The sequence below is a fragment of the Dyella sp. M7H15-1 genome, from assembly GCF_004114615.1.
Lineage (GTDB): Bacteria > Pseudomonadota > Gammaproteobacteria > Xanthomonadales > Rhodanobacteraceae > Dyella_B.
On sequence record NZ_CP035300.1, the window covers coordinates 688,575 to 746,245 of the forward strand.

Below are 57,671 nucleotides of genomic sequence, written 5' to 3' on the forward strand. Positions count from 1 at the left end.
GCCACGGGCTTGATGCTGTTGGTCGTGATCCCGGTCATTGCGATGACCCTGATCTTTGCTTGGCGCTATCGAGCTTCCAACACCAAAGCCACCTACGCACCGAAGTGGTCGCATTCGACCGCCATCGAAGCAGTAGTATGGACCGTCCCGTGCATCATCATCGCGATCCTCGCGACGATCACCTGGAAGACCACGCACCAGCTCGATCCGTACAAACCACTGGCGCACCATGCCAAACCCATCACCATCCAAGCCGTATCCATGGACTGGAAGTGGGTGTTTATATATCCGGAATATGGTGTAGCCAGCGTCAACGAACTCGCTTTCCCGGCCAATGTGCCGGTGAACTTCCAGATCACCTCCGATTCGGTGATGAACGCCTTCTTCATCCCGCAGCTTGGCAGTCAGATCTACGCGATGGCAGGCATGGAAACCAAGCTGCACCTGATTGCGAACGAGCCAGGCATCTACGCCGGCCTTTCCAGCAATTACAGCGGCGCGGGCTTCTCCGACATGCATTTCAATGCAATCGCTACGTCACAACAGGGTTTCGCGGACTGGATCGACAAGGCCAAGGCTAGCCAGCTCAGCCTGGATGAGCATGCCTACCACGCGCTGACCCAGGCGAGCGAGAAAGTGCCAGTAACGTACTACACCCACGTCAAGCCGGGTTTGTTCAACGACATCATTGCCCAGTACATGGGCGAGATGCAGATGGACAAGCTCGGCGCCGAGCCTGCGCAGGCCAGCGTCATCCCCTCGCATAACGATCACGCCAAGGCTGCGGAGTAGGCCATGTTCGGAAAACTTTCTCTATCGGCCATTCCCTTCCATGAGCCGATCATCATGGGCACCCTGTTGATGGTGTGCCTAGGCAGTGCTGCAGTGCTTGGCCTGGTCACCTGGCAGCGCAAGTGGGGCTACCTGTGGAGCGAGTGGTTCACCACGGTGGATCACAAGCGCATTGGCATCATGTACATCATCCTGGCGCTGGTGATGCTGCTGCGCGGCTTTGCCGACGCTATCATGATGCGTGCCCAGCAGGCGCTTGCCTCGGCGGACGCGGCTGGCTACCTGCCGCCGCATCACTACGACCAGATTTTCACCGCCCACGGCGTGATCATGATTTTCTTCGTGGCCATGCCCTTCGTGGTCGGCCTGATGAACCTGGTGGTGCCGTTGCAGATCGGTGCGCGCGATGTGGCGTATCCGTTCCTGAACTCGCTTAGCTACTGGCTCACCGTTTCGGGCGTGGTGCTGGTGATGGTGTCGATGTTCGTCGGCGATTTCGCTGCGACCGGCTGGTTGGCCTATCCGCCGCTGTCGGAGTTGAAGTTCAGCCCCTCCGTCGGTGTGGATTACTACATCTGGGCGCTGCAGCTATCCGGTCTGGGTACCACGCTCAGCGGTATCAACTTCATCGTGACCATTCTGCGCATGCGCGCACCGGGCATGAAGCTGATGCAGATGCCGGTGTTCACCTGGACGGCGCTAGTCACCAACATCCTGATCGTGGCGGCCTTCCCGATCCTGACGGTGGCGTTGGCCCTGTTGGCAGCCGACCGCTACCTGGACATGCACTTCTTCACCAATGAGCTCGGCGGCAACGCCATGCTCTACATCAACCTGATCTGGATCTGGGGTCACCCGGAGGTGTACATCCTGATCCTGCCGTGCTTCGGTGTGTTCTCGGAGGTCGTCGCCACGTTCTCTGGCAAGCCGCTGTTCGGTTACAAGTCAATGGTGTACGCCACGGCCGGCATCGGTGTGCTGTCCTTTGTCGTGTGGTTGCACCACTTTTTCACCATGGGCTCGGGCGCAGACGTGAATGCCTTCTTCGGCATCACCACGATGATCATCTCCGTGCCCACCGGCGTGAAGCTGTTCAACTGGCTGTTCACCATGTACCGCGGCCGCATCCACTTCACCTTGCCGATGATGTGGACGATAGCCTTCATGGTCACCTTCACCATCGGCGGCATGACCGGCGTGCTGATGGCCGTGCCGGGCGCCGACTTCGTGCTGCACAACAGCCTGTTCCTCATCGCGCACTTCCATAACGTGATCATCGGCGGCGTGCTGTTCGGCATCTTCGCCGCGATCAACTACTGGTGGCCGAAAGCCTTTGGCTTCAAGCTGGAAGAGCGTTGGGGCAAGGCATCGTTCTGGTGCTGGGTGGTCGGCTTCTACATGGCCTTCATGCCGCTGTACGTGCTGGGCCTGATGGGCATGACGCGCCGCATGAACCACTATGCGAATCCGGCTTGGCAGCCGTACCTGATCGTCGCCGCCGTCGGCGCCGGCGTCATCGCGCTGGGCATCGGCTTTATGATCCTGCAGTTCGTGGTGAGCGTGCGCAATCGCGCGGCCAACCCCGACCTGACCGGCGACCCGTGGGGCGGCCGTACGCTGGAATGGGCGACCAGCTCGCCGGCGCCGTTCTACAACTTTGCCGTGCTGCCGAAGATCGACGACCTCGATCAGTTCTGGGCCGACAAAGAACACAAGCGCGCTTATCAGCTGCACGAGCACTATGCGGACATCCATATGCCGCGCAACACCGGCATCGGCCTGATCATGGCGACCTTCGGCACCGTGCTGGGCTTCGCCATGGTGTGGCACATCTGGTGGCTGGCGGCTTTCGGCCTGCTGGGCATGATCGGCAGCTTTATGGTCCGTGCTTTCGACACCGACGTGGACTACTACGTGTCGGGCGAGGAAGTGACGAAGATCGAGCGTGCACGCCTGGTGCCGCTGGAGAAGCTGATCAAGAACGTGGGTCCGGCTTCGGCCGGTGAGAAGGTGGCTTAGGAACCTGCCCTCACCATCCGCATAGCCCGCGCCGCGTCTATTTGCGTGCAGGGCAAGGAAGAACGAGAGAAGTGTATGTCGATACATAAACGAGTGATGACGCAGCAATGCGCGCAAATAGACGCGGCCCTTCGGGTTGCTCCTGAGCGGCCGTCATGCGGCAGCGCGCGGCTTGACCAGACGGCCAGTCTGGCGCTGCGCCACGCGCTACCACCTGACGACCGCTCAGGAGCAACGCGGGCTATGCGGATGGTGAGGGCAGGTTCCCCATGACCGCTATCACTGCAAATCACGGCGTCGTTGCACACGGCGGCACCCACGAACACGAGCATCACGACGACGGTTCCAAGACCCTGCTGGGTTTCTGGATCTACCTGATGAGCGACTGCCTGATCTTCTCGGGCCTGTTCGCCACCTTCGCCGTGCTGTCGCACGCCACCGCCGGTGGCCCGAACGGCAAGGAACTGTTCGATCTGAAATTCGTGTTCGGCGAAACCATGCTGTTGTTGATCAGCAGCTTCACCTTCGGCCTGGCCATGCTCAATATGCATGCCGGACACCGCACCAAGGTGATCGCCTGGTTGTTCGTCACCTTTTTGTTCGGTGCGGGCTTCGTCGGCATGGAAGTCTACGAATTCCATCACCTGATCGTGTTCGAAAACGCGGGCCCCAGCCGCAGCGCCTTCCTTTCCGCCTATTTCGGCCTGGTCGGCACCCACGGTCTGCACGTCAGCTCCGGCCTGCTCTGGTTGGTGGTGATGATGCTCCAGATAGGCAAGTTCGGACTCACCGATGCCGTGCAGCGCCGCCTGTCGTGCCTGAGCCTGTTCTGGCACTTCCTGGATCTGGTGTGGATTTGCGTATTCAGTTTCGTCTATCTGATGGGAGTGCTCTGACATGGCACAGCATGGTCATTCCGAAGCCCACGCGCAGCATGCACATGCACATGCGCACGGCAGCCTGAAAACCTATGTGGTCGGCTTTGCACTGTCGCTGATCCTCACCGTGCTCTCGTTCGCCTGCGTGATGAGCGGCGCCGTGCCGCAGCACCTGGTGATGCCGGGTATCGTGGTGTTCTGCATCGTGCAGCTGCTGGTGCAACTGGTGTTCTTCCTGCACATGAGCGCCGCCCCGGGTCAGCGCGACAACCTGTCGATCGGCGTGTTCACGCTGCTGATCATTGCGATTGTCGTGATGGGTTCGTTGTGGGTGATGCACAACATGAACACGTACATGATGCCGCATAGCATGCAGATGCCGATGGGCTGATGGGTGCGATCTCCCCGGCGGATCGCCGGGGAGATGCTGGTTTTGAAGCGCGCTTTAGGCGCGCTTTTTTGTGTGCGCCCGGCGGGCGCACCTGCTAGGAGGTGAAAGTCCTCTACTCACCCGGCAAGGGGAAGAGTTAGCAGCGTGTAGGTTGGGTTATCGCAGCGTAACCCGACATTGCCATTTCCTGGCTTGCGCTATGACAGATTGCTGGATAGCCGTCGGCAGTCCGGGGATGGTGCAGCGGTGATTCCGCCGGGAGGGTGGGGTCGCTCGATTGCTTCCCAGATCGTATGCGGTAATATACGTAAATTGTCAACTAGCGCATATGATTCGGGGATGGCGACGATCGACCAGTACCTCGACGAATACCTGGCTCGCGGGCATGCCTACTTCACGCGGGGGGAGGCGCAGGCTGCGCTCGGCCTGGCATCGCACCCGCTGAGCGTCGCCTTGCTGCGGCAGGTCAAGAAAGGGCGCCTGGCCAATCCCCGGAGAGGCTTCTACCTGATCCTGCGCCCGGAGGACCGGACGCTTGGCGCACCCGATCCGGTGCGCTGGATCGACCCGTTGATGCAGAGCCTGAAACTGGACTACCGCGTGGCCTTGCTGCGCGCGGCTGCATTCCACGGTTCATCGCATCAGGCGGCAATGGTGTTCCAGGTCATCGTGCCCAGGCAGCTACGTGGGTTCGAGGTCGGTCGTCAGCGCGTGGATTTCATCTATCAAAGCCCCTCCGCATTCCGTCAGGTCAATCGCCCCGACTGGATGGGTTCGATCAAGAGCGAGGCCGGCTTTGCGAAAGTCGCGGGCTTGGAACTGACGCTGCTGGACTGCGCGCGCTACTTCCATAAGGCGGCGGGCATCAATGGCCTTGCGCAGATCGCCCAGGACTTGGGCGGGCAGGCGCGTGCCGACGTACTCGCCTCGATCGCGGTCCACTACGAAAATTCCTCGGTGCGACGCCTGGGGTATCTGTTGGAGCGCGCGGGCCACTTGCAGCAGGCCGATGCGTTGAGGCCGTTCGCCAGAAAAGCCAAGGCAATGGTGCTGCTGGACCCCTCCGTGAAGCCGCTGGCGCAGGGGTTGTCCGACCTGCACGAGAAAGCGCCCGATTGGCTTCTCGTCATCAATGAGCAGGTAGAGGTGGACTTTTGATTCCCCAATCCTTCCTTCAGGCCTGGAGCGCCACGGCACCGTGGCCCGACTTCCGCCAGGTCGAACAGGATCTGATCATCAGTCGCGCGCTGTGCGATGTGTTCAACGCACCGGCGTTGCGCGGCAAGATCGCGTTCCGCGGCGGCACGGCAATCAACAAGCTGCTGTTCCAACGACCGTTGCGCTACTCCGAAGACATCGACCTTGTGCAGACGCAGCCGGAACCGATCGGCGCAACCGTCGATGCGATCCGCGATGCGCTGGCTTGGCTCGGAGGATGCAGTCGGAATCAGGCTGGACACTCGATGCACTTGGTCTTCCGGTTCGCCCCCGAGGCTGACCTGCAATCGACGCTGAAGCTCAAGGTCGAGATCAACACCCGCGAGCACGGAAACCTGTTCGGCATCCGCCAGTATCCCTTCTCGGTGGAGAACGACTGGTATCAGGGGCAGGCCGAGATCGTGTCTTTCGAGCCGGAAGAACTGTTCGGCACCAAGCTGCGCGCACTGCTGCAACGGCGTAAGAACCGCGACCTGTTCGACTTGGCCCAAGGGCTGGACCAGTTGGGAATGGACGCCGCCAAGCTGGTGGCCTGCTTCGACCATTACCTTGCGCTCGAAGATGCGTCGATTACACGTGCGGAAGCCGAACAGCGCATGTTGCAGAAACTCACGCGCAGCCTGACGGAAGACATCGCGCCCTTGTTGCCGGCTGGGGTGCGGTTCGACGACGCCGATGCGCTGCGTGCCTTCGAGCGCGTTTGGGTCGAGCTGGTATCCCGGCTCAGGGGCGATCCGTGGAAATCGACCAGCAAGGTGGTTGCCGAATTGCGCAAACGGGGCTATCCGACGCTTCTGCAAGGGCTTGGGTGACAACGAGGAAGCGAGGCGGGGGAGGGTGATTGGATTCTTCTCTGAGGTGTCGGGCCAGCGGTCATTCCGAGACCTAGAGCGATCTGCTGCCACTTCTGGTTCTCATTCTAGATGTAGCTCAGGCCATCGGCGATCTTCGTCGGCTCCTGAAACGAAAATTTACTGAGCTTTTCACGGATGATTTCCTCGAAGCGAACAGCAGGCGGAGGAATCGCGTCGACCACGAGCCCTGGTAGATGCTGCATGGCAACGGTCTCGCTTAAATATTTGCTGGTCGACAGCCGCTGGTTCTCGAATATCCTGACCATACCGATGCGAATCAAGTCGTGCATAAGCTTGTCGAATGCACTAACGGCATTGACGATTTGCGAGCGCAGTAGATCGTCTAACTGTTCGGGAATGGTCACCATACTGCTCAAGTGATCGTAGAGGACACCAAGCTCAACGGCCTGCTGGATGTTGTGGTGAAAGATCCGCTTGGCATTGAGCATAGCCTTCAGCTCATGAGGTCCTGCAGAGTGTCTGCGACGTTGGTTAACTGAGTGTGTATTTGTGCACGCTTGGCGATCATGTTGTCCTGGACGATTCCAGTTGCGTTAAGCTCGTTGTCGCACAGTGCGAACACTGGGACGCCGGCATCATAAGCACACGGTAGCAAGCCACAGAAGTCTGGGATTTCCTCCAGGCAGAAACCGTCGTTGCGCAGCGTATTCGGATAGTCGTTGTCGGGCAGTGTGAGCCCTGCAGTCTTAAGTGCGGGATACAGGCGACTCTGGGTGACGGTCTTAATCTCGGCGATGTTGTCCCGGTATGGTGCAGCTGCGCGCCCTCTTCGCACATTGAATCGCTGCACCACGGTGCCTACGAACTTGGGGTTGTAGTTTTGCTGACGCCACCCTTGTGATTGAACAGAACTAATCGCTTTGCCATGTCTAAACTCCCAGAAATAAATCGTCTAAGTCGTCAATGTGCCGAAGCAGATCCGAAGTCAGGCAAGCATCCCAAACCCGTAAAGGTCCTTGAATTGATCAAAGGCGTGCTGGCGTTTCCTTCCACGTCTGACACATTGCGAGCGACACCGGCTTGGGCAAAAAGTCTGATCGCCGCTGCAAGTCGGAAGCCCCTGTAATACTAGGCTACTACGATCAGTGCCATTACCTGACGCGCGTGTCTACAGTTCGCTCCAGCACGGTCGCACCATCATTGATCAGGATATATGCCGTGCAGTCCATGCATGGATCGAAGCTTTGAATGGCGCGCTGGATATCGATGCCGACGAAATCGTCTGGGCCTTTGTAGCGACTTTCGATAATAGGGGTGTTGCATAAGGCTTGTTCGAGCGGCCCCGGCGTACAGTCCGGCGTACGCGTTCCGACATTGATGCGCGAAGGGATGGCGATTTGGTAATTGTCGATCTTCTGCTCATCCAGCACGGCCCAATGGGCGAGGAAGCCGCGGCTGGCACCCCACAGGCCAACGCCTAAATGTCGGCCCGTCGGCACGTCATTGAGCGGTACACGCGTCGTGGTGGCCCCAGCGGCCATGGCTGCTTCGGCCAGTGTCATATTTTCGCGCGTCACGCCGACGTTGAACGCGAGCGAATACGCACGGGCGCGGTTGCGTTCGAAGGCGTTCCATAATGCCGGAATGCTCCAGCGCAAGGTGATTTCGTTGCCACTGTCATCCGCCAAGCTGAAATCCAGTCCGGTACCATCGGCTACCACATGTTTGCTGGGTGGCAGCAGTTGTGCCACTGCGCTCAGGTAGAGTCGCGCATAGGCGCCGACTTCAAAATTGTGGCCGCGCCAGACGAGGCTCGAGCCCCAGCTATAGGCGCGAGGATTGTTCGCTTTGGTCGGTTCGGTTCGTTTGTTCCATGGGTGAAAGCGCGAGATGGGATTGCCGTTGGGGTCGCTGGTGAACATGGTGCGTGGTGCGGTTGCGCGTTGCTGATAGGAGTGGTCCAGATGCTCTTCCATGCCAGCATTGAGCAGGCTCAATGCCGTGCAAGCCAAGCGGCCATCCATCAACGCGCCTGGCGTGGACCAGCGCCGGGCGCCCCAGCTGTCGCAACGCGCATAGCTGCCGTCGTAGTGGTCTGGATGATCCCATTGGCCAAAGTCAAGCATGGCGGCGCTTGTTTGCCCGAGTTCGGCATAGCGTGGTTCGGCTTCCAGCAAAAAATCAAACATGTCGTCCCAAACAGCGGCGGTCTTTTGGCTATAGGCAGCAAATGGCTGCAATACCGCATTGAATTCGGCCAGTTTGACCGTATCGGCGCAGAGCGCCACTCCGCCGGGAACGATCGACTCCGAGTGCGGGTACTTGCCCCCCAAAAGCGTGTAAGCCTGGCGTGCGCGTGCCGCCATCCGTAGCGCTTCTTTGTACAACGCGCCTTCGCCTTGATCGAGCGCGGCCATCAGCTCGCCGATACGCGTGAAGCCATGCTGCTGCGTGTGACGGCAGGGTGCCTTTACCGCGCGGCTCCAGATTTCCGGATTGGTTTGCTCAAACGCTTGGCGCGAATAGTCCGGTCCGGCCAGCACGAACAGATGCAGGCAAGTGTCGTTGAGGTATTGGCAGCTCAAAAGCAGATTACGCAAGATGATGCCTAAGGGAGGTGGCGTCAGGCCCAGCGCCATTTCCAGGCATAGCGCCGAGGCGGTGGCGTGCACGCCGCCGCAAATGCCGGATGCGGCCGCACTGATCTGACCGATCTTGCCTAAGTCGCGTCCTGGCAACAGCGCCTCGTATCCTTTGAACAGGGTGGCCATCGACGCACTTTCCACGACAGTGCGGCTGGCAAGATCGACCCGGCAATGCACAGCCAGGCTGCCATCGAGTCGGGCGAGCGGGTCGGTCCGCGCTGCTGAAGCAGCCAGGTTGGCGCGATGGCGTGCACGGATCTCGCGCATCATGACGGCGCTCAATGCACTGACTGCATCCGCGCTGCGTGTATTCCCTTGACTATGCATCGGCAGATCCATGCTGCACTTCCTCCTTCCTTCTGAATAAGTGGTCTATGATCGGCGGCGCATCCATATAGCCGTACCATGCTGCATCCTGTGCGTTGCCATAGACTGTGCGTTTGACCTTGATCCAAATCTGGTTGCCCCAGTCGTGGTGCCAGTACAGCAGCGGATCGTTGGTAATGTCTTCGCTGGATAGCGCCCAGTGCAACAGACGCCGGTTCCATAACCGTGGGTCATCCTGATTGATCGCACCCTGTCGTAACTGGCGTTCGAAATAATCGGTGACGCTCACCTCGGTGTATTCGTCGAAGCGCGACCCCAGATCAAGCCAATCTCCCTTGGAGCGGCTGCATAGCACGACGTCGATGGATGCCCCGGTGCTGTGACTGGGGAAGGTGCGCGCGTCGTTGCGATCGAATGCGCGCGGATCACGTAGATAGCTTGATGCGTATTGTCGCAGCTCTTCGTCACTCGCCTTGGGGTTGGCCTGGCGCCCAAGCTCCCAAAAGAACGCCCACAGGCCATGCTGGCATTCGATCGAACGGTAGGCATCGAGAATCAACAATCGGGCATCGTAAGGCGCAAGCTTCTGGTCAACGCGAGCTAGCTTTTCGGCGAAAGTCCTGCGTAGCCATCCATCGGTCCGGCTACCCGCGATTGGCTTGCCATAAGGCGCATTGCTGCCGTCGCTGACGGCATGCCATGAAAGAAAGCCGAGGTCGTAGTCGCGCACGTTGACCAATTCCTCGGAAAACAGCAGGGAAGCGCGGTCAAGCGGAATCTGATAATGCGGTTTGCGAATTTCCGCCAGATCGACTTGCGGGATACGGTAATCGATGCCGTACATGATCGGATTTGCCTCCGTCTAGTTGTTGCCGGCTAGGAGTCGCATTTTTTCGTCGAACAGGGGCGTGTCGTAGCGCTTTTCATGCTTCGCCAGGCGGTAAATTCGTTCGCGCGCTTCCGGCGGTAGTGCGGCGATCACATACCGGAAATGGTCGGGCTGTTCATTGAACAGGCGCGACATCGAACGCGCGGTGTGGCGGGTCGCCGGGTCGGACAGTATGGCTGCATGGCTATCGAGATCGGCCAGGCTGCTGCTGTTGATGCGGTATTCGATTTCTGGACAGGCGCGCGCCAGTTCACCTTCGATGTGGAAGATATAGAGCCAATGACATTCACCGGCACCAGCCGCGGTGAGTGAGCGTTGCATGAAACGTTGCTGCGTGCCGGTGACATGGATATCGTTGATCACGATGACGTTGTGCTTGGCGAAGCGGTGCCAGCCTGAGTCATGGCATGCCATGTCGTGCACGCGTTGATGCGAGCTAACCCGCTGCGCCAGCGGATTGCGGCTGTAATCATGGGAGAGTTGAAATTCTTCAAGGCTGCGCACCGCGACGTGTTCCGCCGACAGGCGCAATGCCATCAGCGGCAAGGCGATGCCGCGATGGCGGAGCATGATATGCACACGTTCTGCCAGCAGGTTAGCCGCCGCGGGCAGATGGTAATACGCCGGTGCAGTCAGTACCCACGCATCGTCTGCTACGCATTCTTCCAGCACTTTCGCCACGAGGTCGCATAATTTCTCGGCGAAAAAGTCGACGTCGGACATGCGCCCGAGCTTCATGCCGGGATAGCGCCGGAGCATGTCATTATCGTAGGTACTCGGTGGCTCGCTCACATGCGCCAGCGCCAGGATCTTCGCCGGCCTGCTCTTCTCCAGTGTGTTCTCCTCCAGCCTGCTCTTCTCCGGCATGTTGTTCTCCAGCGATTGCGTGGCTACGGGTAGGCGTTGTTCCGTCATGCCTGCTTCGGTCATGTCATGCGGGTTCCTTGACCCAGGCGTGGCCAGCGGGCAATTCGCCGCGCACCATGGGCGGCAGCAACTCAAACGAGAAACTTTGCTCGAGTGGCGCCACCCAGATCCGCGAGGACAGGTTCACCTTGTACAGTTCGAACAGCTTGTCGTCGTCGGCACGGGTTTCGCTGTACACGCGACGATCGATCAATTCATAGAATTCGCGTGGAACAAAATCCTCGTGAAGCATGACGTGCGCGGTCTTGCCGCCATCGCTGACCCACCACTCGAATTTCATCTCGCTATTGCAGCGATTGATGCAATGGCTGTTCTGCATCACGGTCAACGTATCGCGGTCAGCGCAACGAGTGACATAGTTCAGCGAATCGAGTACGCCGTCGCCGGGATGGGCACTCACGACGACCAGGTTGTCGCGTTGCCACAGTTTGTTCCCCGAAAGCGCAACAGCGGCGACTTGCATGGCGCGATAACCGACGGCGGTGCCCCACCACAGCGAGCGTTGATGAAGGCGCGTCGCTTCCTGATAGTCCAGCGTCAACACCTCGCCGTGGTCGACGACGCGGATCAGCAGGCCTTCTGCCGGAATGTACTGTTTGGATGAGAATGTGTGCATGGGGGTCCTCGGCTGGGATGGAGAAAACAGCTTCAACAAATCCGTGGCAGTTGTTCGCCGACCAGCATGTCGACGATGCGCCTGCCACCGAATACGGTCTGCATGTGAACGCGGCCAGCGCGACCGTTGGCGAGCACCGCACCGATGTCGGCTGCCTCCTGGCCCAATGGGTGCGCGCGCAAGGCCGACAGCGCCGTGGCAGCTTCGGCCTCCGGCACCACTGCGACCAGCTTGCCTTCGTTGGCCAGGTAGAGCGGGTCGAGGCCGAGAATCTCGCAGAATCCCTTCACCTCCCGCCGTATCGGGGTGGCAGCCTCGATGATTTCGATGCCGCACGCTGACGCTTCGGCGATTTCATTCAAGACGGACGCCATGCCACCGCGCGTGGCGTCACGGATGAAGCGTGTCCCTGGCGCCGCTGCAAGCAATACGGAAATCAAGCCGTGCAACGCGGCACAATCGCTCTCGATCGGGCTGACAAGGTGCATGTCGCCACGCGCATTCAGGATGGCGGCACCGTGATCGCCCAGGTAACCGTTGACCAGGATGCGGTCGCCAGGGCGTGCCCGGTTTGCACCGAGCTGATGACCTTGGCGAATCACACCGATCCCAGTCGTGTTGATGAAGATTTTGTCGCAACAGCCGTGCCCGACAACCTTTGTATCGCCGGTGATGATGTTGACACCGGCGGCTTGGGCTGTTTCGGCCATGGAGTCGACAATGCGCCGCAGCGTTTCCACCGGCATGCCTTCCTCGATGATGACGGCGCAGGTCAGGTACAGCGGCGTGGCACCGCCCACCGCAAGGTCATTCACGGTGCCGCAGATGGCCAGCTTGCCGATGTCGCCACCGGGGAAGAAGATGGGATCGACGACGTAGGAATCGGTCGTCATCGCTAGGCGGTCGCCGAGACGCGCCAGCTCGGCTAATGGAACGCGTGCCTGGTCCTCCAAGGTATTGAGCGTTGGATTGCCGAAAGCGCCAATGAAGACGTCATCGATCAAATCGCGCATCGCTTTGCCGCCGCCGCCGTGGGCCAGCGTAATGTGCGGAACGAGTAGCTTGCCGCTCCGCTTGCGAATCTTTTCCGGAAGCTCATCGGTCAATGTTGTCAAGGTGCTTTCCTTCATAGCGCGTGTTCCCCCACCGGTTGGCTGTCGACGACCGTGCGCGGACCGATGCCATATTGGTAATAGGCGGCGCAGGCGCCTTCGCTCGATACCATGAGTGCGCCCATCGGTGTCTGGGGAGTGCAGGCTTTGCCATATACCTTGCACTGCCAGGGTTTGATCACGCCTTTGAGCACTTCACCGCATTGGCAGGATTTGGGATCGGCGATGGCGATGGAGGGCAGGGCAAATTTCTTTTCGGCGTCGTAGGCGGCATAGCGCGCGTTGAGCTGAACACCGGAATGGTCGATCGATCCCAGGCCGCGCCATTCGAAGAATGGGCGAAGCTCGAACACGCGGTTGATCGCTTGCAGTGCGGCGCGGTTGCCATCTTCCGGTACGACGCGACTGTATTGGTTTTCGATGCACGGGTTTCCACTATCCAGTTGCTTCAATACCATCCATAGCGATTGCAGTATGTCGAGGGGTTCGAAACCCGATATCACGACAGGGCGTCGATAGTGGTCGGCGATAAAGTCATAAGGGCGGGTGCCGATAACCATGCTGACGTGGCCGGGGCCGAGAAAACCGTCGACTTGAAAGTCTTCCGAGTCGAGCACGGCCTTGATGGTCGGAATGATGGTGATGTGGTTGCAAAAGAGCGAGAAATTGTCGATTCCCTCCGCTTCGGCCTTGAGTATGGTCAAGGCTGTGCTGGGCATGGTGGTTTCAAAGCCTAGGCCGAAGAACACCACTTCCTTGTCAGGGTTGCTGCGCGCGATCTTGAGCGCGTCGAGCGGTGAATAGACCATGCGCACATCGGCGCCCAATGACTTCGCTTGCAACAGGCTGCACTTCGACCCAGGCACGCGCATCGCATCGCCGAAGGTGGTCATGATGGCGTTTTCGTGTTCGGCGATGGCCACGCAATCATCGACCCGCCCTATCGGCAGTACGCATACCGGGCAACCGGGCCCGTGGATCAGCTCCACGCTCGGTGGCAGCATGTTCTCGATGCCGTAGCGGAAGATCGAGTGGGTGTGGCCGCCGCATACTTCCATCACGTAGACAGGGCGGCCGCGTTGCGCGCAGAGCGGATTCGCAAGTCGCGTGATTTCCTTGATCAACGTATCGGCTTTGGCAGGATCGCGGTATTCATCCACATATTTCATGGTCGGCCCCCATGTGTCCCGGTGGTTATTGGGTTTTGCTGTTCTTGGGCTTTGCTGCCGGAAAATCCGCGCTCGTCGGCCAGCAGCGTATGCACCAAATCCCACAGCACGTGGTAGATGGCGACATGGCACTCTTGAATGCGATGAATGCTGTCGGAGTTGACAATCAGGCAATGGTCCAAGCCAGCCTTGGCCATTTCGCCGCCATTGCCGCCACACAGGGCGATGGTGGAAGCTCCGATTTTTTTGGCTTGAGCAAACGCCCGCAGCAGGTTGATGGAATTGCCGCTGGTCGAAACGCCGATGAGCGCGTCCTCTTTGCGCACAAGGCTGGCTACTTGACGTGCGAAAACGTGTTGGTAGCCGACGTCGTTGGCGATCGCGCTCATCACGGTTTTGTCACAGCTAAGGTCGAAGGCGGCCAATGCCGGGCGGCCGGTTGTCACCGGATGCAAAAACTCGACCGCGATGTGCGATGCATCCGAACTCGATCCACCATTACCCATCGTGAAGAGTCGACCCTGTCTTCGATAGACGTCGGCGACAGCGCGCGCGCACCCAACCACGGCCTCGCCTTGCGCCGAAAAGAATTGCCCGACGACATCCAGGTGCTGAGCAATTTTTTGCTGCACTGAAATCAGCAGGGCTTGCTCTAACGCTGCGGCATCGGCTTTTTTTTCGCCAAGAAAGGGGTACAGCGCCTGTAACGGTTCGAGGTTCTCCCCGGTGCTCATGACTCGCCTTCCTGCATGGCTGCTAGATCTTCCTGGATTTGGCCGAGTTCAGTCAGCACCGCGAGTGTGGTTTGCGCCTCGGCTTCATCGATGACGCTCATGGCGAAGCCTACGTGTACCAGCACCCAGCGCCCGATCAGCCACTCTAACGAATCGGATTCCTGAGCAATGCAGCTCAAATCGACCGCGCGCTGTATGCTGCTTACATCGACGATGCCGAGCCTTTGAGCGGAATCGCTAATGGCGACGATTTTCCCCGGTATACCTAGGCACATAGACTTTCCTCTTCGGGTTATGCATGAAGATAAGGAATCGATGCGGCGCTTGACGACTGTCCAGCCATGCGCGCGGCAGCGATCACGGCTTGTCCAAGGGCGATGCCTCCATCATTAGCCGGCACGAGTGTGTGTGTCAGGCAGCGCAGGCCGCGATTAGTCAGCGTGTCGATCAAGCCCTCGAGCAATAATGCGTTCTGCATGCAGCCACCAGAGAGCACCACTTCGTCGAAGTCATGCTCGCCCCGCAAGTGTTCGATCATGTCGGCGATACCCAGGATCAATCCTGCATGGAAACGTGCGGCGATGATGGCGGGCGGCACACCGTGCAGCAGGTCTTCGCACAAGCGCGGCCAAATGCTGCCTGGATCAAGTATCCGCGGGGTGACATGCGGCACGATATGCAAGCGGTAGTCCTCGCCATGGTGTTTCGTCGCGACGGCGAGGCAGGTCTTAAGCGTGCTACGGTCGGCCAACATTTCCAGCGCGATGGCTGCCTGTCCCTCGAATTGCGCCTGTTCGGCGTGCAGGTCGAGCGCGCCGGCCACGGCGTCGAACAGGCGGCCGGCGGAACTTGCCAGTGGGCAGTTGATGCCCTCGCGCAACATGGCACGTAAGGTCGAGATGGGTTTGGCCCGCAGCATCCGGCCCAGTTCCGTATCGCCGTAGCGTGCCGTGAAATCCTCCCACGCCATGCAGGCGAGAAGTTGTGTCAGGCTGTTGCGCCACGGTTGCCGAGCCGCCAGCCCGCCGCCCAGCATGGCGATTGGTTTCAGGCACGCTAGCCGGTGATAACCGGCGTAATCGGCCAAAAGAAATTCACCGCCCCACAGGCTGCCGTCATCGCCCATGCCTAGTCCGTCGAAGGCGATGCCAAGCACGGGGCGATGCGTTCTGGCTAAACCGTTTTCCGCCATGGCACAGGCAATGTGCGCGTGGTGGTGTTGTACAGCGATGGCTGAAACACGAGGCTCGCTGCGTGCCAGTTTGCTGCTCAGGTATTCGGGATGCAGATCGTAGGCGTGATGGCGTGGCGTGAAATCGAACAATTGGTGATACAGGATGAGATTGCGCTCGTAGTCTTCGTAGGTGTTGACTTCTTCTAGGTCACCTTGATGCTGCGACAGGATGGCTGCACCTTGTTTCACCAGGCAGAACGTCGACTTAAGCTCGGCACCGTAGGCCAAGATACCGTCGGCTTGTTCAAAACCCTTGGGCAGTGTGATCGAGCGCGGCGCATAACCACGCGCGCGTCGTAGTAACCGGGACTGGCCGGCGACAACACGCAGCACCGAATCGTCAATGCGGTTGGCAATGTCGCGATTGTGTGTGGCGATCAGGTCGGCGATGCCGTCCAATTTGGACAAGGCATCGACATTGTCGATCAGTTGCGGTTCGCCAGAGGCGTTTCCGCTCGTCATGACCAGTGGCCGGCCGAACTTGCGGCACAGCAGATAGTGCAGCGGCGTGTAAGGCAGCATGAATCCAAGCAGCCGGCTGTCCGGTGCAATGGCATCCGCCAGGGCCGGGCACTCTGGCGCGAACTCGTTGTGTACATGGAGCAGCACGATGGGCGCGGCAGAGCTACCGAGCAGTTGTTCTTCAAGCGGGGACACATGGCAATAACGGCGTACTTCGCTCACGTCGGCAGCCATGAGGGCGAACGGCTTGGCTTCGCGTGCCTTGCGCTTGCGTAGCGTGACGACCGCTTCGCGACGGGTGGCATCGCAGCACAAATGAAATCCGCCCAGGCCCTTCAAGGCCACAATCTTGCCAGCGGTAAGTGCATGACATAGATGCTGCAATTGGCGCGCCACGGTCTCACGCGAATGACTGTGGGTGTCGAACTGAAGCGGTATGCCATGCTCGTGCAGCGTCAGTGTCGGGCCGCAAGCGTGACAAGCGATCGGTTGCGCATGAAAACGCCGGTCTAGCGGATCGCCGTATTCCCGAGCGCACTCGGGGCACATGGCGAAGGCGGCCATCGTGGTTGTCGGGCGATCGTAAGGAATGCCGCGCACGATGGACAGTCGCGGTCCGCAATGCGTGCAATTGGTAAAAGGATACAGATAGCGCCGCTGCTGCGGATCGCTGATTTCGTCGAGGCAAGCCTGGCAAACGGCTGCATCGGCCGCTACGTCGGTCCGGCCTGCCGCATGGCGCGAATCGGCGATGTGGAAGCCGTGATATTCGCGAGCATCGGCACTCTCGGTCGCGGCAATGGAGTCAATCTTCGCTAGCGGTGGTGCCTCGTTAGGTAATCGATGCAGGAAATCGCGCAGATCATGCGGTGCACCGACTAGCCGGATCAGTACGCCGTCGCTGTCATTCAGTACTTCGCCGTTAAGACCGCAGGCGAGGGCGAGTCGGTACACCGTCGGACGAAATCCCACGCCCTGTACCGTACCTGTGACGCGCACATCAATGTGTTGCCACACTGTCGACATGTGCCGATCTCACCGTGTTGATACATCAGGATCCGGCTTAAATACTGATCCGGACAGGGTCGATGTCCTGCGGCACCGGCGGCGCCGCAGGACCGTGTGGCTAACGTTACTTCGGGTACAGCGGCGTGAGTCCGCTGAAGATGTGACTCACGTTGGTGTTGGCCGGCTGCTTGGTCGGCTGGTTAAGATTGGTGTGGCAACTGAAGCAGTTCGTACCGTTATTCATTTGGCTGCTGGTTCCTTGCTCGTAAGTCTCCATGGTCGTGTTGGCGAGTAGGTTGGTACCGATCTGGTTGTTAGGCTGCGTCTGGCCAGGTGCCGGGTTTTCCACCGTTTGTCCTTTGATCGTCCAGGTCACCCCGGTCATGATGTAATTGGCGCGCACATCACCGTGGATGAGCTGGGTTAGCACGCTGCTGTCGGATGAAATGACCTCGGTATTTTCTTTTATGAAGTTCGACGCGTTCGAGCCGGTACCCCAAGCCTTCAGGAGCATGGTATCGCTAGGCGTGATATTCGACGTCGCGCTGCCTTGAGTCTGTCCCTGAATATTGGGTGGTGCAAGGTAGTTCGCTTTCTGAACGTTGTAGGTTGTCGCGCCTGGTGAGGCGAATGCCCACTTGCCGGCCTGGCCTTGCGGCACGGTGGAGGTTCCACCCTGGTTATTGGTGTACTGGTAACCGGAGCTCGGCGTGTTGGTGACGTGCTCGAAGGTGGCCCAGGCCATTTCCGAATGCCCCGCGACGCTGCCGACTATATGCATGCCCACCATCGCCAAGGTGACCGTTTTATTCTGGCCGGTGGGAATCCACAGTTTCGGATTGCTCTTGTTGTAGTCGGGAACCGAGGCCGTGACGGTGATGAAGTCGTTGGGATTCAGTCCCAGCGCCGACAAGCCGACCGTATCGATCCATGCGGTTTTCAATTCGATCGTCAAGGCAATACGGTCAGGTAGAGACGAACCTTTTGAGGCCGCGTAGGCGATCACCGGGTTGAGTTGGCTTTGTGTCGTGGGGAAAAAATAGTTGTTGTTCGGCGAATAGGGGCCGAAGGTGCCGTTCACGGTGCCGGTCTGGAAGAAGGCGTACACATCGTTGACCATCGCGGCGTAGTACACCAACGACTGATTTCGTGCCAGCAGCACACCCGCCAGGGAACCGGCTTGGCCCTGCGTCGGGTCGATGGCGTCGCCATTGCTATCGACGAACACCACCTGACCGTTTGCTTCGAACGCTTGCACGAGGTGTTTGCGTTCTTCTGAAGTAACCTTAGCCAGTTCAGGGGCGATGCGCTGGGCTAGTGTCGTGTCGAGCATGGGGGCCTTCGGTAAACCGATCAGCTTGTTTGATGCATCGAAGAACTCGGGTTTCTTACCAGGCTGCGCCTGGATGCGATGGATCTCGATCATTTTACCTGCGGCGTTTCGCACCAGCGAATGACCACCCTTGGTTTGCGGCGCTGGCACCACTTCGAACATTCGCCCCTGCTTGTCCGTGACGAGCTGTAAACCGTGGGGGCCGGCTTCGGCACTACGCAGATGGAGTTGCAGCGGTGCGATGCCGCCTGGGTTTTGCGAGTAACTCGAACCCGAAATGTTATAGAAAATCGGCGAGTCGAATACGAAGCCACTAGAACCATAGGGTCCCGATGCTTGAGAGGTGAGCCAGAGGAACATCTGCGCTCCCCAATTATAGAAATTGCAATCGTTCTGGTTCGGGAACTGGATGCTGTTGGCTGGATTGACCGGGCCGTTCAGGCTTGGTTTGCCGCTGACAAACCAACTGGCAAAGGTGGCTGGCGACACTGCGCACAGCGGTTGTGCATTCGACGGCACGACGGTTTGTGCGCTGACGAATCCGGTTGGCGCCAGAGCTAACACCACCGTCGCGCTCAGCAATTTGAAAATCGCGCGGTTGTTCCGCTTCGTTGCAGCTAGCTTTCTCATGGCTCTCAACTCCTTTGGTACAGTTCTAACAAAGTTGGTCAAGCTACGATCCTGCTCGATGTAATAAATCAACATGCGCCTAAACTTTCACAGGCGATTACATGGAAGCGCTATGAGTTTGCCCTGCAGAAAATTCGAACCCAATGATTTCAAGTCGCGGCCTTCTTGTGGGCGCGATGTTCTGAAAAATGCTAACTATTTGGCGAGGTGTGCGCCTCGATTGCGATCAAGCACGCAAAATAATAAAGCTTCCCCTTTACACCATCCTTATTTCGTACGCATGTAACAACGCACCCCGTGAAAGCAGCGTGAGGGAAGAGTGCGAGAGAAAGCTCTTAGCAAAGCGTCTTTCAACGCTTGGTTTTCAGACTTCGTGCTTGATGGTTAGTCTCAAGCGTTCGACGAAGATATTCGTCCCGTGTTCGATCACGATCGTTCGTGATGATCCGTACATTACTCTTCTATAAATCTACGCGCAGTGGTATTCACGGTCGCTATTCTTGCGTCATGTCTTGCCTGTTGCTGCTCCTGTTTTACTAACCTACTTTGCGTCTTTCGTCGATCATATTGCTCGTTTTGCAATTCGTTCATCACGTCTCGAGCTGAGAAATTTTCACCTGGCAAGTTTTCGTCACTAGTGATGGCCAAAAGATTATTATTAGCCAACTTCTGCAAATCACGAGGTTTTGCAGGAGCGGGAAAATCGCTTTCATGCGCTAAATAGCCGTGCATATCATGATAATGCTTGATGCCGGCCTGTGTTTCCATGTTGGTATGGTAACTAGCACGAACAAAGGTGGGCAAAGTGATCATTGCTGCCGCCTGTTCTAGCCTGACCGGATCAGTTCTAGTCATCGATCGGTCGCCCCATGTTTGCGATGGTGCGGTGTTTCCTGTCGCTCCAGAAAGATGCCCGTCCAGTGCGGACATCGTTAGCGGTGCGGTGCCCGATGCATGGGCACGAACAGGAATGTTTTTTCTTTCCGCTTCGCCCACCCATGATTCCTTTTTAAGGTACGGATTCTCAAATTGGCGAAAATATTTATATTCAGAAACTGGCGCAAGAGGGGGGCGTTCCCCCGGTAGGAAAGTATCCGGTTCATCCATCACTCGAAAATGGCCACCAGGAACGTTTATACCGTCAGCAATCGTACCCGTTACATCGTCACTTCCGCGAGACTGATAGACCTCCCCAATGGGAGGCGTTCTATTTGAAGCAGTTAGCGCTTCGAAGCAATGCTGCACTATTAGTTGAGCGCGCGTTCGTGGCTGAGTCGGCTCTCTGGCCCAATCTCCATTGACTGACCTGTATCCCTCTGCCGTACAAATGGTCTCTATGCCGCTCACTAGCTCATGTACGGGAAGCGTTCTTGGATCAGCATCCAGAAATCGATCTAATGCATCTACATCGCCTTCTCCAGTGGGAGTCATGCCAAACCCACCGCGAGCGGTTTTGTCGCTACCACCAAGTAAGTAGTCTTTAGCCTCAGACGGCCCTATTCTATACATGTATTTTATGTGGCCATGAACGAGATACAAATCTTCAAGCACGTCCTGATCGGGATGGCCTAGGGCTATCCTTGCACTAGCATGCTCAAACTTTAGCGGGTTATTCAGCGCTTCATCCGCCGATATTTCTCCGCCTGTTAATGTTGAAACTTTCTCCAACATATTCTTATGCTTAACCGGGTCTTGATGGGCAAGCATGCTGATTGCCGGATGAGCGGGCGATGAGGACTCAGGAGATATAAAACTTTGTAACCAACTCATAATGGAAGGCGTTGCAACCATGGCAGTATTCGGCGCAGAAGTGCTGTTACTAGCCGAAGTATGATTACCATTTTCGATATTTTTTTGTGAAAGTGCATTCGATGCATCTTTAGCCGTAAAAATCGGAAAAATATTCATTTTTATGATATCAACTAAATTTATATAAGAGACACGATGTCTTGCATGCTACTCTTCTATAAATCTACGCGCAGTAGTATTCACGGTCGCTATTCTTACGTCATGTCTTGCCTGTTGTTGCTCCTGTTTTACTAACCTACTTTGCGTCTTTCGTCGATCATATTGCTCGTTTTGCAATTCGTTCATCACGTCTCGAGCTGAGAAATTTTCACCTGGCAAGTTTTTGTCACTAGTGATGGCCAAAAGATTATTATTAGCCAACTTCTGCAAATCACGAGGTTTTGTAGGAGCAGGCCAATCGCTTTCATGCGCTGAATAACGGTGCATGTCATGATAATGCTTGATGCCGGCCTGTGTTTCCGCGTTGGTATGGTAACTACCACGAACAAAAGTGGGCAAAGCGGTCATTGCCGCCGCCTGCTCGAGCCTGACCGGATCAGTTCTAGTCATCGATCGATCGCCCCATCTCTGTGATGGTGCGGTGTTTCCTGTCGCTCCAGAAAGGTGCCCGTCCAGTGCGGACATCGTTAGCGGTGCGGTACCCGATGTATGGGCACGAACAGGAATGTTTTTTCTTTCCGCTTCGCCCACCCATGATTCCCTTTCGCCATCAAATTGGCGGAAATATCTATAGTCAGAAACTGGAGCAAGAGGGGGGCGTTCCCCCGGTAGGAAAGTATCGGGCTCGTCCATCACTCGAAAATGGCCGCCAGGAACGTTTGTACCGTCAGCAACCTTACAAGCTACATCGTCACCCCCGCGAGACTGATAAACCTCGCCAATGGAATACGTTCTATTTGAGGCGGTTAGCGCATTGATGGAATTTTGGATTGTTCGTTGATCGGGCGTTTTCGGCTGAGTCGGCTCTCTGGTCCAATTCGCACCGATTGATCTGTATCCCTCTGCTGTACAAATGGTCTCTATTCCGCTCACTAGCTCATGTGCAGGAAGCGTTCTTGGATCAGCATCCAGAAATCGATCCAATGCATCTACATCGCCTTCTCCAGTGGGAGTCATGCCAAATCCACCGCGAGCCATTTTGTCGCTACCACCAAGTAAGTAGTCTTTAACCTCAGGTGGCGCCATTCTATACATGTTTTTCATGTGGCTATGAACGAGATACAAATCTTCAAGCACGTCCTGATCGGGATGACCTAGGGCTATTCTTGCACTAGCATGCTCAAACTTTAGCGGGTTATTCAGCGCTTCCTCCGCCGATATTTCTCCGCCTGTTAATGTTGAAACTTTCTCCAACATGTTCTTATGTTTAACCGGGTCTGGATGGGCAAGCATGCTGATTGCCGTAGCGGACGATGAGGACCCATGAGAGATAAAGCTTTGCAACCAACTCATAATGGAAGGTGTTGCAACCGTAGCAACATTCGGTGCATAGATTCTTTTACTAGCCGAAGCATAGTTACTGGTTTCGATCGCGGCATCTTTAGCCGTAAAAATAGGAAAAATATTCATTTGAATGAAGTCAATTAAATTGGAATTTAAATTAAATAAAAGTGGTTATTTAAGACCATGATTGGTCGGCTGGCGTGTGCGTAATTAAATAAGAATACTTTCAATAAAATTTTTTATCGATACATGTGTTTACTGATATACAGTTAAATATCGTTTATCCATGGCGATATCCGCGTTTATTTTTCGTCATATGACCATAACTCCTTCGTTGATAACGATGTTTATATCGCTATAGTCACTATTCGACAATCGCACGATTTCGGCGATTGAATTCATCAAGTCTTCCGCATTGAATGAATAGATATCCTGGTGCCACCTATAAACAATTCTGCTGTCTCTTTCGTCTATGCTAAAGACTCCACCTTTCATGAAGGACATCACATGGTTAATCTTAAGAAGGTTAATCAATGCGCTAGATGCTCCCTTTTTTATTTCCCGTAGCTTGCAATTGACGACAACGTCGGAAGGCAACTTGGTGTTTAGGGATAAGAAGACTCTTGTGGAGCCGCAGCCAATATCTAAACCACTGCTTTCTGTATCATAGGGTCCATCTACGCTTGGGTCGGATTTTATTTCGTTGCAAAGGGATGAAAATTTTTTTTCGGCTTCTTCTTGCTTGATGTCATCGTTTGCTAGAAAATCATGGCTTTCAAGTATCAGGCGAAAGTCATCCACATTAGAAAAATCGTCATTTTCACTTAGCTTGAGACTTAATTTATCAATGCAGTCAAGCGCATACATGAGCGATTGAGTGTCCAAGTGCTCCACTGGCAATGCTAGCGATATCACTATTTTATCGCGTTCACTAAATCCAATAGATGCCTGCGTATTTTCGCTCAGGGCATGGTTTATTTTCATAATGGAACGTAGTGCCTCAAGGCTTTTAGGCGATGACGCACTGTTGATCTCGGAATGGATAAGCAAGCGATTGCTGTCTACGGCAGGAATGTGGGTTATGCCGATAAGATTTCCATTCCAAGGAATATTGACCGTAATGGGCCTGTTATTACAATGGTCATTCAAGTCGGAACTTGAATCATATTGAAGAGGTATTGCATTTAAAGTACGGCTGATTTGAAACCTGTGCTCGCTGAACTTTGATTCATTTTTCATATGGTCGAAAATCATGGTGGTTGATAATCATGGTGTTCTGGGATCCTCGCATGAGGCCATTTTCAATGATCCAACGCGCCACTTCATATCGGGTAGATACCCGAGATTCACTCCGGTCTTGCTGAACGATATCAGCTTGACCGAGGCAGCTTTTTTCATCGCCAGGGCCATATCGATATAGGCGCCCTCCGCCAAGCCTCTCGCGATTCGTCTGCGCAGCCGCTAAAATGCCGATTTCCAGCATTGGCTGCTTTCCATGACCCCCCTGATTTTCGTCACTGGCGGAGTGGTGTCCTCGCTTGGCAAGGGCATCGCAGCGGCTTCGCTCGCGTCCATTCTCGAGGCGCGCGGCCTCTCGGTCACCATGATGAAGCTTGATCCCTACATCAATGTGGACCCGGGCACCATGAGTCCGTTCCAGCATGGCGAGGTCTACGTGACCGACGATGGCGCGGAGACCGACCTGGACCTGGGCCATTACGAGCGCTTCGTCCACACCCGCCTGACCGGCAAGAACTCCATGACCACCGGCAAGATTTATGACTCGGTGATCCGCAAGGAGCGTCGCGGCGATTACCTGGGTGCGACCGTTCAGGTCATTCCCCATATCACCGACGAGATTAAGCACTGCATCCACGAGGCCACTCGCGGCTTTGACGTGGCCCTGGTCGAGATCGGCGGCACGGTGGGCGATATCGAATCCTTGCCGTTCCTGGAGGCGATCCGCCAACTGCGCATCGAGCACGGGCCGGAAAAGTGCCTGTTCATGCACCTGACCCTGGTGCCGTTCATCAAGGCAGCCGGCGAAATCAAGACCAAGCCCACCCAGCACTCGGTGAAGGAGCTGCGTTCCATCGGTATCCAGCCGGATGTCCTGCTGTGCCGCTGCGAACAGCCACTGCCGGACGGCGAGCGCCGCAAGATCGCGCTGTTCACCAACGTCCCCGAACAGGCGGTGATCAGCGCCGCTGATGTGGACATCATCTACAAACAGCCGCTGTGGCTGCATCAGCAGGGCCTGGACGACATCGTGGTCAAGCGGCTGGGTCTGGACGCCAAGCCGGCCGATCTTTCGGGCTGGCAGCGCACGGTCGAGGCCGTGGAGCATCCCAAGGACGAGATCACCGTGGCCATCGTCGGCAAGTACGTCGAACACAAAGATGCCTACAAGTCCCTGGGCGAGGCGCTGCGGCACGGCGGCATCAAGCAGCAAACGCGCGTCAACTTGAAGTGGATCGATTCGGAGCAGATCGAGGCCGAAGGCGCTGCCAAGGTGCTGGCCGGGGCGGATTCGATCCTGGTGCCAGGCGGCTTCGGCAAACGCGGTTTCGAAGGCAAGGTACTGGCGGCCAAGTACGCTCGCGAGCACGGCGTGCCGTACTTCGGTATCTGTTACGGCATGCACGCGGCCGTGGTGGATTTTGCCCGTAACGTGGCTGGCCTGACCGATGCCGATTCCAGCGAGAACGACCGCCATACACCCAACGCGGTGATCGCGCTGATCACCGAGTGGACCACCACGGCCGGTGAAGTCGAGCAGCGCAGCGAGCGCTCGGACCTTGGTGGCACCATGCGTTTGGGTGCGCAGGAATGCCGTCTCAAGGCCGGCACCCTGGCGCGTCAGCTCTACGGCGAGGACGTGGTGCGCGAGCGTCACCGCCACCGCTACGAATTCAACAACCGCTATCGCCAATCCTTCGAGGATCTGGGCATGGTTATCTCCGGCAAATCGATGGACGATCTGCTGGTGGAAATCGTCGAATTGCCGATGCAAAAGCATCCGTGGTTCCTCGGCTGCCAGGCGCATCCGGAATTCACCTCCACGCCGCGCGATGGCCATCCGCTGTTTATCGGCTTTGTGCGTGCCGCACGTGAGTTCAAGGCGGTGCGCGATGGGCAAAAGCTGGCACAGGAGTCGGCGGCATGAAGTTGTGTGGTTTCGAAGTTGGCCTGGACAAACCCCTGTTCTTGATCGCCGGCCCTTGCGTGGTCGAATCCGAGCAATTGCAGATCGATACCGCCGGCAAGCTGAAAGAAATCACCAGCAAGCTCGGCATTAACTTCATTTTCAAATCCAGTTACGACAAGGCCAATCGCTCGTCGGGCGAAAGCTTCCGTGGGCTTGGCATGGAAGAAGGCTTGCGCATCCTCAGCGAAGTGAAGCGCCAGCTGGGCGTGCCGGTGTTGACCGACGTGCACGAATACACGCCGATGGACGAAGTCGCTGCGGTGGTGGATGTGCTGCAGACACCGGCATTTCTCTGCCGCCAGACCGATTTCATCCAGAAGGTGGCGCGCACCGGCAAGCCGGTGAACATCAAGAAAGGCCAGTTTCTCGCGCCGTGGGATATGAAAAACGTGGTCGCCAAGGCCAAGGCAGTCGGCAACGAGCAGATCATGGTCTGCGAACGCGGCGCCAGCTTCGGTTATAACAATCTGGTCTCCGACATGCGCTCGCTCAGCGTGATGCGCGAAACCGGCTGCCCGGTGGTGTTCGATGCCACGCATTCGGTGCAGTTGCCGGGTGGGCAGGGCACCAGTTCGGGTGGTCAGCGCGAATTCGTGCCGGTGCTGGCGCGTGCGGCTGTTGCGGTGGGCATTGCTGGTCTGTTTGCGGAGACGCATCCGGACCCGTCCAAGGCGCTTAGCGATGGGCCGAATGCCTGGCCTTTAGACAAGATGGATGCGCTGTTGCAAACGCTGTTGGAATTGGATGTTGTGACGAAGCGACATGGGTTCCTAGAACAACAATGACACGCTAACTCCCTCTCCCCGGAGGGGAGAGGGAGCAGGTTTCGCTAGTTTGATGTTTACATTCTTCAATCTTCAGGAACGCCATGACCACCACCATCACCCACATCCACGCCCGCGAAATCCTCGACTCCCGCGGCAACCCCACACTCGAAGCAGAAGTCACGCTCGCCAGCGGCGCCTTTGGCCGCGCGGCCGTGCCCAGCGGTGCCTCGACCGGTACGCGTGAGGCGGTGGAGCTGCGTGATGGTGACAAGTCCCGTTACCTGGGCAAGGGTGTGAAGAAGGCGGTCGGCAACGTCAATGGCGAAATCTTGGGTGCATTGAAGGGTTTCGATGCGGCTGACCAGAAAGGTCTGGATGGCAAGCTGATCCAACTCGATGGCACCCCGAACAAGGGCCGCCTCGGTGCGAACGCGCTGCTCGGTGTTTCGATGGCCACCGCACACGCTGTCGCCGCTTCGCGCCGTGAGCCGCTGTGGAAGTACCTTTGCAACGGCAAGCCGGGCGCACTGCCGGTGCCAATGATGAACATCATCAACGGTGGCGCACACGCCGATAACAACGTCGACGTGCAGGAATTCATGGTGCTGCCGGTCGGCCTGCCGAACTTCGCCGAAGCGCTGCGCGCCGGTACCGAAATCTTCCATGCATTGAAGAGTGTGCTGAAGGGCAAGGGCCTCAACACCGCGGTGGGCGATGAAGGTGGTTTTGCACCGAACCTACGCTCCAATATCGAAGCGCTGGATACCATTCTCGAAGCCGTGAACAAGAGCGGCTACAAGATCGGCAGCGACATCCTGCTCGGCCTCGACGTGGCCAGCTCCGAATTCTTCAAGGATGGCAAGTACGATCTGGAGGGTGAGGGCAAGGTCTACACACCGGCGCAGTTCGTCGATCTGCTGGCAAGCTGGGCGCAACAATATCCCATCGTCACCATCGAAGACGGCATGGCCGAAGGCGATTGGGCCGGCTGGAAGCTGCTCACCGACAAGATCGGCAATAAGGTGCAACTGGTCGGTGACGATCTGTTCGTCACCAACCCGGCGATCTTCCGCGAAGGCATCGAGAAGAAGATCGCCAACGCCATTCTGATCAAGGTGAACCAGATCGGCACCTTGTCGGAAACGCTGGAAGCCATCGCCATGGCCGATGCCGCCAAGTACGCCGCGATCGTCTCGCATCGTTCGGGCGAAACCGAAGACACCACCATTTCCGATATCGCCGTTGCCACCACCGCCACCCAGATCAAGACTGGCTCGCTGTGTCGTACCGACCGCGTGGCCAAATACAACCAGTTGCTGCGGATCGAGGAACAGTTGGGCGCCGAAGCGCGTTATGCTGGCCGCAATGCGTTCCCGAACCTGTCGCATCTGCCCGGTTGAGCGAGGTCACGCCCATTCATGTTGCGCTGGGTCGCCTTGGTCCTGCTAATGATACTGATCGGATTGCAGCTTAAACTGTGGTCCAATCATGGCGGCATGTCCGAGGTGGAAGCGCTGCGCACCACGATAAAAAAACAGGGTGACGAGAACGACAAGCTCACCCTGCGCAACCAGGCGCTCGCGGCGGATGTGAATGACCTCAAACATGGCGAGCAAGCGGTGGAAGCCCGTGCCCGTGCCGAGCTGGGGTTGATCAAGCCCGGCGAAACCTTCTATCAGGTGGTGCCAAAGTCGGGTTCCAATGCGACTGACCCTGCGGCTTCGGGTATAAGCGGCCATTGAATCCCGCACCACTGTCATTCCGGCAGATTTTCATGACTTCCGAAACAGAACTCCCGCGTGCCTACGGCATGCCGCCACTAAGCGCCGAACTGCGCTGCACGCCGGAAGATTTCCGCGTCGACGAAATCCTCGGCTACGACGCCGATGGCGAGGGCGAACACGCCTTGCTATGGGTGGAAAAGCGTGGTGCGAATACCGATTGGGTGGCGCGCGAGCTGGCACGTTTTGCTGATGTGCCGCCCGTCAACGTGGGTTATGCGGGCTTGAAGGATCGTCACGCTGTGACGCGCCAGGCCTTTACCGTGCAACTGGCCGGCAAACCCGATCCGAATTGGGCTGCATTTGCGTATGACGAAGTGAAAGTGCTGGCGAATACGCGACACAAGCGCAAGCTCAAGCGAGGCGCGTTGCGAGGTAATCGCTTCGTGCTGGTGCTGCGCGATGTGCGTGGCGATCGTATGCGAGCGGAAGAAGTGTTGCAGGCGATTTCCACGCGTGGCGTGCCCAATTATTTTGGCGAACAGCGTTTCGGCCGCGAAGGCGGCAACGTAGCACAAGCACGTGCGATGTTTGCTGGTCGGCGCGTGGATCGCGACAAGCGTTCCATCCTGCTGTCCGCTGCACGCTCGCATATTTTCAACGCCGTGCTGGCTGTGCGCGTGGAGCGTGATGCCTGGGATAAACCTTTGGACGGAGAAATCTGGTCCCTGGCCGGTTCACGTTCATGGTTTGGCCCCGAACCTTTCGACGATGCGCTTGCCAAACGCCTCGTGCACGGCGATATCCATCCCTCCGGTCCGCTGTGGGGGCAGAGTGAACCACCCACGACGGATGCCGTCGGTGAACTGGAGCGCGCTGTCGCTGTGCAATACGCTGATCTTGCCGAGGGTCTGGCTGCCGCGCGTATGGAACAGGAGCGACGCCCACTGCGTCTTCTGCCTAAGGAAATGCAGTGGTGCTGGCTGGATGAGCAATCGCTAGAACTGAAGTTCGAATTGCCCGCGGGTGCTTACGCTACGGTGGTTGTACGCGAAATGCTGAGCTGATTCCGCACGGTTATTCGGTAAGCGGTAAGCTATTGGCGTCCTTGTCTGCTTTCCCAATCCATCGTTCCGTCGAGAACGTCGCATTCTGGTTATTGATCCGGCATTACTCGTATTCGGATCCAATCACCACGGGTTCTGGTTCTAGTCTCACCCCGAAACGGGCGTGTACACCTTCGATCACGCATTGCGCCAATTGCCATAGCTCATGGCCACTGGCTGTGCCGTGATTGACCAAGACCAACGCATGTCGGTTGGACATGCCGGCATCGCCTTCGCGCATGCCTTTGAAACCGGCCGCTTCAATCAGCCATGCGGCAGAAAGTTTCCAGCGTGAATCGTTCCCCGGCCAGGCGACTAGCTCCGCATACTCGCGTTTCAGCGTTTCGCCTTGTGCAACCTCGACAATGGGATTCTTGAAAAAACTGCCGGCGTTGCCGATGACTGCGGGATCGGGCAGTTTGCGTGTGCGCAGGTGAACCACCGCTTCGGCGATATGAAAGGGTGCCGGCTTATCCACACCCATGCGCTCCAGCTCTTCGCGGATGCCGGCGTAGTCCAGCCGTAGCGTATGCGTGCGGGGAAGGGCGAAGCGCACGGCCGTCACAATGAAACGGTCGGGCTCACGCTTGAACAGCGAGTCGCGATAGGCGAAAGCGCAGGCGTTGCGATCCAACGTTACGACACGTTTTTTCACTTGGTCCCAGGCTTCCACGCTTTCAATGAACTCGGCCACTTCCATGCCGTAGGCGCCGATGTTTTGAATCGGTGCGGCGCCGACCGTACCTGGTATCAGGATCAGGTTTTCCAGGCCGGCAAAGCCCTGGCCCAAGGTCCAACGCACAAAATCATCCCAGCGTTCGCCAGCGGCCACGGCGATGCGTGCGACTTCACCATCCTGTTCCACGTGCACGCCGCGTGTTTCCATCGCCAGCACGGTGCCGTCGACATCGCCGGTCAAGAGGATGTTGCTACCTTCGCCTAACACGAGCAGGCGACCTGCGCGAACGGCCGGGAAATCCAGCAACTCCGGCAGTTTGGAGGCATCGCGTATTTCGGCCAGCAGTTTTGCCCGGGCAGCTACGCGCAGCGTGTTGCGTGCGACCAGCGGGGCGTTTTCGATCAAGGTGTAGCCGCCCATGTCGATGCGTTCAACGACCATCGCGCGGCTCCTGCTGGCGGCGGATTTCGTTGACGCATTCGGCAATCAAGGCCGGCCCGCGGTAGATCAGACCTGAGTAGATTTGCACCAGCGACGCGCCGGCATCGATCTTCTCCGCGGCATCCTGGCCTTCGAGAATGCCGCCGACACCGACGATGGCGATGCGATCGCCAAGGCGACGGTGCATACCACGCATCACTTCGGTGGAACGTGACAGCAGCGGCTTGCCGGACAGACCACCGGTTTCATTTCCGAGCGGATCGTTGGCGACGGCAGAGTGATCGATGGTCGTATTGGTGCAAATCACGCCATCGATGCCGGTGGCCAGCAGCACTTCCGCGATGCTGTCCAGTTCGGCTTCGCTCAGGTCGGGTGCGATTTTCAACAACATCGGTTTGCGTGCGCTTTGCTGTGAGCCAAGCCGTTCCTGGGCTTCGCGCAAGGTTTCGATAAAGCGACGCAGCGTCGCCTCTTCCTGCAGATCGCGTAGTCCCTTGGTATTGGGCGAGGAAATATTGACAGTGATATACGTGGCATGTGCGTAGACGCGCTCCAGGCAGAACAGATAATCATTTACCGCCTTTTCATTGGGCGTGTCCTTGTTCTTGCCGATATTGATGCCGAGCACGCCGCGATAGCTGGATTTCTGCACGTTGCGCACCAGCGCATCCACGCCTTCGTTGTTGAAACCCATACGATTGATGATGGCTTCGTGCTGCGGCAAGCGGAACAGGCGCGGACGATCGTTGCCAATCTGCGGGCGTGGCGTGACGGTACCGACTTCGATAAAGCCGAAGCCGAGTGCGCCCAGTGCATCGAGATGGCTCGCGTTTTTGTCCAGGCCCGCCGCAAGGCCGACCGGGTTCAGGAAACGCAGACCCAACGTTTTCACTGGGAGGTCTGGTGGCGGCGTGGCCACAAAACGTCCCAGGTCGCTGCGGTGGGCGACATCCAGTCCATACAGCGTCAGGCGATGCGCGTTCTCAGCGTCCAGCTTGAACAACAGCGGACGAATCCAGTCGTACATCAGGAAATCTCACCCACATAAACGCGGGTGTCGTAGTCGAAGCTTATCTTGCCTTCCGACTGGCAGCTATCGAACAGTTTGCGCAGCGCTTCGATCATGCGGGCATGGTTGGGATGATCTTCCTTTGGCGCATACGAGGAAGACATCAGACGTCCGTGCAAGGCATCGAAATCCAGCAACTGGCAATGCTCGAATTCACCTCTGCCACGCCAGCCGGCGCCAAACCACTGGCGCATGTGCGGTTCGTCGGCATAACGCTCGGCCACGCTGGTGTAATCGGTGCCGTAGGTTTGCAATAGTGCTTCGTAACCAACCAGGAACGGCGTACCGACCAGGCGGCGCGAGTTCCAGTAAATCGCAGCAAGACCACCCTTGCGCAGGATGCGATGGAATTCCTTGTGCGCGCTGGCCGGATCGAACCAATGAAACGCTTGTGCAACGGACACCAGATCGACACTGCCATCGTCCAGTGAGGTGGCATCGGCGCGTCCATCTACAGCATGAAAACGCGGATGACTGCCTAGCCACGTTACAGCTGCTTCACGCATCGCTGCATTCGGTTCCACCGCCGTTACCGAATGACCAACATCCAGAAACATCTTGCTGGAAATGCCGGTGCCGGCGCCCACATCCGCCACGCGCCAATCCGGCGTCACACCCTGCGCATCGCGCAACCAGTCGAGCATGGCTGTGGGATACGTGGGGCGATAGCGTACATAGTCCGCGACGCGGTCGCTGAAGCGCTCGGTGGATTTCAAGTCAGGCATGGTTGTTTACCCCGAAAGAAGTTGGCCGCCATCGACGCACAGCGTCTGGCCGGTGATCCAGCTTGCCCACGGCGAGGCAAGGAACAGTGCTGCATGGGCGACTTCCTCCGGCTTGCCAAAGCGATCGAACGGAATCTTGGCGAGAGGCGATAACCTTGAAAATCGAAGGGGCGGAGGTTGAAGGTGACGTCATGCCACAGTCCTTCGAGGCTTTTGGATCTTCAGCCAGAATCCCGCGAAGATACCATGGTTTGAACCCTTCTCCCTTTGGGAGAAGGTGCCCATAGGGCGGATGAGGGTGCGATCGGAGCGCGACATCGAAAACGTGCGTAAACGGATATTCCCGCCTCGCCCGAACCCTCACCCCAACCCCAACCCCTCTCCCGAGGGGAGAGGGGCTTCAGAGTGCTTACAAATCGAACTTGATACCCTGCGCCAACGGCAACGCATTCGAGTAGTTGATGGTGTTGGTCTGGCGGCGCATATACACCTTCCACGCATCCGAACCGGATTCGCGGCCACCGCCGGTTTCCTTCTCGCCACCGAACGCACCGCCGATCTCGGCACCGGATGTGCCGATATTGACGTTGGCGATACCGCAATCTGAACCCGCGGCCGACAGGTACCGCTCGGCCGACTTCAGGTTCTGCGTGAAGATCGACGAGGACAAACCCTGTGGCACAGTGTTCTGCAGCTCAATCGCTTCGTCCAGCGTCTTGAACGGCATCACATAGAGAATCGGCGCGAAGGTTTCCGTCTGCACTACTTCATCGCTGTTCTTCAGACCCGTGACAATCGTCGGGAGCACGAAGTTGCCCTTGCGATCCGCCAGCGCCGCACCGCCAGTGCGCACTGTGCCGCCGCTGGCCTTGGCCTTTTCGACGGTGGCCAGATAAGCCTTCACCGCATCCTGGCTGTTAAGCGGGCCCATCAAAGTAGTGGCGAGGGTGGGGTCGCCGATCTTGCCTTCCACCTGCTTGTAGGCGGTGATCAGCTTGTCGGTCACGTCACCGATGATCGACTCATGCACGAACAGTCGGCGCGTGGTGGTGCAGCGCTGGCCGGCCGTGCCGACGGCGCCGAACACGATGGCCGGAATCGCCAGCTTCAGATCTGCGCTCTCGTCCACGATGATCGCGTTGTTGCCGCCCAGCTCCAGTAGCGAACGGCCCATGCGCTTGGCAACGCGCTCGCCCACATGGCGCCCCACCTTGGTGGAGCCAGTGAAACTAATCAGCGGAATGCGATGGTCGTCGACAAACGCCTGCGACAGCTCGGTGCCGGCGTCATTGAACAGGAAGAACAGATCCGGAAAGTGGCCGGCCTTCAGCGCTTCGTTGCAGATTTTCATCGTGGCGATGGCCGACAACGGCGTCTTCGGCGACGGCTTCCAGAGGCAGATATCGCCGCAGATGGTGGCTAGCATCGCGTTCCACGCCCACACCGCCACCGGGAAATTGAACGCGCTGATGATGCCCACCAGACCCAGCGGCTGGTATTGCTCATACATGCGATGACCCGGACGCTCCGAATGCATGGTGTAGCCGTAAAGCATGCGACTCTGGCCCACGGCGAAATCGGCGATGTCGATCATCTCTTGCACTTCGCCGTCGCCCTCGGGTTTGATCTTGCCCATTTCCAGCGCGACCAGCGAACCCAGCGCATCCTTGTGCTTGCGCAACGCTTCCCCGCACAGGCGCACGGCCTCTCCGCGCCATGGGGCAGGGATGGTGCGCCAAGCCTTGAATGCCTCCTGGGCACGCTTGACGATGATCTCGTAATCGGCGGCGCTCGTAGCATGCACGGTACCAATCACCTCGCCCGTGGCCGGGTTCAACGGCTGCAAGGTGCCGGCGTTGGTGGTCTTGGACCATTCGCCGTTGCCAAGGTAGGTACCCGACTGCTCGCCGGTAAGGCCAAGCGCCTTGAGGATTTCGTGGGACATGCATGCTCCTGAGCCGTGGCGTCGACCGACGCCTTGAATGGGGAATTTCCTATTCTATCAGGCGGGCTGCCCCAGCCGATTTTTGCCGGATCGCGCAGGTTGCCACCCTATCGACTTGTAACCTTCCTTCTATGCAGCCCCAGGTTCCTACCGCGGGTGATAGATGTGCCATTGGGCAGCGATATCTGGGTCAGATGACGGCGCTACGTGTCGGCCGTTTGCAGCGGATTGACTACGAGGGGCAGTTGCCCGCGATTATCGAATCGTGTCAGTAAGACGGCACTTTCCTGCAACGCGTTGGTGTTCTTGATGCGCAAAATCTCAGGCAAATACCTGATCGTCAGTGTTGTTTAGCGAAGAGATACTCGGTTCGATGCTGAATCCGTATGGACTATCTGCAAGGAATTCGTGCTGCTTGTCGCTGGGCATAGGCGATTGATGGAGCTCTTAAAATAACTTTGCTGGTTCTTTACTAACGCAAATCTTAATAACAAATCTTATGAATTAATATTCATTCATGGGTATTTATTAATTATGAATACAATAAATGCGCAAATACTTAAATCATGGTGTTTATGTCGTGATAAAAATGATGCTTTCGAACTAAAAACATATAATTCGCCAACTAATCGGCATGCTGAACATGCTACGGTTGAGTTTAGCGGAAATATTTATAAGGTTAGAAATAATGGCAAAGGTGTGGTTTCTGTTAATCATGACCGTAACCATGCCAGTCGTTTTTTCTCAGGAATTAAGAGTTTCTTCATGCGCATAGATTCCTCAGAAGCGGATATGAATAGGCTGATGGCAATATTAAATAATAAATCTGTTGTGGCAGGGATCCAATCTAGTGATTCCAATTACATTGATCGTTTAGAAAAGTGGGTTAATGAACAAGAAGGTGAGACAGTTCAGCGTACCTTAGTGAAAAGACAAATTGTTAAGCTGATGGAAGAAAAGGGATCCACGCTTGATCTATCCCATAAAGAAGATTCAAAAGATACATACAAAGGATACATTGAATCGCATCGATTAGATGGACACCATGAATACATTGAATCCATGGTGTCAAAAGAATCCAATGAGAGTGCGTTTTTTTCTACCTTAACGGCAATTCCGCCCTTGCCTTCTTGCGTGACTAAATTGAATATAAGTGGTCTAAATAAACTGCGGGGCTCGGCAGATCCGTTGAATAGTGTTGAGGTATTTGAAAATGGCACAAATATCAGCCAGTCTGATCTTCTTAAGCGCTTTCGATTTAATACAAAGAGATATCACCCTAATAACGCCAATCCTTTTGTGAAAGGATTATTTTGTCCCTGAGGTTCCCCACGTTTTTTCGCATTTCCATGCATGAAAGCTCATTTGTTGCAGCACTCCGTCTGGGGGAGATCGCAAATATTCAAGCCATGGTAACGCCTGATCAATCAGCCACTCCCTGACGATCGCTTCGCACCCTAAGCGCAACACGGAGTAGAGCTTGCGCACTGCGCGTTAGGAGGTCACGGAATCAGGGCGTCAGTAAGACGGCACTTTCCTGCAACGCGTTGGTGTTGGGGTTTGAGGCGCAGTGGAACGGAAAACCGGGTTAAGCCCCGGAATGTGCGGACGCCGGAATCCAGCGGTATAGCGTCGGTATGGACACCCCGAGGCTCTTGGCCACGTCACGCGGTGGTATGCCGTTGGCCAGCAACTTCTTGGCTGACTTGATCTTGCTGTCCGTCATCTGCCGTTTGCGGCCACCCTTGCGTCCCAGTTGGCGAGCTACGGCCAGTCCGGCTCGGGTGCGCTCAACCGTCAGCTCTCGCTCCATCTCGGCCAAGCTTGCCATGACGTGGAAGAAGAAGCGGCCCGATGAGGTCCCGGTATCAATGGCATCGGTGAGACTTTTGAACTGGACGTTTCGTTGGTGCAACTCGCCGACCAGATCGACGAGGTTTTTGACGCTGTGGCCCAACCGATCCAGTTTCCACACTACCAGGGTGTCACCCTCTCGCAGTACCTCGAGCGCCTTGGCCAACCCTGGTCGTTCGGCGCGACTGCCGCTGATCTTGTCCTCAAAGACCTTCTTGCAACCCGCCTTGATCAATGCCTCGATCTGGAGATCCAGATTCTGATCCTGCGTCGACACGCGCGCGTAGCCGATCAACATGACCTATCAATCCCTGGGTGGCAGCGGAAGTACGCGCAAGCGGGTGCGGCTCGGATCAATAGTGAGCAACGCGCCGGCCTCCAATTCGGCAGCCATCTGCCGCAGCGCAGCGATGATTTGCCGACCGATGGCGTCCGGACTGATGTCCTCGGCACGGATTTGCACGACGCTGGGCTTCTCGCCGTGCGTGGCGGCGAGGATCGCGCGCTGAAGTCCAGGTCGTGCGTGAGCACCACATACTCATTCGCGCTGGCGTAGGCCATGATTTCCGAGTCCGGCGCATTCTTTGCACCTATCCTCGACCAATGCACTGCTTCGATACCCACGCTGGCGAACAAGTCGATCCAGCGCGGCGATAGATTCATATCAACGAGCAGATTCATGCGGTGGCGAGCATGACCTCGCGCTCTTCCGCCCGCCATGCCGCGTAGCGAAGCGCTTGCATGATGTCCTCGCGCTCTAGGTAGGGGTAGTCAGCTAGAAGTTCGTCGACGCTGTGCCCCGTGCCCATTTGTCCCACGATCATACCGACCGTGACACGCAAACCACGGATGCACGCCTTACCGCCCATGATTTCGGGCTGCTGGGTGATGCGGTCGAGTTGTCCCATGACCTACTCCTTATCGAAACTCATTGCCATGCTAGTCTTGTGAGAAATACGTTTCAAGAAATATTTATGAGAATCCGCATGCCTTGATCCTGCGTGTCGCATGGATGACGCAGCAGGGCTTATCAAAAAACCTCGTTTTCAAGAGGTGTGCCAATGCCGCAGGTGCGCCCGTGGTCACTGCCTTCGATTGGCTACGGGCCAACCTGGCACGTAAGAAACCCGACAATGACGCCCCTCGCGAGATCATTGGCAAGTCCTGGCAACAGCACGTGCTGCGCGAGGATGGCACCGTTGATGTTCATGCCTACACTTTCTGCGCTTTGCAGGAACTACAAACGGCACTGAAACGACGCGATGTGTTCGTGGCACCGAGCTGGCGTTATGCCGACCCGCGAGCCGGCCTGCTGGATGGTGAACCGCCCCGGCTTTGTCGGAGGCTCCCAATCTTGAGAGAGGATAGAGCCATGACGAAGCGCAAACAAAAATATTCCAAAGAAGTCCGTGAGCGCCCGAGGGTGAACTGATCTCTTACCGCTTACGTTGGAACTGGCCAAGCCACTGGGCAACGTGAGTCAGGCGTGTCGCGTGATGGCAAGAACGTGGTGCTGGATTCAGCCTAGAGCCATCGCCCGAGGTCGTGGCCGCCAAGCATGATAGATGTGCATGGTTCCCATCAATCTGCCTGCCGATTTGGAGACAGCCTCTGAAGTGACCGATTTGAACGGGGTGGCTATACTTGGACGTCTTGCAAGGCCCAAAAATGTAGACCTTGTGTAGACTTGCCACGCGCCCCCGTAGCTCAGTTGGATAGAGCGTCCCCCTCCTAAGGGGAAGGTCGTACGTTCGAATCGTATCGGGGGCACCATTTTTCAATGGCTTACGCGCGACGCGCCTTTGGCTACTTGGTCTATTTCGCGACGTTTCGGGCGCACTTGGTCACAGTAGATCGTCGAGCAGCCTAACCACGTCGCCAGCGCCGTCAGGCGTGAGGTGCCCATATCGCCAATATCTTCTGGATCAAGGCGGCAGCTGGGCTTGAATCACGGGATGACGAGGGAATTTTGCAAGAGGCTCAAGAGACAGGCGCGTACAGGAGGCGCCGCTTGCGGGTGACGGCGTGAGTTCAAGACGAGATTCCCAACATCACGCAGAGCAGGCATCATTACAGGCTGCGTCCCTCCTCTCCGGTTAGCCATGGCCCGTCGTATCGTTGCCCGTCGTTCCCCCATCCACGGTAATGGCGTGTTTGCCGTTGCGCCGCTCAAGAAGGGTGAAGAAGTCATCCAGTACAAGGGCACGTTGATGACCCACGACGAAGCCGACGTAATGTACGGTGACGGCGGAGAAACGGGGCATACCTTCTTGTTCACGCTCAATGACGAGTACATCATCGACGCGAACCGCAGGGGCAATATCGCGCGCTGGATCAACCATGGCTGCAATCCCAATTGCGAAGCTTTTGTCGAGGAAAGCGAAACCGGCGATCCGCGCAAGGACCGGGTGGTGATCATGGTCAAGCGCAACATCAAGCCCGGCGAGGAGCTTACCTACGATTACGGCATCGTGTTGGAGGTTGCACACACGGCGCGGCTGAAGAAACTGTGGAAGTGCCTGTGCGGTTCACCCAAGTGCACGGGGACGTTGCTGAAGCCCAAGCGCTGAGGTTTGAGCACGCATCCGGGCGGGCCGGATGCGTGTGGCAGGCAAGACTCAATCGGGGTAGTCGATCGCCACTACCTCGATGGTCATATCCCCAACTGGCCGCTGCCAGTTCACTTCGTCGCCCACGCGAGCCCCAAGCAACGCCCTGGCCAACGGCGATACGTAACTGACCAATCCATGCTCGGCATCCGCTTCATCCTCGCCGACGATTTGCCAGCGTCGTTCGCCCTCGGTGCTGTCCACCGTAACGATGGCGCCAAAAGCCACACGGTCCCGTGGCTGTTTGGCAACGTCCATCTCGATGGCGCTGGCCACACGCGTATTCAGCCAGCGCAACTCCCGCTCCAGCGAGGCCAGCTCACGCTGCTGGTCGAGGGTATTGTTCTCGCCAAGCTTCAGCATGTCACGACGCGCTCGCGTGGCGGTCAGACGTTCGCGCAGCTTGGCGTTACCGTGCGGCGTGACGTAGTTGGGATGTTCGCTCAGCGGCAGATCGGGCAATGCATCTTGGGCATCGCCGTCATTATCTTTAACGAAGGCGCGACTCATGCGGCCCTCCGCAATGTGTTGGTGATGTAATGTGAACGGTGTGTGTGAAACCACACTAGTCCATCCATGACATGGGGATGTAGCCGAGTGACTGCCATATCGACCGGCCAGGTTAGGTGTAGGACAGGCATCGTCAGTCTTCGTCCAGTTTCGGTTTCCAGGCTTCGCTGAGCTGTCGCTGCACGAGCGGGGGAACCGGCTCGTAGTGGCTCAGATCAAGGCTGTAGCGGCCTTGGCCTCCGGTCATTGCTTTCAGTTCGGTCGGGTAATCGGTAAGTTCGGCCAGGGGAGCTTGTGCCTTGATCACCCGTTCGCCGCCACGTTTGGTATCGGTGCCCATGATGCGTGCACGCTTGCTGGCCAGGCCGCCGGTAACATCGCCGACGTGGTCTTCCGGAATCGATACTTCGACATCCATGATCGGCTCCAGCACGATCGGGTGGGCCTTGTTGATGGCGTCGAGAAATGCTTTCTTGCCTGCGCTGACGAAGGCTACTTCCTTGGAATCGACCGGATGGTATTTGCCGTCGTACACCGTCACGCGCAAATCCTGCAACGGATAGCCGGCCACCGCGCCGGTTTCCAGTGCCTGGCGCACGCCTTTCTCGATCGCCGGCAGGAACTGCCCCGGAATCACGCCACCCTTGATCCCATCGACAAACTCAAAGCCTGCGCCGCGTTCAAGCGGATCGACACGCAAGAACACTTCGCCGAATTGTCCTGCGCCGCCGGTCTGTTTTTTGTGCCGGTGATGCCCTTCGGCCGAACCGGCAATGGTTTCGCGATAGGCAATGCGCGGCGGATGCGTGACGACTTCCACGCCGTAGCGATCCTTCATGCGCTCCAGCACGATCTTCAAATGGAGATCGGACAGGCCGCGTATCACCGTTTCATTGAGCTCCTTGTGATGCTCCATGCGAAAACAAGGGTCCTCCTCGGTAAGTCGCGTCAATGCTTGCGAGAGTTTCTGTTCCTGCCCCTTGTGCTTGGGTTGCAACGCCAGTCCGAACATCGGTTGCGGGAAGTGCAAAGGTTCCAGATGAATGCTGTCTTCGTCGTGCGAATCATGCAGTACCGCATCGAAATGGAGGTCTTCCACTTTCGCTACGGCCGCGATGTCGCCGGACACGGCCTGGTCGATTTCCACATGGTTCCTGCCATTCAGGCGAAACAGATGCCCGACCTTGAATGACTTGCGGTTGTCGTCGATATAAAGCTGGCTGTCCCGATGGACGGTGCCTTGCCATACGCGGAACACGCCAAGCTTGCCGACGAAAGGATCGTTGATCACCTTGAAGACGTCGGCGATGACATGCGAGGCAGGGCTGGCGTCGACGGCGATCTGCATGTTCTGGCTATTGCGAAACGGCGGTGGATTCGCCTCTAAAGGATTCGGCAGCAGCCGATCAAACACATCCAGCAATTCGTGGCTGCCTGCACCGGTACGCGCACTGACGAAGCAGATTGGTACCAGGTGACCTTCGCGCAGGCATTGCTCGAAGGCGTCGTGCAGTTGCTGCGGTGTCAGTGCGTCTTCACCCTTGTCCAGATAATCGCCCATGGTACTTTCGTTTATCTCCACGACCTGATCGAGGATCTGCTGATGTGCCTGCGCCAATGAAGAAAAATCGGTTGCGCCATCGCGATGGAAAAAGCAATCGAGTACGCGGGTGGCGTTGTCGGCAGGAAGATTGATCGGCAGGCATTCACTGCCAAACGCCTCGCGCAAAGCATCCACAAGCTCGGACAGATCCACGCCTTCGGTATCGATCTTGTTGATGACCAACAAGCGAGCCAGGCCGCGTTCGCGCGCACGCTCCATCATGCGGCGCGTGCCATGCTCGATGCCATTGGCCGCGTTGACGACGATGGCTACGGTTTCGACCGCGGTAAAGGCAGAAAGGGTGCCGCCACGAAAATCCGCATAGCCCGCCGTGTCGATCAGGTTGATGTGGCAATCGCCATGGTCGATGCCGGCGATGCAACTATCGATGGAGTGGCCGCGCGCTTTTTCCTGTGCGTCGCAATCGGATTGCGTCGTGCCGCGCTCTACCGAACCAGGGGTTTGAATCACGCCGCCGGCATGCAGCAAGGCTTCGAACAGGGTGGTCTTGCCGGCGCCGGCGTGACCGGCGAGCGCGACGTTGCGGATATTTTCCGTGTGATAGGACACGATGCAACCCTCCTCTAGTTAGTCATAGAGGCGCGGGATCGTGCTGGCGACGCCGCATGAGGCCGCGCTTTGGCGGGCCGTCATGGTCGTCCTTCGCGTACGGGACGCAGGGCGGTCATGGCGGGAAGGCGGTTCGGGGCCGCACGGCTAGCCTTCTCCCATTGCCGGCAATGGTCAAGTTGCAATGCGAGGAGGCCAAGGCAACGACAATCGTTAACACGATGTGAGCGAGGCACGGAACCGCAGGCCGCGTGAAAGGTCTGTGTGGCATTGTTGGATGCTTGCAATGAGTGCATCGATTGAATGCATGAATGCATCGATCATGCTTGCCAATCATCCTGAGTTTTCTGATCGAAGTGGATCACAGCGCTATCTTTAGCTTCGCACTACCTTGACGGGATGCATCCTAGGATGATTGCTCCTTCACGGCACATGGTCATCTACTCGGTCGCCGCGGTGGATATTGGCAAATAACTTTAAACCGTAAGGATGGTACTTATGACAACGCAAAACATTCCAAAGGTCGAACTGCCAAGGCGAATCACGCGCGGGGAAACCGTAACGCTCAGTGGGTCAGAGGTTGTTGACGAGCGGGCAATAAAAAAAATTGCTCTCACATTATACGGTAGGGATGAAAAATCTTCTTTGGCTGAGATAGAACGGGTTGACACCATGAGCATACGCTTCACCGTGCCCGAGGATTTTCCCGAGAATAATGTTGCGCGTCTGTTGATACAAAATGGTGTCGGCGATAGGGTCTTCCTGGGTACCGTGCACGTGGATTAGTTTCCATCCGGCGATATGGAAGAAACGGAAGGGGCGGCTGCAAGGTCGCCCTCTTTTATTTTGGAACATCTTGAGTCGGCAGGAACAGCCGCTCCCATTACACTGGCGCACATGCCGCCCTCACCCCCGGAACAACCCGGTCGCCCCCAACCTTCCGTGTTGATCACGTCGCCTCGCGACGCGACCAGCTGGGCGATCGTCTATCGACGTCGCCTGCGCGAAAAGCCGCGTGACCGCCTGCTGAAAGTCGCAGGCGTGGTGGGTGCATTGCTGGTGCACCTGATCTTTCTGCTCGGGGCGATACTTGGTTCTCCATACGAGTTGCCGCCGCCACCGCCGGAGCCCAAGGGCACGACGCTGTTGGTGCGCCTGATCAACAACAAGCCGCCACCACCACCACCGGTGCGTGGTGTGCCGCCCAAGGAGCACGGGCCGACGCATCGCGGCAACCCTTCGCAGGTGGTGCATGCAACGCACGAGACGTCGACAGCGGCACCGGTCGCCGTCGTCGAGCAGCCCGCTCCCGCGCCGAAACAACCGCCGGTGGTGGCGCAGGCCAAACAACAGGCTGCGTCTGAAAAACCGAAGCCTATGGCTGCGCCATTGCCACCGATCACCTTGCCCAAGCCTTCGCCGGCGCCGTTGGTGGAGGCTAAGCCGATCGGTTTGCCACCACCTGCGTTGTCGCTGCAGGCGGTGCAGGCTCTGCAACCCGTGCCGCCCCAGTTCCAGCCCGAGCCGGTGCGCAAGGCGCAAGCGGAAGGCACGCAGCCGATGCCGCCGCCGCCCTCGCTGGCGTTGCCGACACAACCCGCGCAATCCGCACCCACCGTCACCCCGCCGCAGATGGCCGTGGAAAAACCTTCGCTGCAACCGATCGCGATACCTCAAGTTACGGCGGTAGCTCCCACGCCCTCACCGGCTGCGCCGCCAGCGTCGTCATTGCAGTCGATTCCCATGCCGGCGCAGCCGGCGCCATCGGTCAATCTGCAATCGTCGGTCACCCCATTGGAGATACCGAGCGTGCCGCGCACAGCACAACAAGTGGTATCGCCGGCACTGCGTGCCGAACAAGCCCAGCTCGCGCCAGTGCCGGTGACGCCGGCGGCCGTGCCCACGCCTAACCTCACGCCCGCAGCTCCTGCGTTGACGGTGGAAGCGCCGAAGCTTGCCGTGCCTGCGGTGTCATGGCAGCCACAACTTAGCGCGACGCCCACATCGACACCTTCGACGTCACAGATCCAGTCGCCCGAATCGCCATCGAATGAAAAGGCTGCGGCGGAAACAGCGTCACCCACCAACACCCCCGAGTTATCGAGCGCGCCGGCCAGCGAAGGCCATGCCAGCGTTAGCACCGCGCCGAACGCCACGCCGCAAGGCAGCGAGACGGGCAATCCCGGCCAGCCGAACGGTATCAATCAGTCATCGGAAAGCAATGCCCAAGGTACGCAGCCTTCGCCCTCCACCGGCACGGGCAACACGGCAGGCGGGCAGGGCGCCGGTACGTACGGCACGCCGAATGGCACCTACGTTCAGCTCATGCCGCGAGGCGATACGCAGATCATGTCGCACAACACAAATTTGCCGAAATATCGGGCGACGCGGTTTGATCAGTATTGGACGCCGAGGGGTGAAAGCTCGGTCGATACCGCTTTGCGCCATGCCGTCGAAAAGACCACCATTAGTCACACCTTCAACTTGCCCCAAGGTGTACGCATCAAGTGCGCAGTGATGCCATTGCTGCCGTCGTCGCTGTTTGGTTGCACCAATCCTGATCCACCGGCCGTGCCATTACCGCAGAAGATCTACGATCGTCTCAACTTGCCCACAGCCAACGCATCGGTACCGAAAACCGTGCCCGTGACTGCGGCTACTCAGGCTGAACCTGCGGCGCCGGTTGCCTTGGATAACAGCGCCGAGTGTGCGGCGGCACGTGTCAGTGGCGGGCCGATGCCACCGAATTGTCCAGCGGTGCCGACACCGGCGGCGCCTGCAAGGCCGCTGCATTTGCCCGCATCGGCTTCAACGTCGTGGGTGCCGGCCAGCGATCAATTCCATTAGCGGGAGACTTACGGGGAGCAACATGCTTATTCAGTGTTGCCTTAAGACATCACAACAACCGCAGCCATTCCTTCATCAGCGGCAACCGCCGCACGCGCACCGCACTGACACGGAACACCGCATTGGCCAGTGCCGGCGCTACCGTAGGCATGGCAAGGAAGCTGGCGCCTGTGGGATCGCCATCACCGGGTACGGTGATCACTTCCACTGTGTTGGGCAATTGCGCCATGCTGGCAAGTGGATAATCTTTCCAGGTGCTCTGCTGCACCTTGCCATCCTTGACGGTGATGGCAAGGTTGAGTGCGCTGGACAGCGCGTCCAGGGTGGCACCGGCCACCTGACCTTCCAGGCCCTTCGGATTGATGACACGGCCTACATCAACCGCACAAACGGCGCGCTCGATGGTGAGTTTTTCGCCTTGCATCGACACTTCGATGGCATGCGCGACATACGCACCGTCGACATGCCAACAGGCGATGCCCAGGCCATTGACCGAGCGTAGCCAGTCTTTCCAACGGATGTGGTCGGCTACCAACTTCAGCACATTGATCAGTCGCGCCGTGTCGATGGCGCCGCCACCTTGCAGCGGCACTAGTCGTGGTTCGCCGATTAGACGCAGGCGTGTGTCGAGCGGATCTTCCTTGAGCGAATGTGCGATCTCGTCAATGAAGCTGTCGACCGCAAAGGCATTGGTGACCTCCGGCATGCCACTGTGCGGACCACGCGGTATCGCTGATGTCAGGCTGAACCAGTCGCTGCGATAATGGGGTACGAGACCGGCAGGAAGCTGGTTTTCGCTGACTTCCGATGTCCATAGATGATCGCTGGATACGCCGCGGCCAGTGAGCGTGGAAGCGCTGGCAAGGCGCTGGTTCCATGCAACCACGTGACGCTTGGCGTCGACGATCGCATGGAACGTGTGCACGGTGCCAGAGCGGTAATAATCGTGCGTGAGGTCTTCATCGCGCGGCCAGAACAGGCGTAGCGGTTTGTTGACGGCCTGCGCCAGCAACACGGCTTCGGCCACGTAGTCGTGATCGAGACGGCGGCCGTAACCACCGCCGATGCGCGACTGTCGGATGTCGATTTGATCCGGCGGCAGGCCGGTCAGGCGTTGCACCACGGTCCATGCCTGTTGTGGGGATTGCGTGGGCACGTAGAGCGTGGCGCCGGTTTTGTCGATGCGGACCAAGCAGTTCATCGGCTCGCTCGTCGCGTGTGCGAGCCACGGCTGGTAATACGTGGCTTCGACGCGGCGTGCGGCTTTGTGGCCAGCCTTGTCGACATTGCCGTCATCGCGCACGCGCGTGGTCGGCGCACTGTCGCTGTTCAACAACGACGTGGCCTGTTGTTCCAGCGTGGCCGTGTTTTCGTTGCCACTGGCACCAGGTTTCCAATCCAGCTTCAACGCACGCCGGCCCTGCAAGGCCAGCCAGGTGTTTTCAGCAATCACCGCCACGGCGGGCGCGATCACGGTTTGTCCCGGCGGCCATTTCGGATCGGGCTTGAGCTCGATCACGTCGATCACGCCCTTGATCGCCAGTGCAGGGCTTTTGTCGAGTTGTTCGAGCTGACCATCCGGCCATGGGCTGTGCGCCAGCACCGCTACGACTGCATCGCCAAAGTGCTGGTCGAGCGAATAAGGGGTTCGTCCGGTGACGATGTTGCGTGCATCGACGTCGCCTGCCGGCTGGCCGATCAGCGTGTAGCGATCCGGCGTCTTTACGGCGACGGGTGTTTGCGGCGGTGTGATCTTCGCAGCGGCTGCGGCAAGCGCGCCATAACCGAAACGGCGACCATCCGGTGCGATCACCATGCCTTTTTCGGTACGCAGACGATCGGCCGGTATGCCCAGTTGCTGGGCCGCGGCCTGCATCAGCAACCAGCGCGCCAGTGCCCCGGCTGCTCGCAAATCGCGCCATGCGCGCGGGATGGAGTTGCCCGTTCCGCCCATTTGCTGGCCATAGGTCCAGTCCGGCTTGCCGTTGTGGTTGCTTACACCCAGGCCAAGCGACACGACGCGCACGCGTTGCCAATCGGCATCCAGTTCATCGGCGATGATGCGCGGCAGCGAGGTGGCAACGCCGGTGCCGGTATCCGGATCGCGCGCGCCGATCAGCACGCCGCCATCCTGGTCGATACGCACATACAGACCCAGGGCAGAGAGGTTGTCGCCCAGCATGTCCAGCGGCACCGGTGCGGTATCGGCCGCTTCGGCGATACGGATGCCTACGATCAGTGCGCCAGCAGCGCCAGCCATAACCTGCAGGAAGCCACGGCGAGACAGTTTTACTTGGCCGCTCATGCCTTGGCTCCTTGTTTCATCGCGGCAGCGGCGCGCTTGATGGCGCTGCGCACGCGCGTCTGGCAACCGCAACGGCAGAGATTGGGCAGCGTATCGATGTCGCTGTCGGCAGGATCCTTGTGGCGGTTGAGCAGATCCATCGAGGCAATCAGCCAGCCTGGCGTGCAGTAGCCACAGCCGATCGCATCCTCATCGATAAAGGCTTGCTGCAGCGGATGTAGCCCGCCTTTGGCATCGACCAGCCCCTCGACGGTGACCACCTGCTTGCCGGTCAGCTTGCTCATCGTTACGCCGATGGATGAGGTGGCCTTGCCGTCGACCAGCACCAGATCCGCGCCGCCTTGGCCATGCTCGCCACCGTACTTGGTGCCATCCAGCCGCAATACGTCGCGCAGGTACCACAGCAGCGGCATCTGTGGATCGCCAGTGTGGTGGTAGTGCTCGCCGTTGATCTGCAGCTCGATCCCGGAAGGAACCGGGGCGACATCCCCGCTATGCGCCGGCGCGGCGTGGTCTTGCGCCATCTGATGGGTTCTCCTGATACCTAGCGCCACATTGTGGCATTGCCGCAAGAAGTTAGGGCGTTACGGGCCTGAACAAACGGCGCCAGATCCAATAAACCGGGATGCCGGCGATCATGATGGCCAGCCCGATACCCGTGTTGACCAGGCTAGTGCGCAGGCTCTGCACCACGACCAGGCCGATGGTGACGATAAAGATCAGCGGCAGCAGCGGGTAGCCCGGCACCTTGAACGACACCTCGCTTTGCTGCTTGTGGCGATACCAGAACAGCGTGCTCACACCCACCGCGCAAGCCAACCAATCACCGAAGGTGGCGTAGTCCAGCAATTGCCCGTAGCTGCCCGACAGTACCAACACGATTGACCAGCCGGTCAGCAACAACAGGGCAAGATTGGGGGTGTGATGACGTGCGTGCAGTCGCCCCACACTGGCGAAGAACAAACCATCCTCGCCCATCACCTGCAGCACGCGCGCGCCAGCTACCAGTGTGATGTTGCAGAAGCCAAAGGTGGAAATGGCGATGCCCACGGCGATCAGCTTGGCGCCGGTCGGACCCAACACCTTGTCCATCACATCGGCAGCCGGCGTACTGCTGAGCGCCAGGCCAGCGTGGCCGAGCACCGCCAGATAGGCCACGTTGACCAGCGCGTAAGCCGTGATTACGCCGAGCATACCCAGCAGCAGCGCGCGCGGCAGGGTACGCTGCGGTTCGCGCACTTCGCCGGCCAGGTTGTTGAGATAGGTGAAGCCCGAATACGCAAACAGCACCGGCAACGATGCGCTCATGAAACCAACACCACTGCGTGAAGCATCCACGGTGAGCACCGAAGTTTTACCGGCGCCGGCAAGGAATAGCCCACACACCACCAGCACGACAACTGCCAGCAATTTCAGCAGCGTGAACAGGTTCTGCATCTGCACGCCAAATTTCAACCCGAACAGATTGATGCCGGCGACAAGTACCAGCGCACCAGCCGCCAGCGGTGTTGCCGTGCTCATCGGAAGCCCGAACACGGAAGCGGCGTAGCTGGCAAAGATGGTGGCCACCGCGGCGCTGGAACCGGAATAGATCACCAGCAACATGGTCCAGCCGAACAGAAAGCCGGCCAGTGGCCCGAAGGCTTCGCGCAGATAGACGTAGCTGCCACCGGCGTGCGGCCTGCGCGCGCCCAGCTCCGCGTAGCAAAGCGCACCGATCAGGGTGAGCACGCCGGCGCCGATCCACATCAGCAACAGGGCGAGCCCTGATTCCGTGCGTTGCGCGGCAATGCCGGGATTGAGGAAGATGCCGCCACCGATGATGCCGCCGATCACCACCAACGCCGCATCCCGCAGACGAAGGCTGCGCTGATAGCCGGTAACCGATGACATCATGGGTTGGTCCCTTAGGATGAAAAACGCAGCATGGCAATCGGGCAGCGATCCGGCAAGCTGCTTTTGATTCTGGGGCGGTCAGCTTGACGAAGAACAAGTTCAGGGAAACCCCATCGGCGTCCCCCGCATCGGGTGCACTAAAATAGATATAAACGTACTTAATGGGGTGGCAGCAGCTACAATTATGGGTTCTCCCGATCGTTTCCGGAATTTCTATGGCAGCCCGCTTGAATCCGCTTGATCTGTATGACGTCCGCTCCCTTCTCACCGATGAAGAGCGCATAGTGCAGGACACCGTTGGCCGCTTTGTCGATGAAAAAGTGCTGCCGATCATCGGCGATTGCTTCGATCAGGGCCGTTTCCCAAAGGAACTGATCCCGGATGTCGCCAACCTGGGCCTGCTGGGCGCCACCATTCCCGAAAAATACGGCTGTGCTGGCATGAACGGCGTTAGCTACGGCCTGATCTGCCAGGAACTGGAGCGCGGCGATTCCGGCCTGCGCAGCTTCGCCTCGGTGCAAAGTTCGCTGTGCATGTATCCGATCTACGCCTACGGCAACGAAGAGCAAAAAATGCACTATCTGCCGAAAATGGCTGCAGGCGAAGTGATCGGCTGCTTTGGCCTGACGGAACCGCACGGCGGTTCCGATCCGGCCAACATGAAGACCAACGCCAAGAAAGACGGCGACGACTGGGTCATCAACGGCGCCAAGATGTGGATTACCAACGGCAACATCGCGCAGATCGCGATTGTCTGGGTGCAGACCGAAGACGGTATCCAGGGTTTTATCGTCCCTACTGATGCCAAGGGCTTCACCGCGCAGGAAGTGCACAAGAAGATGAGCCTGCGCGCTTCGGTCACTTCCGCACTGTTTTTCGACAATGTGCGTGTGCCGGACGCCAACCGCCTGCCGAACGTAAAGGGCTTGAAGGGCCCGCTGGGCTGCCTGACCCAGGCACGTTATGGCATCACTTGGGGCCCGATCGGCGCCGCCCAGGCCTGCCTGAAGGAAGTGCTGGATTACACTCAAGAGCGTGTGCTGTTCGGCCGCCCGCTAGCCTCCAACCAGGCGATCCAGTTGAAGATGGCCGACATGGCCCGTCGTATCACCACCGCACAGTTGCTGTCGTTGCAGCTGGGCCGCCTGAAGGATGCCGGCAAGATGGAACCCACGCAGGTGTCGCTGGCCAAGTGGAACAATTGCCGCATGGCGATCGACATCGCACGCGAATGCCGCGACATTCTCGGCGGCGCCGGTATCACGGTCGAACACTCCGCGATCCGCCATGCGCTGAATCTGGAATCGGTCATCACCTATGAAGGTACCGAGACTGTGCATCAGTTGGTGGTCGGTCGCGAATTGACAGGTATCAACGCGTTCTGACGTGACTTTCCGTCGCCCCGGCGTAGGCTGCGGCGGAAGTGATCCAGTACATTCGCATGCTGGAGAGTTTTGTCCACCCCAAGTACATACAGTGTGCCGCGTTGTTTCGCGCATTATGAGATCGCCACACTGGCATCAGTCAGGCAAGCCCATCGATAATTCCCTATTTCGTACTGTTGAACGACGCATCATTTTACCGAGAACTTCGCCACTATGTCTGCCACGCCCATCGCCGCCCGTCATAAAGGCTTCAACCGCGCCGAGATTGTCGACCAGAACTTCAACGAGTTCGTGCAGCTTTGGCAGGGTGAAGTACGCGCCAAGCCGCGCGAGTATGATCCTGTTCTGCCGGGCAGCGCACTCGACGTGCAGGGCTTTCGTGATTTGCTGGAATCGCAACTGATCTCGCGCCATCTCGATCTCATGGCGCGCGTGCTGCGTGTACAGAACAAAGTGTTCTACACCATCGGTAGTTCCGGCCACGAAGGTAACGCGATGGTGGCGCGCCTGACGCGGCACACCGACCCGGCGTTTCTGCACTACCGTTCCGGCGGCTTCATGGCCGAGCGTTTCCGCAAGCTGCCGGGCATGGATCCGGTGATGGACTCGGCGCTGTCCTTCGCGGCCAGCAAGCAAGACCCGGCTTCCGGTGGCCGTCACAAGGTATGGGGTAGCAAACCGCTTTGGGTGTTGCCGCAAACGTCGACCATCGCTTCGCACTTGCCGAAGGCACTGGGTACGGCGGTTGCGATCGAGCAAGGGCGCCGCATCGGCCATCAGCTGCCGATTCCGGAAGATTCCATCGCCATCTGCTCGTTTGGCGATGCTTCCAGCAATCACGCCACGGCGCAAACGGCCTTCAACGCTGCCGCATGGACTGCTTACCAGAAGTTGCCCGCGCCAGTGCTGTTTGTGTGTGAAGACAACGGCATTGGCATCTCGGTGAAGACCCCGGGCGGCTGGGTAGCAAACAACTTCCGGCATCGTCCGGGTCTGGATTATTTCTTTGCCGATGGCCTGGATCTGGCCGAAGGCTACGCACAGGTGCAGCATGCCGTGGAGCATTGCCGCAGCACGCGCCGGCCCACCTTTCTGCATCTGAAGACTACCCGCATCATGGGCCACGCGGGCACCGATTTCGAAATCGAGTGGCGCAGCATCGAAGAATTGGTCTCGGTGGAAGCTTCTGATCCGTTGCTCCGCTCCGCCGCCATTGCGTTGCAGTCAGGCCTGTACGGCAAGGATGAATTGCTGGCGCTCAACGAAACCATCCGCAAGCGCTGCTTTGCCGCGGCAGAAGAAGCCGATCGCAGCCCCAAGCTGGAGCGCCTCGATGACGTGATGGCGCCGCTTGCGCCTTACACGCCGGAGAAAGTGAAAGCCGAAGCGGAACGTACCGATTATCAGGGCAAACGCGTAGCCGTCTTCGGCGGCGAGGAAAAGCTGCCTGAGAAACAGCCGCCGCGCCATCTGGCCGTCCAGATCAACCAGGCGCTGCACGACGTGATGGCTAAGTATCCGGAAACACTGCTGTTCGGCGAAGACGTCGCGCAAAAGGGCGGCGTGTATACGGTGACCAAGGGCTTGTTCAAGGCGTTCAAGGGCAATCGCGTGTTCAACACGCTGCTGGATGAAACCATCATCCTTGGCCTCGCCCAGGGCTACGCCAACATGGGCATGCTGCCGTTGCCGGAGATCCAGTACCTGGCGTATTTCCACAACGCGTGCGACCAGATTCGCGGCGAGGCTGCTTCGTTGCAGTTTTTCTCCAACAACCAGTACCGCAACCCCTTGGTGATGCGCGTAGCGTCGCTGGGTTATCAGCGCGGTTTTGGTGGCCACTTCCACAATGACAACTCGATTGCCGCACTACGCGACATTCCAGGTCTGGTCGTGGGTTGCCCCAGTCGCGGTGACGACGCGGCCACCATGCTGCGCACGCTGACAGCCTTAGCTAAGGTTGACGGTCGTGTCTGCGCGTATCTGGAACCGATCGCTTTGTATATGGCCAAGGATCTCTACGAGAATGGCGACGGACAATGGCAGTTTGCCTACCCTGCGCCAGGCGAGGCGATGCCGCTGGGCGAAGGCCGTGTCTACCGCGAAGATGCCAGCGATCTGGTGATCTTCACGTTCGGCAACGGCGTACCCATGGCGCTGCGTTCGGTCAGGGCTATCGAGCAGGATCTAGGCTGGAAAGTGCGCGTGGTCGACTTGCGCTGGCTGGCGCCGCTCAACGACGCTTTTATCGCGGCGCAAGCAAAGAGCGCCAAGCGCATCCTGGTGCTGGATGAGGGCCGCAAGAGCGCTGGCGTGGGTGAGGGCGTTATTACCGCTGTCGTGGAAGCGGGTTTTGGCAGCACGCCGTTGGAGCGCGTGGTGGGTGCCGATACCTACACGCCGCTTGCCGGCGCGGCGTTCCTCGTATTGCCTGGTGATGCAGAGGTTGTTACGGCCGCGAAGAAACTCGCCAGCAGGAAATAAACAACGCTACCAGCCCTTCAGGCAGATCGCGTCAGCGATTCTGCCCATGCAGGGAGTGCTGATGATACGCGACACTCATCTGCGCACGCCGCTCAAAGGCATGCGCGTGATTGCGCCCATTGAGCTTCACGTAATACATCGCATGATCCGCACGCTCGATCAAGGATTCTAACGTGTCACCCAAGCTGCGCATGGCCAAGCCGATACTGACGCTGAGCAGCAGATCCTTTTGATCTACTGCAATCTCCAGGCGATGTACGCGCCGGCATAAACGCGTCGCAATCAGCATGGCACGTTCCTGGTTCACGTCATGCAACATGGCCACGAACTCCTCGCCGCCATAGCGACCTAGCAAATCACTGGGGCGCAGCTCGTTGCTCAGTACCTCCGCCACCGATACCAGTGCGTGATCGCCGGCTGCGTGGCCCAGGCGATCGTTGAGCATTTTGAAATGATCCAGGTCGAGGAACAGCAGCGCGACCAGTCGTCCACTGTCAATCGCTTCAGCAAGCATGCGGTTCGCTGCTTCCGTCCAGGCGCGACGATTGAGCAGATTGGTAAGCGGGTCGCGGTCGGCCAGCACGCGTACATGGTCGCGGTCATGACGCATGGTAAGGGCGCGATCGGCCAGGCCCAGCGACCATACAATAGCCTCGAACGCGCCCATGGCAACGCTGGCATCGTTGAGCCTGTCCAGGCTCGGCAGTGCACCAGTCACTTGCGCACTGGTCATTGCCGTCAGTACCAGTAGCGGTATCCAGCCCAGCAGGAAAAAACACGCCGGGCGCGAGCCGCGTACGCCGGCGACCAGCGCTGTGAACAACAGCAGGAGCGCGCCGAGAATCAGCGCCGGGTTGACCAGTGCCTGTGCTATATCCATTAGCTCGGGAATCAGGCTGCAACGCAGCAGTACGATCAGTGGCATGGCTAGCCCAAGCGCTACGACAGGTACGCGCAGCGCCGGCGCATAGTGAGGCAGATCGCAGAAGCGGCCAACGAACAATGCTGCGAATGACACGGACAAAGCGGTGGCTGATGCACCGATCAGCGGTTCCGACCCCGTCAGCCAACTCAGTCCCAACGGATGGAACAGGAAGCCGGTTTGAATGCTTTGCACGATGACATAGCACAGCATGTAGCCGGTGTACCAGGCGAAGGTCATGTCCCGCAGCATCAGGGCAAAGCACAAGGCCATCAATGCCATGGCGACCATCGCTGCGAAGCAGGCGGTGGCAAAGGTGAGCCAGTTGGTGTCTTCCTGCAGGTAATCGTCCATGTTTTGCAGCTCGAAGCGTTCGGGGGCGTTGATCGTGCTGCTTGGTTCGAACTTCAGCAGGATCGGTGCCGTCTGGCCACGGTCTACCGCCAATCGAAACGCCAGCCGGCCGTGCCCGTGCAGCGATGTCGTGAAATCATCCAGTGCCAGCGCGCGGGGCAGGCCTTTGTTGTCGAACAGGGTGATCGAGCCCATGGGAGCGGGGTAGATCGACAACACGCATTCTTCATGGTTACCAGGGAGAGCGGGTTGCAGCACCACCCAGCTACCCAGCGCGTCACGGGGAAAGAGTTGCAGCATCGATGGATCGAAGGTCTTGAATGCGCCATGCCTGAACGCATCGAGTATTTGCGCAGGTGAATCGCCACGTGTCACTTCGCGCCAGGCACCGCGCAGCGGACTGCAGGTGCTGGCGTGCAGCAGTGAAAACCAGAACAACCACGTCAGTGGCAAAGCGGCGATTAGGCTCCTGCGTTTGGCCAGCCTCTTTAATAGTGCGTGCCTAGTCACCTCAGCCCCTTCCCTCAAATGGTCGCAGGCGCCTGCGGAACAGGCGCCTGGGCGTTGACCCGACCGCCCCGCAATCTCCCGGCCTTGTCACCGATGGTATCGCCATCGTGGACGTCTGAATGACTTCATCGAGTCTGGGTAGCGAATCTATGCTAAACCTAAGCAGGAGGCGTGCCAGCGCGTCGTGACTTTGTAAAACGGTTATTCACAGGGCGTGGCGCGCCGTTGCGGCAGCTTCTTTGCCGAACGGTGGCCGGGTGTGACGGACTAGGTCAGGTTCATCACTTTTGGTTGTCCCAGTCAGCGCATGGTGGTTGTTCCACTCACCCCACAATATTTCTCCAGCAACTGCTGCTGCACATCGTGCGGTGCCTGCCCGTCGACGGGCAGCAGCCGCGAATAGTTGCCGTCTTCCAGCAACTGCCAGGCCGTGGTGTTGTCGGTCAGGTACAGGTCCAGCTCCTTGCGGATGCGCTGGCGCAGTTTGCGGTCTTCAATTGGGAACGAGGTTTCGATGCGGCGGTCCAGATTGCGCTCCATGAAATCCGCGCTGGCCAGATACATACGTTCGTCGCCGTCGTTGGCGAACCAGTACACGCGGCTGTGCTCAAGGAAGCGGCCGACGATCGAGCGTACGCTTACATTCTGCGAAATGCTTGGAATACCGGGACGCAAGCAGCAGGTGCCGCGCACGAGCAGGTCGATTTTCACACCGGCACTGCTCGCCTTGTACAAGGCGCGGATCATCTTCGCATCGGTCAACGCGTTGACCTTGATGATGATCTGCGCTGGTTTGCCCGCTTCGGCATGAGCCTGCTCGTGGGCGATCATTTCAAGCAGCGATTTCTTAAGGGTAAACGGCGCATGCAACAGCTTCTTCATCTTCAGCAGCTTGCCCATGCCGGTGAGCTGACTGAAGAGCTTGTGCACGTCCTCGCATAGCGCGGAATCGGAGGTCAGCAGACTGTAATCGGTGTAAAGGCGCGCATTGCCGCTGTGATAGTTGCCCGTGCCCAGATGTGCGTAGCGTGCGAGCTTGTCGCCTTCGCGGCGCTGGATCAGCATCAGCTTGGCATGGGTTTTCACATCGACCACGCCGTAGATCACCACCGCACCAGCCTGTTGCAGGCGAGTGGCCAGACCCAGATTGGATTCTTCGTCGAAGCGGGCGCGCAACTCGACGACCGTGATCACTTCCTTGCCGGCGCGCGCCGCTTCCACCAGCGCATCGACGATCTCGGAATTAGCGCCAGTGCGATACAGCGTTTGTTCGATGGTAAGTACTTGCGGATCTTTCGCCGCCTGGCGCACCAGATCCACTACCGGAGCAAAGGACTCGTAAGGGTGCAACAGCAACACGTCTTGCCTGCTGATCACCTGGAACAAATCCTCGGCCTTTTTCACGGCTTTGGGGATCGCCGGTGCGAACGGCGGGTACTGCAACTGCGGGCTCTCGCTGCGGCTGATGATGCCGAACAGGCGCGTGAGATTCACCGGGCCGTTCACTTCATACAATTCGGCTTCGGTCAGGCTGAATTGCTTGAGCAGGTAATTGGTCAGCGGCTTGGGACAATTGTCGGCAACCTCCAGACGCACCGCGTCGCCGAAACGGCGCGAGGACAATTCGCCGCGCAGTGCGCGGGCGAGGTCGTCCATTTCTTCCGGATCAAGCGTAAGGTCGGCATTGCGGGTCAGGCGGAACTGGTAACAGCCACGCACCTCCATGCCGGGGAACAGTTCTTCAGCGTGCGCGTGGATGATCGACGACAGCAACACATGGTTCTCGCCACCTTCGCAGACATCGGCCGGCAGGCGAATGATGCGCGGCAAGACGCGCGGCGCCGGCAGGATCGCCAGGCCCGAATCGCGGCCAAAGGCATCCACGCCTTCCAACTCCACGATGAAGTTGAGGCTCTTGTTGACCAGCAGCGGGAAGGGGTGAGTGGGGTCAAGCCCGATCGGCGTCATCATCGGGGCCACTTCCTGGCGAAAGTAGCGCTGCACCCAGCGTTTTTGCGCAACGCTCCAGCTTTCGCGGCGCACAATGCGGATGCCGTGCTGATCCAGTTCGGGCAGCAGGCGTTCGTTGAGTATCGTGTACTGCCGCGCGATCTGGCGGTGCGCGATCTCGCTGATTTCGACCAGCGCCTGTTTCGGCGTGATGCCATCGGGACCAATGATCTCGTGCCCGTAGACAAGCTGTCCTTTCAGGCCAGCCACGCGGATTTCGAAGAATTCGTCCATATTGCTGGAAAAGATCAGCAGGAACTTCAGCCGTTCCAGCAGAGGAGTGCGTTCATCCAGCGCCTGTTCCAGCACGCGGTTGTTGAACTGCAACTGCGACAGTTCGCGATGGATGTAATACGCCTTATCGTTCAGATCGACTGTGGGCGTGGCAGGGAGGATGGGGACCTCAGGTGCGATTGTGCTGTCGGCAGGCATGGCGTCTTGGTCGTTGCGTTTGCTCATCGGTGCACCATCCTGGTAGAGGCTGTGGGCAGCGACGTCGCGCCCGTATGGCTGGGTCACTGCGTAGGCATCTTGCTGGAGGCATTGACGTGGATATGGCATCAGCAACGGGATGCCTGGACATCATGCAGCATCTTACGAAAGAAGGTAACGTATGCAGGCCGAACACGGCTACGTTAAGATGAAGCACTTGGCGAGGCAATCTCGCCGTCTCCCCCCTTGGAATGTATGCAGAACTCCGCCGAATCGGCCTCTCTAACGTCGGGCACGCAGGCCAGTGCTGTTGCGCATCGCACCGATTTCGCCATTCTGGGCGCGATCAGTTTTTCACACCTGCTCAACGACATGATCCAATCGCTGATCGTGGCGATCTATCCGATTCTGAAAGGTGGCTTCAACCTGAGCTTCGCGCAGATCGGTCTGATCACACTGACTTACCAGGTTACGGCTTCGTTACTGCAGCCGCTGGTCGGTATGGTGGCTGATCGCAAGCCCATGCCTTATTCCCTGCCGGTAGGCATGGGTTTCACGCTTTGCGGTTTGTTGTTGTTGGCGACTGCACCGAATTTCACAGTGCTGTTACTGGCGGCAGCGCTGGTAGGCACGGGTTCGTCGGTGTTTCACCCCGAGTCCTCACGCGTCGCGCGCCTGGCTTCGGGTGGACAGCACGGCCTGGCACAATCGTTGTTCCAGGTGGGCGGCAACACAGGCACGTCGCTCGGGCCGTTGCTGGCAGCGTGGATCATCGTGCCGTATGGCCGCGGCAGTGTGGCCTGGTTCTCGCTGGCTGCCTTGCTGGCGATGGTGGTGTTGATGCAGGTGGGGCGTTGGTATCGCTTGCATCACGTCAGTCGCAGCAAAGCGGTGCGTCACGTCGCGGGTGAAGCGCTGAGCCGCAACAAGGTGATCATATGCCTGTTTATTCTAGGCATGCTGATCTTCTCCAAGTATTTCTACCTCGCCAGCATCAGCAGCTATTTCACCTTCTATCTGATCCACACCTTCAACGTGTCGGTGCAGAGCGCGCAGATACATTTGTTCGTATTTCTGTTCGCGGCGGCGGCCGGTACGATGATGGGTGGCCCCATCGGCGATCGCATCGGGCGCAAGTGGGTGATCTGGGTGTCGATTCTGGGCGTGGCGCCGTTCACGCTGATGCTGCCGCACGCCAATCTGTTCTGGACCGGCGTGCTGACGGTGGTGATCGGTTTGATTCTGTCGTCGGCGTTTTCGGCGATTCT

At 58.2% G+C, this 57,671-nt stretch carries 48 protein-coding genes, 1 tRNA gene and 3 pseudogenes (2 of these 52 cut by a window edge); 20 read left to right on the forward strand and 32 right to left on the reverse strand.

Annotated features, from left to right (window positions below; genetic code table 11):
* From cyoA to EO087_RS03445, 6 genes are all read left to right on the forward strand, one after another.
* Positions 1 to 792 carry the 3' portion of a ubiquinol oxidase subunit II gene (gene cyoA, locus EO087_RS03420; protein WP_128897651.1) on the forward strand. 135 nt of this gene lie to the left of the window's left edge, so only the last 792 of its 927 coding nucleotides appear in the window; the start codon falls outside the window, past its left edge; it ends in the stop codon at positions 790 to 792.
* Positions 793 to 795: 3 nt separating this feature from the next.
* Positions 796 to 2,811: a cytochrome o ubiquinol oxidase subunit I gene (cyoB, locus tag EO087_RS03425; RefSeq protein WP_128897652.1), complete on the forward strand. Its 2,016-nt coding sequence runs from the start codon at positions 796 to 798 to the stop codon at positions 2,809 to 2,811.
* A 269-nt stretch (positions 2,812 to 3,080) separates the two neighbouring features.
* Positions 3,081 to 3,707, forward strand: coding sequence for a cytochrome o ubiquinol oxidase subunit III (gene cyoC / locus EO087_RS03430; protein ID WP_128897653.1), 627 nt, complete (start codon positions 3,081 to 3,083; stop codon positions 3,705 to 3,707).
* Position 3,708: 1 nt separating this feature from the next.
* On the forward strand, positions 3,709 to 4,080 hold the full coding sequence (cyoD, locus tag EO087_RS03435) for a cytochrome o ubiquinol oxidase subunit IV (protein WP_128897654.1): 372 nt from the start codon (positions 3,709 to 3,711) through the stop codon (positions 4,078 to 4,080).
* A 339-nt stretch (positions 4,081 to 4,419) separates the two neighbouring features.
* On the forward strand, positions 4,420 to 5,238 hold the full coding sequence (locus EO087_RS03440; protein ID WP_128897655.1) for a type IV toxin-antitoxin system AbiEi family antitoxin: 819 nt from the start codon (positions 4,420 to 4,422) through the stop codon (positions 5,236 to 5,238).
* Positions 5,235 to 6,110 carry a nucleotidyl transferase AbiEii/AbiGii toxin family protein gene (locus tag EO087_RS03445; protein ID WP_128897656.1) on the forward strand — a complete coding sequence of 292 codons (876 nt, stop codon included), beginning with the start codon at positions 5,235 to 5,237 and terminating at the stop codon, positions 6,108 to 6,110. The genes EO087_RS03440 and EO087_RS03445 overlap by 4 nt, the downstream gene beginning before the upstream one ends.
* A 107-nt stretch (positions 6,111 to 6,217) precedes the next feature.
* Here the strand turns inward: EO087_RS03445 and EO087_RS03450 are convergent, their stop codons facing one another.
* The 16 genes from EO087_RS03450 to EO087_RS03525 form a co-directional block, all read right to left on the reverse strand.
* The gene (locus tag EO087_RS03450) at positions 6,218 to 6,601 is read right to left on the reverse strand and encodes a hypothetical protein (RefSeq protein WP_128897657.1); all 384 of its coding nucleotides are present in this window, start codon (positions 6,599 to 6,601) and stop codon (positions 6,218 to 6,220) included.
* Positions 6,602 to 6,606: 5 nt separating this feature from the next.
* Positions 6,607 to 6,966: a hypothetical protein gene (locus EO087_RS03455; RefSeq protein ID WP_128897658.1), complete on the reverse strand. Its 360-nt coding sequence runs from the start codon at positions 6,964 to 6,966 to the stop codon at positions 6,607 to 6,609.
* A 298-nt stretch (positions 6,967 to 7,264) separates the two neighbouring features.
* Positions 7,265 to 9,097, reverse strand: coding sequence for a nickel-dependent hydrogenase large subunit (locus EO087_RS03460; RefSeq protein WP_128897659.1), 1,833 nt, complete (start codon positions 9,095 to 9,097; stop codon positions 7,265 to 7,267).
* Positions 9,078 to 9,929 carry a M15 family metallopeptidase gene (locus EO087_RS03465; RefSeq protein ID WP_128897660.1) on the reverse strand — a complete coding sequence of 284 codons (852 nt, stop codon included), beginning with the start codon at positions 9,927 to 9,929 and terminating at the stop codon, positions 9,078 to 9,080. The genes EO087_RS03460 and EO087_RS03465 overlap by 20 nt, the downstream gene beginning before the upstream one ends.
* 18 nt (positions 9,930 to 9,947) lie before the next feature.
* Positions 9,948 to 10,904, reverse strand: a complete 957-nt coding sequence (locus EO087_RS03470) for a hypothetical protein (protein ID WP_128897661.1) — start codon at positions 10,902 to 10,904, stop codon at positions 9,948 to 9,950.
* Position 10,905: 1 nt separating this feature from the next.
* Complete coding sequence (locus EO087_RS03475; protein WP_128897662.1) at positions 10,906 to 11,517, reverse strand: hypothetical protein; 612 nt, start codon at positions 11,515 to 11,517, stop codon at positions 10,906 to 10,908.
* A 32-nt stretch (positions 11,518 to 11,549) separates the two neighbouring features.
* On the reverse strand, positions 11,550 to 12,632 hold the full coding sequence (hypE, locus tag EO087_RS03480) for a hydrogenase expression/formation protein HypE (protein WP_304988489.1): 1,083 nt from the start codon (positions 12,630 to 12,632) through the stop codon (positions 11,550 to 11,552).
* Positions 12,633 to 12,643: 11 nt separating this feature from the next.
* Positions 12,644 to 13,798: a hydrogenase formation protein HypD gene (gene hypD / locus EO087_RS03485; protein WP_128897664.1), complete on the reverse strand. Its 1,155-nt coding sequence runs from the start codon at positions 13,796 to 13,798 to the stop codon at positions 12,644 to 12,646.
* On the reverse strand, positions 13,795 to 14,532 hold the full coding sequence (locus EO087_RS03490; protein ID WP_128897665.1) for an SIS domain-containing protein: 738 nt from the start codon (positions 14,530 to 14,532) through the stop codon (positions 13,795 to 13,797). Before EO087_RS03490 ends, hypD begins: the two co-directional genes overlap by 4 nt.
* Positions 14,529 to 14,807, reverse strand: a complete 279-nt coding sequence (hypC, locus tag EO087_RS03495) for a HypC/HybG/HupF family hydrogenase formation chaperone (RefSeq protein ID WP_128897666.1) — start codon at positions 14,805 to 14,807, stop codon at positions 14,529 to 14,531. The genes EO087_RS03490 and hypC overlap by 4 nt, the downstream gene beginning before the upstream one ends.
* A 17-nt stretch (positions 14,808 to 14,824) precedes the next feature.
* Entirely contained in the window at positions 14,825 to 17,254 is a 2,430-nt protein-coding gene (hypF, locus tag EO087_RS03500) for a carbamoyltransferase HypF (RefSeq protein ID WP_128897667.1), read from the reverse strand.
* Positions 17,255 to 17,360: 106 nt separating this feature from the next.
* Positions 17,361 to 19,199: a hypothetical protein gene (locus EO087_RS03505; RefSeq protein WP_128897668.1), complete on the reverse strand. Its 1,839-nt coding sequence runs from the start codon at positions 19,197 to 19,199 to the stop codon at positions 17,361 to 17,363.
* A 453-nt stretch (positions 19,200 to 19,652) separates the two neighbouring features.
* On the reverse strand, positions 19,653 to 21,107 hold the full coding sequence (locus EO087_RS03510) for a hypothetical protein (protein ID WP_128897669.1): 1,455 nt from the start codon (positions 21,105 to 21,107) through the stop codon (positions 19,653 to 19,655).
* Between the two features lie 48 nt (positions 21,108 to 21,155).
* Positions 21,156 to 22,577, reverse strand: coding sequence for a hypothetical protein (locus EO087_RS03515; protein WP_128897670.1), 1,422 nt, complete (start codon positions 22,575 to 22,577; stop codon positions 21,156 to 21,158).
* 186 nt (positions 22,578 to 22,763) lie between these two features.
* Positions 22,764 to 23,690, reverse strand: a complete 927-nt coding sequence (locus EO087_RS03520; RefSeq protein WP_164931755.1) for a CesT family type III secretion system chaperone — start codon at positions 23,688 to 23,690, stop codon at positions 22,764 to 22,766.
* Positions 23,680 to 23,934 (reverse strand): hypothetical protein, encoded by a 255-nt coding sequence (locus tag EO087_RS03525; RefSeq protein WP_128897672.1) that lies wholly within the window; start codon positions 23,932 to 23,934, stop codon positions 23,680 to 23,682. Before EO087_RS03525 ends, EO087_RS03520 begins: the two co-directional genes overlap by 11 nt.
* Positions 23,935 to 23,946: 12 nt before the next feature.
* On the opposite strand from EO087_RS03525, the gene EO087_RS03530 reads away from it, so the two are divergent.
* From EO087_RS03530 to truD, 5 genes are all read left to right on the forward strand, one after another.
* On the forward strand, positions 23,947 to 25,617 hold the full coding sequence (locus EO087_RS03530; RefSeq protein WP_128897673.1) for a CTP synthase: 1,671 nt from the start codon (positions 23,947 to 23,949) through the stop codon (positions 25,615 to 25,617).
* Positions 25,614 to 26,444, forward strand: coding sequence for a 3-deoxy-8-phosphooctulonate synthase (kdsA, locus tag EO087_RS03535; RefSeq protein ID WP_128897674.1), 831 nt, complete (start codon positions 25,614 to 25,616; stop codon positions 26,442 to 26,444). Before EO087_RS03530 ends, kdsA begins: the two co-directional genes overlap by 4 nt.
* Positions 26,445 to 26,527: 83 nt before the next feature.
* Positions 26,528 to 27,826 (forward strand): phosphopyruvate hydratase, encoded by a 1,299-nt coding sequence (gene eno, locus EO087_RS03540; protein ID WP_128897675.1) that lies wholly within the window; start codon positions 26,528 to 26,530, stop codon positions 27,824 to 27,826.
* A gap of 18 nt (positions 27,827 to 27,844) precedes the next feature.
* Positions 27,845 to 28,168, forward strand: a complete 324-nt coding sequence (ftsB, locus tag EO087_RS03545) for a cell division protein FtsB (RefSeq protein ID WP_128897676.1) — start codon at positions 27,845 to 27,847, stop codon at positions 28,166 to 28,168.
* Between the two features lie 32 nt (positions 28,169 to 28,200).
* Entirely contained in the window at positions 28,201 to 29,214 is a 1,014-nt protein-coding gene (truD, locus tag EO087_RS03550; protein WP_128897677.1) for a tRNA pseudouridine(13) synthase TruD, read from the forward strand.
* A 103-nt stretch (positions 29,215 to 29,317) separates the two neighbouring features.
* Here the strand turns inward: truD and murB are convergent, their stop codons facing one another.
* The 5 genes and pseudogenes from murB to EO087_RS03575 form a co-directional block, all read right to left on the reverse strand.
* Positions 29,318 to 30,352 (reverse strand): UDP-N-acetylmuramate dehydrogenase, encoded by a 1,035-nt coding sequence (murB, locus tag EO087_RS03555; protein ID WP_128899789.1) that lies wholly within the window; start codon positions 30,350 to 30,352, stop codon positions 29,318 to 29,320.
* Positions 30,353 to 30,362: 10 nt separating this feature from the next.
* On the reverse strand, positions 30,363 to 31,400 hold the full coding sequence (locus EO087_RS03560) for a quinone-dependent dihydroorotate dehydrogenase (RefSeq protein WP_128897678.1): 1,038 nt from the start codon (positions 31,398 to 31,400) through the stop codon (positions 30,363 to 30,365).
* Positions 31,400 to 32,167 (reverse strand): class I SAM-dependent methyltransferase, encoded by a 768-nt coding sequence (locus EO087_RS03565; protein WP_128897679.1) that lies wholly within the window; start codon positions 32,165 to 32,167, stop codon positions 31,400 to 31,402. The genes EO087_RS03560 and EO087_RS03565 overlap by 1 nt, the downstream gene beginning before the upstream one ends.
* Before the next feature lie 6 nt (positions 32,168 to 32,173).
* Positions 32,174 to 32,317, reverse strand: a pseudogene (locus EO087_RS03570) (SDR family oxidoreductase); the annotation flags it as partial.
* A gap of 259 nt (positions 32,318 to 32,576) precedes the next feature.
* Positions 32,577 to 34,112, reverse strand: coding sequence for an aldehyde dehydrogenase family protein (locus EO087_RS03575; protein WP_128897680.1), 1,536 nt, complete (start codon positions 34,110 to 34,112; stop codon positions 32,577 to 32,579).
* 534 nt (positions 34,113 to 34,646) lie between these two features.
* On the opposite strand from EO087_RS03575, the gene EO087_RS03580 reads away from it, so the two are divergent.
* Positions 34,647 to 35,435 carry a hypothetical protein gene (locus EO087_RS03580; RefSeq protein WP_128897681.1) on the forward strand — a complete coding sequence of 263 codons (789 nt, stop codon included), beginning with the start codon at positions 34,647 to 34,649 and terminating at the stop codon, positions 35,433 to 35,435.
* A gap of 265 nt (positions 35,436 to 35,700) precedes the next feature.
* On the opposite strand, the gene EO087_RS03585 is transcribed toward EO087_RS03580, so the two are convergent.
* The 4 genes and pseudogenes from EO087_RS03585 to EO087_RS03595 form a co-directional block, all read right to left on the reverse strand.
* A complete protein-coding gene (locus tag EO087_RS03585) occupies positions 35,701 to 36,264 on the reverse strand; it encodes a recombinase family protein (RefSeq protein WP_128897682.1) in 564 nt (187 codons plus the stop codon).
* A 6-nt stretch (positions 36,265 to 36,270) separates the two neighbouring features.
* Positions 36,271 to 36,429, reverse strand: coding sequence for a hypothetical protein (locus EO087_RS16605; RefSeq protein ID WP_240669226.1), 159 nt, complete (start codon positions 36,427 to 36,429; stop codon positions 36,271 to 36,273).
* A 92-nt stretch (positions 36,430 to 36,521) separates the two neighbouring features.
* A pseudogene (locus EO087_RS16610) lies at positions 36,522 to 36,686 on the reverse strand (DUF5615 family PIN-like protein); the annotation flags it as partial.
* Positions 36,644 to 36,874 (reverse strand): DUF433 domain-containing protein, encoded by a 231-nt coding sequence (locus tag EO087_RS03595; RefSeq protein ID WP_128897683.1) that lies wholly within the window; start codon positions 36,872 to 36,874, stop codon positions 36,644 to 36,646. The gene EO087_RS03595 and the pseudogene EO087_RS16610, both read right to left, overlap by 43 nt.
* 212 nt (positions 36,875 to 37,086) lie before the next feature.
* Between EO087_RS03595 and EO087_RS16615 the strand changes: the two are divergent.
* From EO087_RS16615 to EO087_RS03610, 3 genes and pseudogenes are all read left to right on the forward strand, one after another.
* Positions 37,087 to 37,281, forward strand: a pseudogene (locus EO087_RS16615) (hypothetical protein); the annotation flags it as partial.
* Between the two features lie 381 nt (positions 37,282 to 37,662).
* Positions 37,663 to 37,739 (forward strand) — tRNA-Arg (locus EO087_RS03605).
* A gap of 329 nt (positions 37,740 to 38,068) precedes the next feature.
* Positions 38,069 to 38,536, forward strand: coding sequence for an SET domain-containing protein-lysine N-methyltransferase (locus EO087_RS03610; protein ID WP_128897684.1), 468 nt, complete (start codon positions 38,069 to 38,071; stop codon positions 38,534 to 38,536).
* Between the two features lie 48 nt (positions 38,537 to 38,584).
* Here EO087_RS03610 and EO087_RS03615 read toward each other — a convergent pair whose 3' ends face one another.
* Positions 38,585 to 39,085: a GreA/GreB family elongation factor gene (locus EO087_RS03615; protein WP_128897685.1), complete on the reverse strand. Its 501-nt coding sequence runs from the start codon at positions 39,083 to 39,085 to the stop codon at positions 38,585 to 38,587.
* A 133-nt stretch (positions 39,086 to 39,218) separates the two neighbouring features.
* Positions 39,219 to 41,258 (reverse strand): elongation factor G, encoded by a 2,040-nt coding sequence (gene fusA, locus EO087_RS03620; protein ID WP_128897686.1) that lies wholly within the window; start codon positions 41,256 to 41,258, stop codon positions 39,219 to 39,221.
* A 498-nt stretch (positions 41,259 to 41,756) separates the two neighbouring features.
* Between fusA and EO087_RS03625 the strand changes: the two genes are divergently transcribed.
* Both EO087_RS03625 and EO087_RS03630 read left to right on the forward strand, forming a co-directional pair.
* The gene (locus EO087_RS03625; protein WP_128897687.1) at positions 41,757 to 42,044 is read left to right on the forward strand and encodes a hypothetical protein; all 288 of its coding nucleotides are present in this window, start codon (positions 41,757 to 41,759) and stop codon (positions 42,042 to 42,044) included.
* A gap of 111 nt (positions 42,045 to 42,155) precedes the next feature.
* On the forward strand, positions 42,156 to 44,105 hold the full coding sequence (locus EO087_RS03630) for a hypothetical protein (protein WP_164931756.1): 1,950 nt from the start codon (positions 42,156 to 42,158) through the stop codon (positions 44,103 to 44,105).
* Between the two features lie 49 nt (positions 44,106 to 44,154).
* Here EO087_RS03630 and EO087_RS03635 read toward each other — a convergent pair whose 3' ends face one another.
* From EO087_RS03635 to EO087_RS03645, 3 genes are read right to left on the reverse strand one after another with little or no spacing between them, the layout of a single operon-like run.
* Positions 44,155 to 46,410 (reverse strand): molybdopterin cofactor-binding domain-containing protein, encoded by a 2,256-nt coding sequence (locus EO087_RS03635; RefSeq protein WP_128897689.1) that lies wholly within the window; start codon positions 46,408 to 46,410, stop codon positions 44,155 to 44,157.
* A complete protein-coding gene (locus EO087_RS03640) occupies positions 46,407 to 46,934 on the reverse strand; it encodes a (2Fe-2S)-binding protein (RefSeq protein WP_128897690.1) in 528 nt (175 codons plus the stop codon). The genes EO087_RS03635 and EO087_RS03640 overlap by 4 nt, the downstream gene beginning before the upstream one ends.
* A 52-nt stretch (positions 46,935 to 46,986) precedes the next feature.
* Entirely contained in the window at positions 46,987 to 48,303 is a 1,317-nt protein-coding gene (locus tag EO087_RS03645) for an amino acid permease (RefSeq protein WP_128899790.1), read from the reverse strand.
* A 218-nt stretch (positions 48,304 to 48,521) separates the two neighbouring features.
* On the opposite strand from EO087_RS03645, the gene EO087_RS03650 reads away from it, so the two are divergent.
* Positions 48,522 to 49,691 carry an acyl-CoA dehydrogenase family protein gene (locus EO087_RS03650; protein WP_128897691.1) on the forward strand — a complete coding sequence of 390 codons (1,170 nt, stop codon included), beginning with the start codon at positions 48,522 to 48,524 and terminating at the stop codon, positions 49,689 to 49,691.
* 213 nt (positions 49,692 to 49,904) lie between these two features.
* Positions 49,905 to 52,175, forward strand: coding sequence for a thiamine pyrophosphate-dependent enzyme (locus tag EO087_RS03655; protein ID WP_128897692.1), 2,271 nt, complete (start codon positions 49,905 to 49,907; stop codon positions 52,173 to 52,175).
* A 31-nt stretch (positions 52,176 to 52,206) separates the two neighbouring features.
* Here the strand turns inward: EO087_RS03655 and EO087_RS03660 are convergent, their stop codons facing one another.
* Both EO087_RS03660 and ppk1 read right to left on the reverse strand, forming a co-directional pair.
* Positions 52,207 to 53,904, reverse strand: coding sequence for a GGDEF domain-containing protein (locus tag EO087_RS03660; protein WP_240669118.1), 1,698 nt, complete (start codon positions 53,902 to 53,904; stop codon positions 52,207 to 52,209).
* A 357-nt stretch (positions 53,905 to 54,261) separates the two neighbouring features.
* Positions 54,262 to 56,403 (reverse strand): polyphosphate kinase 1, encoded by a 2,142-nt coding sequence (gene ppk1, locus EO087_RS03665; RefSeq protein WP_205744468.1) that lies wholly within the window; start codon positions 56,401 to 56,403, stop codon positions 54,262 to 54,264.
* A 255-nt stretch (positions 56,404 to 56,658) separates the two neighbouring features.
* Here ppk1 and EO087_RS03670 point away from each other — a divergent pair, with 255 nt between their 5' ends.
* Positions 56,659 to 57,671, forward strand: the 5' portion of a protein-coding gene (locus EO087_RS03670) for an MFS transporter (RefSeq protein ID WP_128897694.1). It continues 214 nt past the right edge of the window; 1,013 of the gene's 1,227 nt are visible here — the first part of the coding sequence; its start codon is at positions 56,659 to 56,661; its stop codon lies beyond the right edge, outside the window.

What these genes read in the sequence shown, in the direction of transcription:
- EO087_RS03645 (WP_128899790.1), bottom strand. Translation starts at nt 48,303, where the DNA reads ATGTCATCGGTTACCGGCTATCAGCGCAGCCTTCGTCTGCGGGATGCG.
- EO087_RS03580 (WP_128897681.1), top strand. Translation starts at nt 34,647, where the DNA reads ATGAATACAATAAATGCGCAAATACTTAAATCATGGTGTTTATGTCGT.
- EO087_RS03625 (WP_128897687.1), top strand. Translation starts at nt 41,757, where the DNA reads ATGACAACGCAAAACATTCCAAAGGTCGAACTGCCAAGGCGAATCACG.
- EO087_RS03465 (WP_128897660.1), bottom strand. Translation starts at nt 9,929, where the DNA reads ATGTACGGCATCGATTACCGTATCCCGCAAGTCGATCTGGCGGAAATT.
- hypF (WP_128897667.1), bottom strand. Translation starts at nt 17,254, where the DNA reads ATGTCGACAGTGTGGCAACACATTGATGTGCGCGTCACAGGTACGGTA.
- EO087_RS03440 (WP_128897655.1), top strand. Translation starts at nt 4,420, where the DNA reads ATGGCGACGATCGACCAGTACCTCGACGAATACCTGGCTCGCGGGCAT.
- EO087_RS03505 (WP_128897668.1), bottom strand. Translation starts at nt 19,199, where the DNA reads ATGAGAAAGCTAGCTGCAACGAAGCGGAACAACCGCGCGATTTTCAAA.
- hypD (WP_128897664.1), bottom strand. Translation starts at nt 13,798, where the DNA reads ATGAAATATGTGGATGAATACCGCGATCCTGCCAAAGCCGATACGTTG.
- EO087_RS03610 (WP_128897684.1), top strand. Translation starts at nt 38,069, where the DNA reads ATGGCCCGTCGTATCGTTGCCCGTCGTTCCCCCATCCACGGTAATGGC.
- EO087_RS03510 (WP_128897669.1), bottom strand. Translation starts at nt 21,107, where the DNA reads ATGAATATTTTTCCGATTTTTACGGCTAAAGATGCATCGAATGCACTT.
- kdsA (WP_128897674.1), top strand. Translation starts at nt 25,614, where the DNA reads ATGAAGTTGTGTGGTTTCGAAGTTGGCCTGGACAAACCCCTGTTCTTG.
- cyoC (WP_128897653.1), top strand. Translation starts at nt 3,081, where the DNA reads ATGACCGCTATCACTGCAAATCACGGCGTCGTTGCACACGGCGGCACC.
- EO087_RS03560 (WP_128897678.1), bottom strand. Translation starts at nt 31,400, where the DNA reads ATGTACGACTGGATTCGTCCGCTGTTGTTCAAGCTGGACGCTGAGAAC.
- EO087_RS03470 (WP_128897661.1), bottom strand. Translation starts at nt 10,904, where the DNA reads ATGACCGAAGCAGGCATGACGGAACAACGCCTACCCGTAGCCACGCAA.
- EO087_RS03565 (WP_128897679.1), bottom strand. Translation starts at nt 32,167, where the DNA reads ATGCCTGACTTGAAATCCACCGAGCGCTTCAGCGACCGCGTCGCGGAC.
- EO087_RS03475 (WP_128897662.1), bottom strand. Translation starts at nt 11,517, where the DNA reads ATGCACACATTCTCATCCAAACAGTACATTCCGGCAGAAGGCCTGCTG.
- EO087_RS03655 (WP_128897692.1), top strand. Translation starts at nt 49,905, where the DNA reads ATGTCTGCCACGCCCATCGCCGCCCGTCATAAAGGCTTCAACCGCGCC.
- EO087_RS03525 (WP_128897672.1), bottom strand. Translation starts at nt 23,934, where the DNA reads ATGCTGGAAATCGGCATTTTAGCGGCTGCGCAGACGAATCGCGAGAGG.
- eno (WP_128897675.1), top strand. Translation starts at nt 26,528, where the DNA reads ATGACCACCACCATCACCCACATCCACGCCCGCGAAATCCTCGACTCC.
- EO087_RS03460 (WP_128897659.1), bottom strand. Translation starts at nt 9,097, where the DNA reads ATGGATCTGCCGATGCATAGTCAAGGGAATACACGCAGCGCGGATGCA.
- EO087_RS03450 (WP_128897657.1), bottom strand. Translation starts at nt 6,601, where the DNA reads ATGCTCAATGCCAAGCGGATCTTTCACCACAACATCCAGCAGGCCGTT.
- ppk1 (WP_205744468.1), bottom strand. Translation starts at nt 56,403, where the DNA reads ATGCCTGCCGACAGCACAATCGCACCTGAGGTCCCCATCCTCCCTGCC.
- ftsB (WP_128897676.1), top strand. Translation starts at nt 27,845, where the DNA reads ATGTTGCGCTGGGTCGCCTTGGTCCTGCTAATGATACTGATCGGATTG.
- EO087_RS03640 (WP_128897690.1), bottom strand. Translation starts at nt 46,934, where the DNA reads ATGGCGCAAGACCACGCCGCGCCGGCGCATAGCGGGGATGTCGCCCCG.
- murB (WP_128899789.1), bottom strand. Translation starts at nt 30,352, where the DNA reads ATGGGCGGCTACACCTTGATCGAAAACGCCCCGCTGGTCGCACGCAAC.
- EO087_RS03530 (WP_128897673.1), top strand. Translation starts at nt 23,947, where the DNA reads ATGACCCCCCTGATTTTCGTCACTGGCGGAGTGGTGTCCTCGCTTGGC.
- EO087_RS03575 (WP_128897680.1), bottom strand. Translation starts at nt 34,112, where the DNA reads ATGTCCCACGAAATCCTCAAGGCGCTTGGCCTTACCGGCGAGCAGTCG.
- EO087_RS03615 (WP_128897685.1), bottom strand. Translation starts at nt 39,085, where the DNA reads ATGAGTCGCGCCTTCGTTAAAGATAATGACGGCGATGCCCAAGATGCA.
- EO087_RS03515 (WP_128897670.1), bottom strand. Translation starts at nt 22,577, where the DNA reads ATGAATATTTTTCCTATTTTTACGGCTAAAGATGCCGCGATCGAAACC.
- EO087_RS03635 (WP_128897689.1), bottom strand. Translation starts at nt 46,410, where the DNA reads ATGAGCGGCCAAGTAAAACTGTCTCGCCGTGGCTTCCTGCAGGTTATG.
- hypC (WP_128897666.1), bottom strand. Translation starts at nt 14,807, where the DNA reads ATGTGCCTAGGTATACCGGGGAAAATCGTCGCCATTAGCGATTCCGCT.
- EO087_RS03630 (WP_164931756.1), top strand. Translation starts at nt 42,156, where the DNA reads ATGCCGCCCTCACCCCCGGAACAACCCGGTCGCCCCCAACCTTCCGTG.
- EO087_RS03585 (WP_128897682.1), bottom strand. Translation starts at nt 36,264, where the DNA reads ATGTTGATCGGCTACGCGCGCGTGTCGACGCAGGATCAGAATCTGGAT.
- EO087_RS03490 (WP_128897665.1), bottom strand. Translation starts at nt 14,532, where the DNA reads ATGAGCACCGGGGAGAACCTCGAACCGTTACAGGCGCTGTACCCCTTT.
- truD (WP_128897677.1), top strand. Translation starts at nt 28,201, where the DNA reads ATGACTTCCGAAACAGAACTCCCGCGTGCCTACGGCATGCCGCCACTA.
- EO087_RS03650 (WP_128897691.1), top strand. Translation starts at nt 48,522, where the DNA reads ATGGCAGCCCGCTTGAATCCGCTTGATCTGTATGACGTCCGCTCCCTT.
- EO087_RS03520 (WP_164931755.1), bottom strand. Translation starts at nt 23,690, where the DNA reads ATGAAAAATGAATCAAAGTTCAGCGAGCACAGGTTTCAAATCAGCCGT.
- cyoB (WP_128897652.1), top strand. Translation starts at nt 796, where the DNA reads ATGTTCGGAAAACTTTCTCTATCGGCCATTCCCTTCCATGAGCCGATC.
- cyoD (WP_128897654.1), top strand. Translation starts at nt 3,709, where the DNA reads ATGGCACAGCATGGTCATTCCGAAGCCCACGCGCAGCATGCACATGCA.
- EO087_RS03595 (WP_128897683.1), bottom strand. Translation starts at nt 36,874, where the DNA reads ATGGGACAACTCGACCGCATCACCCAGCAGCCCGAAATCATGGGCGGT.